The sequence below is a fragment of the Pseudoalteromonas sp. R86517 genome (assembly GCF_042466295.1).
GTDB lineage: Bacteria > Pseudomonadota > Gammaproteobacteria > Enterobacterales > Alteromonadaceae > Pseudoalteromonas > Pseudoalteromonas atlantica.
Genome location: NZ_JAXHCB010000001.1, coordinates 3,043,278 through 3,100,270, shown reverse-complemented (window position 1 = coordinate 3,100,270; position 56,993 = coordinate 3,043,278). Strand labels below are relative to the sequence as shown.

Genomic DNA, 56,993 nt, shown 5'->3' with positions numbered 1-56,993 from the left:
CGGATCATCTGGCACTATTTGTTGGGCAACTTCTAATAACTGAATAGCATCATTTGGGTGTTCATCTTGATGTTTAAGTGCGACATCTATTAACGGCTGAATATCTATTTTGGCCTGATGTTCTTGCACATGCACTTCTTTTTCATCTGCTAAAATTTGATGTGCTGTACTTAATAATGCCAATCGGTGAGGCGAACTCGCATTTGCCTTATTTAGGCTTTGATAATACTCTTCTTTTAAGCGCAAGGTTTTGGTTTGCAAACGAAACTGCGCTATATCAATCTGCTGGTGGCGTATAAAGTCAACAGCCACTTGTTTGTAAAAGCCAAATTTAGTGAGGTAGCTTGCGTGGGTACCGTGGCCCATGCCAAACACTCTTAAATGAGTCAGTTGCGGGTACCGCTTAGCATGTAGGCGGTCTATTTTATTGGTGGGGTCATAAATTATATACCCCTTAGCATGGCCTAAATCGAGGTCGTTATACTCACTTTGCCAATCAAATTGCTGCGCAAGCTCTGTGCTGGAGCGGGTGTCCCACGGAACTGTTTCGGTGTTTTTGGTGCTAACAGGATGAAAAAATAAAACCTGATCTAATTTAAGTAATTTTGCAAACGCGCCAACAGCAAAACCACCGCGACTAAGGCCATAGCCTAAGCGGCACTTAAACGGTGTAAGTAAGCTTGATAACTGCTCCAAAAAAAAGATTAAATTACGGCTTCTAAACCAATTGCTTTTGCCTAAATGTTGGAACGAAATAACATTAACATTTTGTTTTTGCGCCAAGTGATAGCCCCAAGGGGCAAAGTCATCGGTTAGGTCGTGTTCTTGGACGTTGGTGCCCGCGGGGGAAAAAGTAAAAAGCAGGGGCTTATTTAAATCAACAAATTCGTATTTTACATACACATCGCCGAGTAGGTCGCCGCCAGACATAGGCAGTTTAGTTTGTTGTTCATCACGGCAAAGCGTTAACCATTCATCTAACCAATACAGTAGTTTCATTAATCCCCCAATTATAACTCGCGGGGGATCGTATCAAACACGGCCAAATGAGGTCAAACATAGCCAAGCTCTAGCCCGTTAATGATTAGCTACTATTACAGCTTGATATTTGCTTACTGAGCTTAATTGCTCATGGCTATTATTTGCTCCCAGTCGTTTTGTGTGACTGGCATTACCGAAAGACGGCCTGCTTTTTTAAGGGCTAATTCGGTAATTGCCTCGTTAGCTTTAATGTCTTTTAAGCTTACGCGTTTGTTTAAATGGCTTTTATAGGTTACTTCAACTACACACCAGCGTGGCTTGTCGGGCGTGGCTTTCGCATCGTAATAGTCACTATTTAAATCAAACTGAGTTGGGTCTGGGTAGGCTTCTTTAGTAACAGTGGCTATACCCACAACGCCTACTTGTTTGCAGCTAGAGTGGTAAATAAATACTAAGTCACCCAATTTTATATCGTCACGCATAAAGTTACGTGCCTGATAATTACGCACGCCTTCCCACAGGGTGGTTTGTTGCGGCGCTGTTTTTAAGTCATCAATCGAAAAAGCATCGGGCTCAGTTTTAAATAGCCAATAATTGATAGCGTTACTCATTTAGTTAGATTTACATAGCTGCATTGTATAGTATCATTAGCTTATCTGGGGATTGAGAGAACAGCAAATGAGCCAAGTATTAGATGATTTATTATCGTTATTGTCACTTGAAGAAATTGAACAAGGTTTATATCGTGGGCAGAGCCAAGATTTAGGGTTTAGAGCGGTATTTGGTGGTCAAGTAATGGGGCAGGCGCTGTCTGCTGCAAAAGAAACGCTACCAAAAGGACGTGTTGTTCATTCATTACACTCTTACTTTTTACGCCCCGGCGACGCCGCAAAACCGATTGTTTACGACGTAGAAACCATCCGCGATGGTAAAAGCTTTAGCACCCGCCGAGTAAGCGCTATTCAATACGGTAAACCTATTTTTTATATGACTGCGTCGTTTCAGGGTGAAGAAGAAGGCTTATCGCATCAAGCAACCATGCCTAATGTACCGCCACCAGAGGAGCTTCGCTCGTCGCTAGAGTTTTATCAAGAAAACGCCCACCACATACCCGAGGTGATCCGTAATAAGTTTATACGCGAGATGCCTATTGAAATGCGCCCGGTTACTTTTCATAACCCGTTTAAGCCAGAGGTTATTGAGCCCGTAAAGCACATTTGGATTAAAGCCAATGGCGATATGCCCGACGATCAACGCATTCATAATTACTTATTAGCGTATGCCTCTGACTTTGAGTTTTTACCTACGGCATTACAGCCTCATGGCGTATCGTTTATGCAGCCAAATATGCAAGTGGCAACGATTGACCATGCTATGTGGTTCCACCGCCCATTTAGAATGGACGATTGGATTTTATATACCATAGACAGCCCAAGTGCTAGTTCTGGGCGAGGCTTGGTAAGAGGCCAGTTTTTTGACCGCCAAGGTAATTTAGTCGCATCAACGATTCAAGAAGGGGTGATGCGCCAGCGTTAATTTGATTAGACTTGCTGGCAACAGACTGGCTGTTAAGCGCAAATTAGCAGTGCTTTCGCTAAAGGTTTTACCAAGAGATAAGCGCCTCTATGTAGCGTTGCTGTTTAATAACTAAACGTACAAAAAAGCCTCAACATGTTAAATGTTGAGGCTTTTTTAATGGTGTTTAATTAAAGCTTAAATTATAACAGCTCGGCTAATTACATTGATCTTGCACTATGTCGCTAACCGATTGCCATATACGCGCAGGTAATAAGGTTTTTAAGTACATGTATATTTCACACAGTTGTGTACTACCGTGAATACCATTTTCACCTTCAGTAATTAGCAGCTCACCGCGTAAATTATCAATAAAGCTTACCAGTACTTTTTTATCAAAAAACTCCGGGGTTTTAATGCCGTGTAAGGTGCCTAAACGGTTCGCCAGTACTTGGCTTTCACGCTCTAGTTCGGCTTTTTCAATTCCGTTACTGGTTTGAATAAAGCCCACAACAATGGCATAACGTTGCAACGTAAAGCTAAGCGACCTTCCTAGCATTTCAAGTTTGGCTAATGAATCATTCGTGTTAGTAACATGAATGGTATCGCCATCAAGCTCAATTAAGTTTTGATCGCTAAAGTTAGCCAAAATACGGCTTATGTAGTTTTCATCTAGCGGCTGTAAATACCATTCTTTTGCAAACAGAGGGTAAAAAGCAGAAACAAGCTTTTGGCATTGCTCAACCGTACTACTGTGTTGCTTAAATAAGTGCAAAGCAATAAGGCTTGGCACAGCAAATAAGTGCAAAATATTATTACGATAATAGTTAAACAGGGTTTTTTCTTTATCGTTAATTGCAATAATTTCGCCAAATTCATCGCTAATAACATCAAATTTATTAAGCTTAATGGCGTGTGTTAATAGTTGCTCTGGTGTTTCATCGGGGGCCGTGACTTTATCGCTATAGCTTGCATCGCGTTGTAGGCGTAAGTAAAAATCTAGTTGCGCTAATAGCTTAGGCTTACTTAACGCGTGTTTGTCGTTAACTAGCAAAATCATAGCCAGTAAATTCACAGCGTTAAGTGCTGCGGCATTATTAATTTTTACCATTACTTGGTCGGCCAATGCGGCTACTTGAGGGCCTAGCCATTGCGGCTTTTGCACATCGGTAGGGTGTATTGCATCGCGCCAATCAGGTTGGTTGTCGTTTAAGTATTGGTTTATAGAAATAGGGTCGCCAAAGTTTAAGTAACCACGGCCGTAATTTTTAAGGTTTTTAATGGCTTTAAAAATACCAAAAATGGACTCGCCTTTTTTATCTTTACCGGCAAGCTCTTTTAAGTAGGTATTGATTTCCATTACATGCTCATAGCCAATGTATACCGGCACAATAGAAACCGGGCGGTCTATGCCACGTAGCATTGCTTGCAATGTCATCGCGAGCATACCGGTTTTTGGCGGTAGTAATCGGCCTGTACGGCTGCGCCCGCCTTCAGTGTAAAACTTAACTGAGTAACCTTTAATAAATAGCTGGCTTAAATATTCTTTAAATACAGCTGAGTAAAGTTTATTACCGGCAAACGAGCGGCGGATAAAAAACGCCCCTGAGCGGCGAAAAATACCACCGGCAGGGAAAAAGTTAAGATTAATGCCCGCGGCAATATGCGGCGGCACCAAACCTTGATGGTATATAGCATAGGTAAGTAACAAGTAATCCATGTGGCTGCGATGACACGGCATATAGATTATCTCGTGACCCTTATTTGTTAGCTCATGAATCTGCTCGGTGTATTTTATATCTATACCGTTATAAAGCTTAGTCCACAGCCACGTTAAAATTCTGTCGCCTACACGTATCATTGCCTCAGAGTAATTAGCGGCAATTTCATCTAGTAGTTTTAATGCGTTTTGACGGGCTTCTGTTTGGCTTATTCCTTTTGACTTTGCTTCATCTTGAATCGCTTTTTTTATTGTCGGCGAAGCCAAAAGCGAGTTAAATAATTGCTCGCGCGAAGGCATTTTAGGGCCCGTAGCGGCCAGTTTTTGGCGTTTAAAGTGCACACGAGCAACACGCAATAGTTTTTGTGGTAGCTCATTTACGTCGGCTTTTTCGTTCACGATAAGTGATAAATCGAGTGGCTGGCTAAAGCGAATAAAGTTATCGCGCCCAGAAAACAGCACAACAAAGAATTTTCTAAACCAACTAGGCGTAAGAGAGTGGGTAATTAAGGTACGAATACCTGGCTTTTCCTTACCTGGGTCGCGCCCCCATAAAATAGTTACCGGCACCACTTGTACATTCTTTTGCCCGCTATTTAATAAATGTTCAACTATTTGCTTACCCTGCGATAAAGCGGCGGTCGGTTTAGCGGTATCGCCAAATAAAGGTGGCGGATTTTTAATACCAATAAAGCGTGCCAGCTCTTGGTTTCCTAACGTTTGATATTCGCATGGGTTAGGCAAACCATGCTTTTTACATACATTAGTAAGCGCGGCTAAATCGAAACGCGAATTTAAACGTACTATATAAAAAGTAGGGTGTTCAGGATTAAGGTCATATTGTTCTATTGGGCTTTGGGGAAGGACCTTACTTTTTACCAAAACACGGCTTACGCAGCTAGTAAGAAAATTCAAACAATAATTTAATAAACGCATCGACTCACCATATTGAGAGTATTAAAAGCAAAATTAGCGCATAGGATACCATAATATCTATAAAATCCTGTAATTTGCGTAATCGGTTAAATTATAAACATAAGACTAATTTGGTGCTGAGCAGTTCAATTATAGCTATAAATAACCAATGGCGGTTATTTGGGCAGCCTTACACCCGTAATTAATTTGCAATTAGTTGTTGCATTTATCACCAATATCACTATAATACGCAGGCTTTCAAGATTCCTCTGGAACTTGAAGGGATAAATTAAGCTTGGATTTCAAGCTAATAAACAGGAGTTCCGATTTGGAACTCATCGTAGATATAAATCAACAACCGGCATCTTAATTATTAAGATTGTTTCGGTCGTTTTTTTATGCTCTTTAAATGCTCTTTATATTGAGGTTTAAGAATGTCAAATCAACGCATTCGTATTCGCCTAAAAGCTTTTGACCACCGTTTGATTGACCAATCAACGGCGGAAATCGTGGAAACTGCGAAACGCACAGGCGCACAAGTACGTGGTCCAATCCCACTACCTACACGCTTTGAACGTTTTACTGTACTAACTTCACCGCACGTAAACAAAGATGCGCGTGATCAGTACGAGATCCGCACCCATAAACGTCTGATCGACATCGTAGAACCAACTGACAAGACTGTTGACGCATTAATGCGTTTAGATCTTGCTGCTGGTGTTGATGTTCAAATCAGCCTGGGTTAATCGAAAGATTAGAGAGGTTATAGGAAAATGGCATTAGGTCTAGTCGGTCGTAAAGTGGGTATGACACGTATCTTCACTGAAGATGGTGTATCTATCCCTGTGACAGTTATCGAAGCGACTCCTAACCGCATTGCTCAGATCAAATCTGACGCAACAGACGGTTATAACGCGCTTCAAGTAACCGCAGGCACTAAAAAAGCAAGCCGTGTAAACAAAGCAGCAGCGGGTCATTTCGCTAAAGCTGGTGTTGAAGCGGGTCGCGGTCTGTGGGAATTCCGCCTAAATGGTGGTGAAGGCGATTTTGAAGTAGGCGCTGAGCTTACTGTTGAATTATTCAACGAAATCAACAAAGTTGACGTAACCGGTACTTCTAAAGGTAAAGGTTTCCAAGGTGGTGTTAAGCGCTGGAATTTCAGCATGCAAGACGCTACTCACGGTAACTCTCTATCTCACCGTGCTCCTGGTTCAATCGGTCAAAACCAATCACCTGGTAAGGTGTTTAAAGGTAAGAAAATGGCCGGTCATATGGGTGCTGAGCGTGTAACGACTCAAAACTTAGAACTAGTTCGCGTTGACGCTGAGCGTAACTTGCTTTTAGTTAAAGGTGCAGTACCTGGCGCTATCGGCGGTGACGTTATCGTTAAACCAGCTGTTAAAGCATAAGTCCTGGAGATTTAGTGATGGAATTAGCAATTAAAGACGCTTCTGGCGCTCTTGAAGTTTCTGAAGCTACTTTTGGACGTGAGTTTAACGAAGCATTAGTACACCAAGTAGTTGTTGCATACGCAGCAGGTGCTCGTCAAGGTACTCGTGCTCAGAAGACACGTTCTGAAGTAAGCGGTGGTGGTAAAAAACCATGGGCTCAAAAAGGTACTGGCCGTGCACGTGCTGGTACAATCCGTAGTCCAATTTGGCGTTCAGGTGGCGTTAGCTTCGCAGCTAAACCACAAGACCACAGCCAAAAAGTAAACCGTAAAATGTACCGCGGTGCGATCAAAAGCATCTTATCTGAATTAGTTCGTCAAGAGCGTTTAATCGTTGTTGAAAGCTTTGGTCTTGAAGCACCAAAGACTAAAGAACTAGTTTCTAAGCTTAAAGAACTTGAGCTTAAAGATGTTCTTATCGTGACTGAAGAAGTAGATGAAAATCTTTTCTTATCGGCACGTAACCTGTACAAGGTTGACACGCGTGATGTAGCTGGTATCGATCCTGTAAGCTTAATTGCTTTCGACAAGGTACTTATTACAGCTGCTGCTGTTAAGCAACTTGAGGAGGCGCTAGCATGATCCGTGAAGAACGTCTTTTAAAAGTGATCCTTGCTCCACATATCTCTGAAAAAAGCACAATTGCTGCTGAAGAAAACAATACTATTGTTTTTAAAGTAACAAATGACGCAACTAAAGCTGAAATTAAAGCAGCAGTTGAGAAGCTTTTTGAAGTAGAAGTAACGGGTGTTCGCACACTTAACGTTAAGGGTAAAACAAAACGTACTGGCATGCGTTTCGGTCGTCGTAGCGACTGGAAGAAAGCTTACGTTACTCTTAAAGAAGGTAGCGAGCTAGACTTTGTCGGCGGCGCCGAGTAATAAGGGGAGTTAGAATTATGGCACTTCAAAAGTGTAAACCAACTTCTGCGGGTCGTCGTCACCTAGTTAAAGTGGTTAACCCAGATTTACATAAGGGTAAACCTTACGCACCACTATTAGAGAAAAACTCTAAATCAGGTGGTCGTAATAACAATGGTCGTATTACGGTTCGTCATATCGGTGGTGGTCATAAGCATCATTACCGTTTAATCGATTTTAAACGTACTAAAGATGGCATTCCAGCCACTGTTGAGCGTTTGGAATATGATCCAAACCGTAGCGCAAACATCGCTCTTGTATTATATGCAGACGGTGAGCGTCGTTACATTATCGCACCTAAAGGCTTAAAAGCTGGCGATGCAATCCAGTCTGGTGTTGATGCACCAATCAAGCCTGGTAATGCATTACCTATGCGTAACATGCCTGTAGGTTCGACTGTTCACAACGTAGAATTAAAACCAGGTAAAGGTGCTCAAATCGCACGTTCTGCTGGTGCATACGTTCAAATCCTTGCGCGTGATGGTCAATACGTAACATTACGTCTTCGTTCTGGCGAAGTACGTAAAGTACAATCTGATTGTCGTGCAACGCTAGGTGAAGTAGGCAATGCTGAGCATATGCTTCGTTCACTTGGTAAAGCAGGTGCAAATCGCTGGCGTGGTATTCGTCCGACAGTTCGTGGTGTTGCCATGAACCCGGTAGATCACCCACACGGTGGTGGTGAAGGTCGTACATCTGGTGGTCGTCATCCTGTGTCTCCATGGGGTAAGCCTACTAAAGGTGCTAAGACGCGTAAGAACAAGCGTACGGATAAATTTATAGTACGTCGTCGTACTAAGTAATATTGAGGAATAGCCATGCCACGCTCTCTCAAGAAGGGTCCTTTTATAGACCTACACTTGCTGAAGAAGGTAGAGAAAGCTTTGGAAAGCGGTGAAAAGAAGCCAATTAAAACTTGGAGCCGTCGTTCAATGATCATACCTAACATGATCGGATTGACCATTGCTGTCCATAATGGTCGCCAGCATGTACCAGTTTTCGTTTCTGACGAAATGATCGGTCACAAACTAGGTGAATTTGCACCAACTCGCACTTACCGTGGCCATGCCGCGGATAAGAAAGCGAAGAAACGCTAAGAGGGGAATGATAAATGCAAGCATTAGCTAAACATAAATTCGCCTCTGGTTCGGCGCAAAAAGCTCGTCTAGTTGCAGATCAGATCCGCGGACTACCTGTCGATCGCGCTCTAGAAATCCTGGCGTACAGCCCGAAAAAAGCGGCTGTATTAGTTAAAAAAGTACTTGAGTCTGCTATTGCTAACGCAGAGCATAACGAAGGTGCTGACATTGATGAGCTTCGTGTAACTACGATTTTTGTGGACGATGGTCCTACAATGAAACGTATTATGCCACGTGCTAAAGGACGCGCAGACCGCATCCTTAAGCGTACAAGCCACATCACTGTTGTGGTTTCAGATAGCTAGGAGTATAAGTAATGGGACAAAAAGTTCATCCTACTGGTATTCGCCTAGGTATATCTAAACCTTGGGTTTCTACCTGGTACGCGAGTTCTAAAGATTTCTCTGATCAGCTTTTTGGCGATCACAAAGTACGTACTTTCCTTACAAAGGAATTAAAAGCGGCTTCTGTGTCTAAAATCGTTATTGAGCGTCCAGCAAAATCGATCCGCGTAACAATTCACACGGCTCGTCCGGGTGTTGTTATCGGTAAAAAAGGCGAAGACGTTGAAAAGCTACGTCAAGCGGTAACTAAGATCGCAGGTGTACCTGCTCAGATTAATATTTCTGAAGTACGTAAACCAGAGTTAGATGCACAACTAGTAGCAGACGGCATTGCCTCTCAGCTAGAGCGTCGTGTTATGTTCCGTCGCGCTATGAAGCGTTCGGTACAAAATGCAATGCGCATCGGTTCTAAAGGGATCAAAGTTGAAGTTAGCGGTCGTCTTGGCGGCGCAGAAATCGCACGTTCAGAATGGTATCGTGAAGGTCGTGTACCTCTACATACTCTTCGTGCTGATATCGACTACGCAACTTCTGAAGCCTTAACCACTTATGGTATCATTGGTGTTAAAGTTTGGATCTTCAAAGGCGAAGTTATTGGTGGTTTACCACTAGTACAAGAGCAAGAGAAGCCAGCTAAACGCGCACCAAAGAAAGCCAAGAAAAGTGCTAAGTAGAGGTAGCGAGTAATGTTACAGCCAAAACGTACAAAATTCCGTAAAATGCACAAAGGCCGCAACCGCGGTTTAGCGCAAAACGGTAACAAAGTAAGCTTCGGTACTTTCGGTTTGAAAGCTACTGGTCGTGGCCGCATGACTGCTCGTCAAATCGAAGCAGCTCGTCGTGCTATGACGCGTCACGTGAAACGTCAAGGTAAAATCTGGATCCGTGTCTTCCCTGACAAGCCGATCACAGAAAAGCCTCTTGAAGTTCGTATGGGTAAAGGTAAAGGTTCTGTTGAATATTGGGTTGCTGAAATTCAGCCTGGTAAAGTACTTTACGAAATGGAAGGTGTTTCTGAAGAGCTTGCTCGTGAAGCGTTTGACCTTGCAGCTCGTAAACTGCCATTCAAAACAACTTTCGTAACTCGGACGGTAATGTGATGAAAGCAAGCGAACTAAAAGACAAAAGCGTAGAAGAGCTAAATGCTGAACTTCTAGGACTTCTTCGTGAGCAGTTTAACCTGCGCATGCAAGCAAGCACTGGTCAGTTAGCTCAGACACACACGCTAAGAACAGTACGTCGCGATATCGCGCGTGTAAAAACAATTATTAACCAGAAGGCAGGTCAATAATGAGCGATAAAATTCGTACTCTTCAAGGCCGTGTAGTAAGCGACAAGATGGAAAAATCTTTCACTGTTGCTATCGCACGTTACGTGAAGCACCCAATCTATGGGAAATTCATCAAACGTACTACTAAGCTACACGTACATGACGAAAACAACACAGCAAAAGCGGGTGACGTAGTTACTATCCGTGAATGCGCACCAATTTCTAAGAATAAATCTTGGACTTTAGTAGACGTTGTTTCTAGTCCAAAACAAGCTTAATTTTTAAATTAAGTAAGTTTTGTAAAAAAGCCCTGGCATTAGCCGGGGCTTTTTGTTTGCGTTTAAAAAAGCTGTAAGTTTGAAGCTTTCAGTCCTCAGCTGCTCGCAGTGAAGTGAAGCGCCTTAGTTTGGGTTGAGTCTAGAACACTTGAGAAAAAAGCACGCCACGAATACGTTATAGTCCTAATTCTAATCGAAAATAATACCAATCGTGTTAAGTGATGAGGCATTTATAGCGACAGATAAAAATTTTTGATGTGCGACTGTATAGATGTTTGAGGTAGAGTAATACTGGAGTAATTGCCAAGAACAACTAAATAACAGCTCTATAATTTACCAAACCTATGCCTTTGCGAGAGTAAAGCTGCAACAATAGATATTAATATGCACACGGCAGAGCCTACCACTAAGAAGCGGTTCTCGATTCGACTGACTTGCCTTTCTCCTACAATTTGATAGGTCACATCCCCCTCAATAAAGCGTTCGCCTTGGTATTGCTGAGTGACGTTAAATGCTAAAAAGTCACCTAGCTTTGCTTGATAGGTAAAGTAGGTTTGTGGATAAAAAATTTCATATGTTGCACATAACCACGCTATCAGCCCACATATAAATAAAGTCAGGCACATAATTAAAGTGATGTTTGAGGGCTTATCTATCGCTGAATTTATAGGTAGGCATTTATCAATACAGCCTTCGCCATAGCAAAGTTTAAGCTTTTCAATTACCTCAGTTGAGGGGATAAACTGTCCATTTTCAAGCTTTGAAAGGTACGACTGTTGAATTCCAATTTCACGCGCAGCATAAGCCTGAGTCCACTTTTTATTTGCTCTAAGGCGTTTTAACTCCATTCCTAACGCTTGCATACCCTCTGCTCTTATTTGATTAGTTAAGCGTTTTATTATCGCTAAAATTAGTATTTATAAATAGTCTAAAAGCGTATATTCATGCTTATTAATATAAAGAATATTATGAATATTAATAGCTTATATTAAATTTAATAAAATATAAGGTATGCTCAATTCGATTTTAATAAGGAGATATAATATGCCGAATAAATTTACTAGCGCTATTTTAGTGCTTATCAGTTCACTGTTTTTTATCAACCCCAGTTACGCAGAGCCTGTTTTTGCAATTAAGGCCAGTATTTATAAATTACAGAATGAGATTACCGTAGATAGTAAAATAGAGCAGGCTTTAAAAAATCTAAGCCCTACGCATCAACCTCAGCTACTCACGCTATTAAATAAAAGTGCAATGATAGAAATTGGTGATGATACGCAAATGACGGCGCTTGAAGTAAAGCCTAACGCAGAGGGGTCGCACTTTAACGCTAGTTTGAAGCTAAAAGAGCAGGTTGATGGCAAGTGGGAATCTATTTCTTCCTTTATGCCGCAAATCCCAAGTGGGCAAACAGTGTATTTAAGCCGCACCTTTACAGATAAAGTATGGCTGATAAAAATTACAGGTAAACGCTACGAATCAATAGAGCGTGCAGAGCAGGCCTTAAATCAAAAGTAACGCCTGTTAATTTACCGTACAGTGTGTGGCTGCAAAAAAAGTTTAATATAAGTTTGCTGGTAAAGTGTGGCGGGCACGTTAGTATGCGCTAATAAAGGTACAAGGAGCGTAGTATGGCTAAGCAAACAGTGTTAATTATAGGTAATGGCCCCGTCGAAAAGGATGTAAGTAAAGCCCTAAACAGCTTTGATAGAGTGGTGCGCTTTAATATGTGTGCAAACATGCCTGCATACTTAGGCCGTAAATGTACTGATTTATGGCTAGTAGGGCGAGGTAAGCAAGGCGCAATGCTCTGCGTAGCGTTTCCAGATATAGATATAACGCAGCTGAAAAATGTCATGATCACTGACCCAAAACCTAACTTATATACTCAACCTTTTTATAAGCTAATTAACCGCAGGGGCTGTATTGACCATGGCGATGAAATAATACGTAAATATAGCCCGCATGCAAACGTGAGTCGAATCGCCCAGCACGATAAAACAGTATTATTAAAACACTTAAATACGTTTGGCAAACCTGCTTTTAAAGCTAAAACACCCAGTTCGGGAATGTTAGCCATTGAGCACTTTTTAAAGCAGCAAGCACAGGTGTATATTATCGGTTTTGGTTTTAAGGGCTGGAAGCGTCATCCGTGGGATTTAGAAAAGCAGTATGTAGCGTCACTTATTGCCAAACAAAAAGTACAGTTATTAAAAAGCCCCAGTTAATGCTGGGGCTAAAAAGTTATAAGCAGGCTATTACCAAATCATCTCAACAAATTCAGGGTGATCGATATACGGGTTACGATTACCTTGAAACTCATAAGCTGCTTGGTTACGGTCAAGTTCCATTTGGCTAACAGGGTCGGCGTTATGCCAGTTAAGTAGCATAGCTACCACCCAGTTTTCGAATACTTGATTGCTTGTACCATTAAGGACTGCATTACTGGCAGTTGTGTTATTTTGCCACGAGCCTATTACATTCTCGTAGCGGGTTGCCATGTAAAAATAAGCGCGAGCAAAGTCACCTTTAAACTCATCAATTGGCTCAAACACCGTACCTGAGTAATTAATAGAGCTTGCTGCTGAACCGACTTTACTACCGTTTGTTGATGTAAATGATGCGCTAGCCACTTCACCAAATGGGTAGTTACTACGTTTTGAGTTTACATAACCGTCGGTTGCATAAATGTGGTGCACGTCTGAATTCATTGGCTCATTTGTGCCGCCAAACCAGCTTTTAGGGAACGAATGCTCGCGGTTATAGCAATCTGCTTCACTGTTATAAGTACCGCACTGATCGCTCACCGCGGTGTAAGTATAACTGTCGCTACCATTTGGCTTTTCGCTATACATATCTAAAATACTGTTATCGTTTTCAAAGTATTTATCGCGTGCTGAAGAATCGTAAAAGTTCCAAATAGCCGAGTAACCTTGCGAGCTGTGATTTTTGATAATGTTATAAAGCTCAGTTTTTAATGCATAGCCAGATAAACCCTGAGTTGTTACGTAATAACCTGTTGGTGTTGGGTTAGTGCCACCGCCAGTATCACCACCAGAGCTATCGCCTAATTCAAAAGTTGTACTATCTGTGTTATTAAAACTTGCGCCACTGGCAAGTGTGGTGCTGCCCTGAGTGAGCGCATAATTACCATTACCTACGTTACAGCACATACCGTCGCCATAGCTGTCACTTATAACTAGGGTGTATGCGCCATCAGTTAAACAGAGTTGCTCATTATATTGTGTGTTAGAGGCATAACCACTACCACTGGCTACGCTGCTACCTTGGCTGTTGTTAACCACCCAGCTGGTTTCGCTGCCGTAGTTATCGGTATTAAGTGTTAAAGTAAGGCTATGGCCGTTACAGCTGCCTGAAGCGCCGCCGTCTGTATTAGGCAAAAAATTATCTACATAAACGGTTTCATTGCCATCAAAGCCGCTCATATCGTAAAAACGTAAACCAACATTAATGGTTTTATTACTGCTAGGCGTATAACTGTGGCTAATTGTTTGCCACTGGTTAGTTTGCGCTTGGTTAGAGTACCCTTGGTAGCCATCTACATACAGGCGGGCCCTTATGCCTCCTTCAGTGTGATATACATCCACTGAGAAATCATATGTTTTGCCAGCCTCCACACTGACTTGTTGTAATAAGTCGGTATTGCTTTGCGAGCCGGTGGTCACATTAATAGCCGCCGCGCTGCTTGCGTTATTTACGATACTGGTTGAGCGCGATACATTAATACCGCTATCAATTGTGGTCCACGCGTCAGGCGTATTGCCTGTCCACTGCTCAAAGCCGCCATTAGCGACATTGGCCATTGCTGGGGTGGCGGCAATCAGTAATGCCGTGCTAAGTAACTTATTTTTGTATGTCCCGTGTGACATGATTGTTCCTATTTTTTATAGTTGAGTAAATAACATACACTATCTGCACAAGGTTACAAATTTGTTAAATACAAAATTAATAAAATAGCAATAATAAGCCTTTAAGCTGTTTTTGAAGGTCTTTATATAAATTAATAACTAAATGGAATAACAAAGCAGATTCTATTCTTTTTTTCTCACCGCATAGCCCGCTATCCTGCACACTAATAAAACCTCAGCAGAGTTACTCTGGGTGAGGTAAAACTCATTTTGAACAGCGCATCATGTGGGCTGTATGTAATTTTCAGGGTTATGGGGAACAAATTCATGTTGTTAGGTCAACTTAACGCAGCGGCAAGCCCGCTATCGCAAGAGCAAGTACAAAAGCTGCAAGGCTTAGTAGCAGAACTTAATCCGATTCAGCAAGCGTGGGTAAGTGGTTACTTAGCTGCAAATGCTAATTCTGCGGCTCTTGGTGGGCAAGCGCCTACAGCGGCTGCAAGCGATGCTGCGCCACTTACTATTTTGTATGGTTCGCAAACAGGTAATGCAAAAGGTGTGGCGACTAAGCTTAAAGAGCAAGCAGAGTCGCGCGGTCTAGCTGTAAAACTTGTGAGCATGTCTGACTACAAACCTACAGCCCTGAAAAAAGAAAAGTTTTTAACCGTTGTTGTATCTACCTACGGTGAAGGTGAGCCACCTGAAGATGCTGAAACACTGTATGAATTTTTAACTACCAAAAAAGCACCTAAGTTAGATGGCGTTAAAGTCGCGGTACTGGGTTTAGGCGACTCTAGCTATGAGTTTTTCTGCCAAACAGCAAAAGACTTTGAAGAGCGTTTAAACAAACTTGGCGCAGAAACTATTTTCCAACGTGCCGACCTAGATGTTGATTACGATGATGAAGCAGCCACTTGGATCACCGGTGCACTTGATGCATTCGAACCTGATCTAAAAGCGCAGCAAGATGCTGCGGGCGGCCAAGTTGTATCAATGCCATTTGGCGCGCCAACAGCGGCAGCAAGCCAATACACTAAGCAAAACCCATTTGCGGCAGAGCTTGTTACCGTACAAAAAATTACAGGGCGCGATTCTACTAAAGATGTACGCCATGTTGAGATTTCGCTTGAAGGCTCAGACATCACCTACTTACCTGGTGATTCATTAGGCGTGTACTTTTTAAATGATGAAGCCCGCGTAGATGAGCTACTAACACACACGCAAATCGATTCAGGCACACTTGTAAAAGTGGGCGAAGAGTCATTGCCTATTCGCGATGCATTAATCGAAAAGTTAGAGCTTACTCAGTCATACCCAGGCTTTGTAGAAAAATACGCAGTTGCAACGGGCACGCCAGAGCTACTAAAGCTTGTAGAAGATAAAGCCGCTATGCGTGAGTACATTGAGCCTCGTCAAATTTTTGATGTAGTGGCACAAAACCCTGCAAAAATAGACGCACAAACCTTAGTTGATTGCCTACGTAAACTACAAGCGCGCTTATACTCAATCGCTTCAAGCCAAAGCGAGGTTGAAGAGGAAGTGCACTTAACGGTAGGTTTAGTTGAGTTTGACGCCTTTGGCAGCGAACATTTAGGTGGCTGCTCTGGTTATTTAGCACGCCGTGCTGAAGAAGGGTGTAAAGTTAAAGTATTTAGTGAGCACAACGACAACTTCCGTTTACCTAGCGATGATAATACCCCCATTATTATGGTTGGCCCAGGTACCGGTATTGCGCCATTCCGTGCATTTTTACAAGAGCGTGACTCGCGAGAAGCACAAGGCAAAAATTGGCTGTTTTTCGGTAACCCACACTTTACACAAGACTTCTTGTATCAAGTAGAAATTCAGGGTTATTTAAAATCAGGCCTATTAAGCAAAGTTGACGTTGCATTTAGCCGTGACCAAGCCGAAAAAGTATACGTACAAGACAAACTACGCAAAAACTCAAAAGAAATTTTTGAGTGGCTAGAAGCAGGAGCGCATTTTTATGTGTGTGGTGATGCAAACCGCATGGCAAAAGATGTACACAACGCCTTAGTTGATATCATCAGCGAAAACACCGGTAAAAGCTACGAAGACGCAGAGCAATATTTAAAAGACTTACGTAGCGCTAACCGCTATCAGAAAGACGTGTATTAATCACGTTTCTTATTTTATTAACAGCTAGCAGCCGTCACTGTAACAAATTTAGGATTTAAAATGAGCGAACAAGATAAAAACGTAAAACTTTCTGATAACGAACGTTTGAAAAGAGAAAGTAACTTTTTACGTGGCACCATAGAGCAAGATTTAAAAGATGAAATTACCGGCGGTTTTACAGCCGATAACTTCCAACTTATACGTTTTCACGGTATGTACCAGCAAGATGACCGCGATATACGCCCTGAGCGTGCAAAGCAAAAGCTAGAGCCGCTGCACAATGTAATGCTACGTGCACGTATGCCTGGTGGTATTATCAAGCCTGAGCAATGGCTAGCAATTGATAAATTTGCCGATGAAAAAACAAGCTACGGCAGTATTCGTTTAACAACACGTCAAACGTTTCAATTTCATGGTGTATTAAAGCCAAATATTAAAGGCATGCACCAAATGCTTAATAGCGTTGGCATTGACTCTATTGCCACCGCAGGCGATGTAAACCGTAACGTACTATGTACGACTAACCCTGTTGAGTCAGAGTTACATCAAGAAGCGTATGAGTGGGCGGCAAAAATATCTGAGCATTTACTTCCAAAAACGAAAGCATACGCTGAAATTTGGTTAAATGGCGAAAAAGCAGAAACTACAGAAGAGCCAATTTTAGGTTCTAACTACCTACCGCGTAAGTTTAAAACCACGGTTACCATTCCGCCTAACAACGAAGTTGATGTGCATGCGAATGACTTAAACTTTGTTGCTATTGCTGAAGATGGCAAGCTTGTTGGCTTTAACGTACTTGTAGGTGGTGGCCTAGCTATGACCCACGGTGATACGGCTACGTATCCGCGTAAAGCTGACGACTTTGGTTTTATTGCCCTAGAAGACACCTTAAAAATTGCTGAGCACGTTGTATCAGTGCAGCGCGATTGGGGTAACCGTTCTAACCGTAAAAATGCAAAAACTAAATACACCCTAGACCGTGTTGGGTCTGACGTATTTAAAGCGGAAGTAGAAAAACGTGCCGGTGTAAGCTTTGCACCAAGCCGCCCTTATGAGTTTACTCACCGTGGCGATCGTATCGGTTGGGTAGAAGGCATTGATGGCAAGCACCACCTTACGCTATTTATACAAAGCGGCCGTATTTTAGACTACCCAGGTAAGCCATTAAAAACAGGTTGTCGTAAAATTGCAGAAGTGCACCAAGGCGATATGCGCATGACGGCTAACCAAAACTTAATTATTGCCGGTGTGCCTGCCGATCAAAAAGCAGTCATTGAAGAAATTGCCCGTAACCACGGCCTAATTGATGACAAAGACACTGAGCAACGTAAAAACTCAATGGCGTGTGTAGCATTGCCAACGTGTCCGCTTGCTATGGCCGAAGCTGAGCGTTACTTACCAAGCTTAATTGAAAAAACCGAAGCACTACTTGCTAAGCATGGCATACCTGATGACAGCATTATTATGCGTGTTGTAGGTTGTCCTAACGGTTGTGGCCGCGCAATGCTTGCAGAAGCTGGTTTAGTAGGTAAAGGCCCTGGTAAATACAACGTTTACCTAGGTGGTAATTTAGAAGGTACACGCATTCCTAAACTGTACCTAGAAAACGTAGGTGAAGATGTTTACCTAGACGCGTTTGATAAGCTGATTGGCCAGTGGGCAAGTGAGCGAAACGACGGTGAATGTTTTGGTGACTTTGTTATTCGCAAAGGCATTGTTGCTGAAGTAAAAGTATCAGTAACCGATTTTCACGCTTAATTAAATACCCACGCGGAGCGTGGGTGAGGTTTAAAATTGACCATGAGTGAATTTAAAAACATATTACAGCTTGATAAGCAAAGCCAAGCGGCATTGCTTGCAGATGCAAACGGCATACTTGCACCAATGAGTGCGGAGCAGCGTGTTGCATGGGCACTAGAGAACTTACCCGATACAGCTTTTTTATCATCAAGCTTTGGTATTCAAGCGGCGGTCATGCTGCATTTAGTAACATCTCAGCGTCCTGATATTCCTGTGGTATTAACCGATACGGGTTATTTATTTCCAGAAACGTATCAGTTTATTGAGCAAATGACAGCGCGCCTATCACTTAATTTACAGGTGTATAAAGCTGAGCTAAGCCCTGCATGGCAAGAAGCTAAATACGGTAAGTTATGGGAACAAGGCGAGGACGGTATTAAGCAATATAATCAGCTTAATAAAGTAGAGCCCATGACCCGCGCATTAAAAGAAATTGGTGCCGGTACCTGGTTTAGCGGCCTGCGCCGTGACCAATCGTCGACCCGTGCAGATAAACGGTTTGTTGAGATAAGCCGAGGTACGGTAAAAGTGTACCCGATTATTGAATGGTCAAACCGCGATGTATATCAATACCTTACCAAGCATGATTTACCTTACCACCCATTATGGGAGCAAGGTTATGTGTCGATGGGTGATGTGCATACTACGCGTAAACTTGAGCCAGGTATGAGCGAAGAAGAAACGCGCTTTTTTGGTTTAAACCGCGAATGCGGGCTGCATATTGACGGCGATGGTATTTAAAAAAAGCGAATGCTAAACAACTATTTAAACGCAACTTAGGTTGCGTTTTTTATTGCAAAAAAATTGCCTGATTAAGTATTTTTTATTAGACTTGCCTTTCAAGGATTCATTTTTAAGCAGGAACGCTATGAAATACTTCACCTACTTGGCAATATCAGTCATGATCATTGCTGTTATCTCTTTGTTTTACCTAAAAAAGCCAGATGGCCAAACATGGCTTTCTAGTTCATCTATTAGTGCTGAATCTCACAAAATTAAAGAAAAAATGGTCGCGTTATCTACCAATACGCTTAATCAGGCAGTGCAAGGCGCAAAGCAAGCAGGCGATAAAATTGCGCAGAGTGTAAACAATGATGCGGCGACAATTAAACCCGGTAGCAAAATTTATAAGTGGCAAGATAAAAACGGCCAATGGCATTTTTCAGATACGCCTAATGCAGATGGCAAAAGTATTGAGGTAAAACTTGATGCCCGTGATGTCACTGTTGTAGCCGCAGAAGACACCTCAATTTTGAGTAGCAGTGCAAGCACCTCAAAAAAGAGTATTCAACCACCTACACCTACCGTTTACAACGCTGAATCTATTCAAAAACTGTTTGAAGATGCTGAAAAGGCAAAGCAAAAATTAGAGCAGCGCAGTAAAGAGATGCAAAGTATAGGTGGGTACTAAATTTTATTGTGTGCTTAGCATTAAAACTTACTCAATATGAGGGGTTTGTAATTTGTGAGCTGAGTTACTGCGCCTTCGTTATGCTAAGGGCTTACAGCCAGTTAAAAGCAATACCAAGTTGCAATACTCGTTAATTATTTAGCGCATAAAAAAGCCTAGCGACTGCTAGGCTTTTTAGTTTTAAGTATATGATTAGTCAAGCATGTTACGTAAAACGTATTGTAGAATACCGCCGTGCTTGTAGTAATCCCACTCTTTAGGGGTATCTATCCGTACATCGGCGCTAAAGCTGACTTTTTTGCCCTCAGCATTCGTGGCAATAATGCTCACTTCATTCGTTTTGTCGTACAAACCTTCAATATCAAACTGCTCTTGGCCAGTTAAATTTAATGATTCGTGGCTCTCACCCTCTTTAAACTGTAAAGGCAGCACACCCATACCAATGAGGTTAGAGCGGTGAATACGCTCATAACTTTGTGCAACCACCGCTTTTACACCTAATAAAAGCGAGCCTTTTGCTGCCCAGTCGCGTGATGAACCGGTACCGTATTCTTTACCAGCTAACACAATTAATGGTGTGTTACTCTTTTCATATTCCATTGCGGCATCGTAAATGCTGGCAAGCTTGTCATCAGGTTGGGTGCGAGTAACGCCACCTTCTGTACCTGGTGCGAGTAAGTTTTTAAGCCTAACGTTCGCAAATGTGCCTCGCATCATCACTTCGTGGTTACCACGGCGTGAACCGTACGAGTTAAACTGCGCTTTTTCTACGCCTTTTTCCTGTAAGTAAATACCGGCTGGCGCTTCAGCTTTAATGGCCCCCGCAGGAGAAATATGGTCAGTGGTTACTGAGTCGCCAAGTTTAGCTAAACAACGCGCCCCTTCAATTGTTGGCACGCCTGGTGGTTCAACGCTCATGCCCTCAAAGAATGGTGCTTTTTTAATGTAAGTTGACCCATCATCCCAATCATAGAGCTTACCATCAGGAATTTGAATTTTTTGCCAACGGCTGTCGCCTTCGTATACGTTGGCATAGCTTTTTTCGAACATTTCTCTGGTTACCGTTTTTTGTACTAGTTCGCTGACTTCGCTCACGCTTGGCCAAATATTTTTTAGGTAAATATCGTTACCGTTTTCATCTTGCGCTAAAGGTTCGTTGTATACATCTATGTCTGTACGCCCTGCAATGGCATACGCTACCACAAGTGGAGGCGAGGCTAAAAAGTTCATTTTAACGTCTTGGTGTATACGCCCTTCAAAATTACGGTTACCCGATAAAATAGAGCTTACAACTAGCTTATGCTTTTGAATAGCTTCGCTAATTTCATCTGCTAGCGGGCCTGAGTTACCTATACACGTGGTACAACCATAACCGACCAAGTTAAAGCCTAAGCTTTCTAGGTCATCCATTAGGCCTGCTTTTTCAAGGTAGTCGGTTACCACTTGCGAACCGGGTGCAAGCGATGTTTTAACCCACGGTTTTACATTAATACCCAGCTGTTTAGCTTTTTGAGCCACTAAGCCTGCGGCTAAAATAACACTGGGGTTAGAGGTATTTGTACAGCTTGTAATAGCGGCAATAACACAGGCGCCATCGTTTAGTTCAAATTCTTGGCCTTTAAACTTCACTTTGGCTGCACCCATAAACTGCGCTTCGTCTACCGGTTCATCAGGGTTGGTTGTTGGGCCTTCACTTTCAATGCGCGCTTCTTCAATATCGCTTTTATCACGACGAGCCATACGCTCATCTTGGAAACCTTTTAGGTGCTGGCCTATCACATCACCGGCTTTATCAAGTGTAATTCTGTCTTGTGGGCGTTTAGGGCCTGCAAGGCTAGGTACTACGTCGTCTAATTTAAGCTCAAGGGTGTCTGTGTAATGCGCTTCGTCGCCTTCATGGCGCCATAAGCCTTGGTGTTTAGCGTAGTCTTCAATCAGTTTGAGGTGATCTTCATCGCGGTTCGTTAAACGCAGGTAGTTAATTGTTTCATCATCAATGGGGAAAATACCACATGTTGCACCGTACTCTGGCGCCATGTTGGCAATGGTTGCTCTATCGGCGAGCGGTAAATCAGCTAGGCCGTCACCATAAAACTCAACAAATTTACCCACTACGCCGTGGTTACGTAGCATTTCGGTAACGGTGAGCACTAAATCAGTAGCTGTGGTGCCCTCGGGTAAGCGGCCATTTAATTTAAAGCCCACTACCTGAGGAATAAGCAAGCTAATTGGTTGCCCAAGCATGGCTGCTTCGGCTTCAATACCACCTACGCCCCAGCCTAACACACCTAAACCATTAATCATGGTGGTGTGCGAATCAGTCCCTACAAGGGTGTCTGGGTAGGCTATTGATTTTCCGTTTTCACTGTCGTTAAAAACAACACGCGCTAAAAACTCTAAGTTTACTTGGTGCACAATACCTGTAGCTGGTGGCACTACTTTTAAATTATCAAAAGCAGTTTGCCCCCAGCGTAAAAATTCGTAGCGTTCTTTATTTCGTTCGTATTCTAGCTTGGCATTTAAATCAAACGCACCGTCATCACCGTAGCCATCTACTTGTACTGAGTGGTCAATTACAAGTTCAGCAGGAGAAAGCGGGTTTATTTTTGCAGGATCACCACCTAGCTTTTCCATTGCATCACGCATGGCAGCTAAATCAACAATGGCGGGAACACCTGTAAAGTCTTGCATTACAACACGTGCCGGCGTAAAGGCCACCTCAGCTGAGGGCTTTGCTTTAGGGTCCCAATCAAGAAGGGCTTGAATGTCTTGTTCTTTAATATTTACGCCATCTTCATTGCGTAATAGGTTTTCTAGTAATACTTTGAGAGAAAAGGGCAATCGCTTTGCTTTGTCGCCTAATCCTTTAAGTGAGTGAATATGGTATTGCTCGCCATTAATCGTTAATTGTTGTTGGGTGTCGAAACTATTCATTTTTTGCCCCTTTGATAGTTAGGATTATGTCCTTGATAAAATAACGTGTTTATTTGCCAATAGTTTGCAAAGTGCATACCAGAGATAATAAATATGACAAATCAGGCTAAAAAGCAGGTAGCGTAATGCATGTTTTTTAGACAGTAATAAGTATAGAAGTGCTACCTAAAATTGTTTTTTCAAGTAGCAAAATAATGAGTTTACAAAAGGGGGGGAGGTTAGTTCAACCAACCTTGTTGTTTGCTTTTTATGCTTAAATATAAAAGCAAAAACGCAATAACAATCACTAAAATAGGCATAAACACCGCGCTTACCCCCAGCATTTTAATGCTATTTATCACAATGAAATTATAAAATTGCTGAATAAATATCGCTACCAACGATAGCGCAAAGGTAGGCGTTGCAAATGCATTTTTGACCAATAGTAGTATGCAGCCAAGGGTGCCACCAAATACCGCTACAGCAAATGCAATGGTAGACCACAAAGGCACGTTTGAATATGCAGCTTGTTGATCTAACGGAAGTTTACTTATCATCTCGGGGGTCATCATAAGGTGCATTATAAATGCAAACACACCTAATAAATTCCAGATAAGTGCTGCCCAGAGGGCGGGTTTAAACCAATTGGGTGTAGCTGAGGTTGTCATATTATTACCTTGTTTTTATTGTATTTTACGAGGTAATTAAAGAGCAAAAAGGCTAACTGTTCAAGCCAGCCTATACATATAATAAAAATGGCACAAAGCGCTAATGGCTAGCCAAATGAGATAGGGCGGCGCCCTGTGTTTTCATCAACCTTTGGCTTTTTAGTGCGCTTTCTTTTATTTTTTGCCGGCTTTTGAGCTGTTTCATTAGGTGTTTTTTCTGGCTGTTGCTGGGTTGTTGCTACAGGGCGCTCTACAGGAGTCGCATCTTCACTTAAAGTGAGTTGAAAAAGCTCGCCATCAAATTCTAGTACATCGCCACTGTATAATTTTTTCCGTTTTATTGTACATATTTCATGGTTAACCCCAACATAGCCTTGCGCTATTAGGTTTTTAGCTTGGCCGCCACCTTCTACTAAATCGAGTACTTTTAGTAATTTACAAAGCTCTATAGGTTCTTCTTCAAGTTCAATTTCAATGTATTCTTCTGACATGGTTATCTCTGTTGGTGGCGCATAAGCAGCAAGTATAAAGGCTTGCACTGTTTTTTGCACCTAGCAAGCTCGCCCGAGTGGGATAAAAAAGAGTGATAAATATAAAACTTTTTTCAACTTTAAAAAAACTGCAGCATTTGATGCGTATGCTCTAGCAAAAATTTGGTGTGCTATTTGCTATTGCTTTGGCAAATAAAAATCGTACCTAAAACATGGTAATTATTTCACCGTTTTAATTGTTTAGGTCTGCATATAATTGGAGCAGTAAATGGGCATAAGATTAGCAATGAAAAAAGAGCTAATGGGCTTAGATAATTCAGATATGCTGACAGCAGATGATGTAAGAGCTCACTTAGCTAACTCGGTAAAAACACAAAAAGAGCAAGATGAACGCGGCTTTTCGGTTATTTCTAAGTTTAACGATACGCACAGTCGGCTAATTAGTGGCGATCCACTTAAAAAATCAAAACTGGAATTTGAACGTCATCGCTTATTTAACGAAGTTTTATATACGCGCCAAAGTGTAGATGCCTGGTTAGACAGCCAAACAAATTATACCAACGTACAATAATACTTAATTAAGCACATGAGTATTAAGTTGCTATAGATAGTTACCTCCAATAGACTACAATTGTAATCATTGGGGGTAACTATGAAAAATGGCATTTTAATCTGTATGTGGGCGCTATTATTAACTGCGTGCCAACAACCTACCGTTTATGTTTTTAGTGAAAACTTGCAAGATGAGCAGCGCAAGCAGCTCGATGCTGCGCTAAAAGCACAAAATCTTCCTTATGAATACGTAGCGCTAGAAATCCCATCTACCTTTAGTGAGGCTACGTTACTCTTATCAAGCGATAAAATTTATCCAAAAGAAACTGAGCAGTTAGCTATTATTATGCAAGAGCTAGGTTATCAGCCCGAAATTAACTACACCACACGATCAAATCATTTTTATGGCGATGGCAATATTGGTTTTTATTTAAAGAGCACTGATGGAGAAGACGCTTTTACTATGCCGTCTCGGCTAAGAACAACTCATTGCAGCGACGATAAATACAATGATTTAGCGGTTAGATTTTCAAATGAACACGCTGACTTTACCTTACCCAGTGGCGCTGTTGTAAGGTTAGGTTGGGAGTTTTTATACGGTTACGTTGTTATTTATTATAAAACCTACTCGCAAACATATAGCCACTCACAGCCGCTTGTAGCAACGCCCTTTGGCGCTAAGCCATCCGATACGTATACATTTACGGCGCATGTTAATCACCCCAGCTGGCTTGATTGCTCACTACAAATTGTTTATATGAACTGAGTGATAGAGTTAACCGTGGGTTTCTATGTGCTCACTCAGCTTTGCAATGCGCAGGCTCATACCTTCTATGATTCTATCTTTAATTTTTTCGCGTATTACATTAGGCAAGCGGGTAAGTGCCTCTGGGGTAATGGCAAGTACTATGGTGTCGGCTTTAGCGCGAGCGCTCGTACTGCGCTCGCGGTTATTAATAAATGCGCCTTCACCGATAAACTCACCGGGCTCTATAGTGCCAAGCTCCAGCAAGTGGTTATGTTTAAAAACAAGTAACGCACCACTTAATACAATGTATAAGCGTTTGTCGTTATCGTATTGTTTAAATAAAAACTGATGCTGGTTAACTAAATACAATAACCCAAACGACTCTAATAGCACTTGGCGTTCAGCAAGGGTGAAGTCTTTAAAAAAGTGCAATCTATTCACTATTTCCATTTGTTTAAATAATGGAATGTGTTCTATTAATTTCATCCTAGGGCCAACGAGTAAGGGTTAGAAACTAGCTAATATTGCGCTCTTTTAATTTGCGGGTCAACGTGTTGCGCCCCCAGCCAATTTTTATGGCTGCATCTTGTTTATGGCCAGAGCAATTAGCCAGTGCTGTTTTTATAAGGCGAGTTTCAAGCTGAGCTTGAATATCAGGCCAAATGTTTTCTTTACCTTGCTTAAGCTCTTGATTGAGCCATTGCTGAAACGCATCGAGCCAATCACCTTCTTGTTGAACAGGCGCTGCATCAATGATCTCTGGTGGTAGGTCTTGCTCACTTACTAATTCACCAGGGGCCATAACGGTCAACCAGCGACAGGTGTTTTCAAGTTGGCGCACATTACCAGGCCAGCTAAATAGCCTAAGCTGCTCTGTGGCTTTTGGGCTTAGTACTTTACTTTCTACTTGTAGGTCTTTTGCGCTTTTGTGTAAAAAGTGCTGCGCTAGGCGCTCAATGTCTTCAGTTCTTTCTCTAAGAGCCGGTAAACGAAGGCGCACAACGTTCAAACGATGAAATAAATCGTCCCTAAATTTACCCTGTTTTACTAAATCTTCTAAATTTTGATGCGTTGCAGCAATAATGCGTACATCAACTTTAATACTTTGATGCCCGCCCACACGGTAAAATTCACCATCGGCGAGTACACGTAATAAACGTGTTTGCACATCCAGTGGCATATCGCCAATTTCATCTAAAAACAGTGTGCCGCCATTGGCTTGTTCAAAGCGGCCTTTACGAACGCTATCGGCACCAGTAAATGCGCCTTTTTCGTGGCCAAATAGCTCAGACTCCACAAGCTCTTTTGGAATAGCGGCCATGTTTAATGCAATAAACTGGTTTTCTTTACGTGGGCTGTGGTTATGCAAAGCGCTGGCAACAAGCTCTTTACCTGTGCCAGACTCACCATTAATTAGTACGCTCATACTTGAAGCCGACAGTTTACCTATCGCTCTAAACACTTCCTGCATCGCAGGGGCTTCGCCAATAATGTGCGCGCTTTTAGGTGGAACTTGTTTACGCTTAGTCTTTTTAGTTGAGTTTGCTCTACAGGCACTTTCGATTAATGCCACGGCTTCGTTTAAATCAAATGGCTTGGCTAGGTACTCAAACGCGCCTTTTTGAAATGCGTTAACTGCTGAGTCTAAATCTGAGTGGGCGGTCATTATAATAACCGGCAGCCCTGGGTTTTGCTCTGCTATGAGTTCAAGCAATGCCATGCCGTCCATGCCTGGCATCCGTACGTCAGATACCAACACGGTTGGCTGGCTAAATTTTAGCGCGCTTAACACGTCTTGCGCATTTGCAAAGCTTTCTGCTTCAAACCCTGCGCGTGTCAGCGCTTTTTCTAATACAAAGCGAATTGATGCGTCATCATCTACAAGCCAAACTGTTTTCATGCCAACTCCAAAACATTAATCTGCAAAAGGCAGATAGATATTAAATTCAGTATGGCCAGGCCAGCTATCACAGTCTATATAACCGTCGTGCTGATCTATGAGCGTTTGTGCGATTGAAAGCCCTAGCCCTGAGCCACCTTCTTTGTTGGTGATCATCGGGTAAAACAATGTTTCGCGAACGCTAGGGTCTATGCCTGGTCCATTATCAGAAACCTGGATCAACAAGGCTTTTTTAGGGGCTTTTCCGGGGCGGCGATACTGATGATTAATGCGGGTTTTTATTTTTATTTCACCGCCATCAACTAACGCCTGTTGAGCATTGCGTACAATATTAAGTACAACTTGCTGAACCTTGCCTTGGTCAATAAACACATCAGGGATACTTGGGTCGTAATCTTTAACTAGACTAATATTTTTACAATTATCTAATGTGCTTAATTTAACAACCGACTCAAGTGTTTGGTGAATATTGCCATACGACTTTTGCGGAAGCTGATTTGGCCCAAGTAGCCTATCAACTAATTCGCGTAATCGGTCGGCTTGCTCAATTATAAGCTCAGCGCATTCGTCCCTTTCTTGTTGATCTACCTCATACTGCAATAACTGCGCCGCTCCGCGTATTCCCCCTAAAGGATTTTTAATTTCGTGAGCAAGCCCTCTAATTAAATTTCGTGCCGCTTGATATTGATGCATTTGGTTAGAGGCTTTGTCGTGTTTTATTTCTTCATCGGTTTTACGGCACTCAAGTAAAATATAGCGTTCGTTTTTAAACTTAACTTGGCGCGATGTAATGGCTATTTTTGCATGGCGAGAATCTATAAAGACCACGTCGGCTCTGTGCTGGCTGCAATCTACACCATCAACAAGTGAGTACTGGGCTATGCGCTCTAAATCCACAGAATGGTAATTAAATAAGCTGTTAAAGGTTTGCCCAATAATGCGCTTTTTACCCAAGCCGAGTAGTTCGCTGGTGCTGGTGTTGGCATAAACAAGGGTAAAACTTTTATCAAGTAACATGACCGATGTAGTTTGATTTTGCCAAATGGCATTAAGAAGTTCAGGGCTAAAATTTTGTTCGTTTGACATCTATGCACCACTTTAGTGCGTTAATATTTGCAAGCAAGTTTTAATCAGTAAATACTGCTGCGCTAATTTTGCTTCATGAGACATTGTACTTAGTTTACAGCCTTTCTTTGCATCACAAAGGTACTGGGCTGACTGATAGCAATGGCTTGATTTTGTTTATTATAAAGTTTGAGATACAAAGTATGAGCTCCGTTTTCTACATCCCGTATGGCAAACGTTGATAAATCGCTTGCGGGCCCATAAGCGTTACCGTTTAAAAATAGCTGTATGGTAAAGCCAGCTTCAAAACGCGGTGTTATGCGGCTTGTTACGTACACCGAGCCGGTGTTTTCGCGTACAGTTTGGTTATGTGTAGGCGACGATATCATAATTTGAAAACGGTTAGGGTGCGTTGGTTGTGGTGAACCAGGGGTGTGTTTATCGGTTTCAGACAGGGTAAGATCTTGGCTGCTTAGTTTTATTTCGTGCGCGCCACTACGTGGTGTATCTGAGAACACTAAAACACCATTTTTATCTTTCCAAGCATAAATTTTCTTATTGCCTGCATAACTATAAATGCTTAATCCTAAAGCAAAAAATAGTAATAATATCCTGTAATTCACATTGCTACCCTGCATATTTTGTAATTACATAACTTTAGTGGAGATAACCCTAATTTACCATAAAAAAAAGCCCGCTAAGCGGGCTTGAGAACACACATTTATTATCTTATCGATAATTTTGTCTACGGCGTATTAAACGCTGTAGTACATTTCAAACTCAACTGGGTGAGTTGTCATGTTAAGTTTTTCAACTTCTTGAGATTTAAGTGCAATGTAAGCATCGATTAAATCATCAGTGAATACGCCACCTTGCGTTAAGAATTCACGGTCAGCACTAAGTGCTTCTAGCGCTTCATCTAGTGAAGATGCAACTTGTGGAATTTCTGCTGCTTCTTCTGCTGGTAGGTCGTATAAATCCTTGTCCATAGCATCGCCAGGGTGGATCTTGTTTTTGATACCGTCAAGGCCAGCCATAAGCATTGCAGAGAAAGCAAGGTATGGGTTAGCAGTTGGATCTGGGAAGCGTACTTCAATACGACGACCTTTTTCAGATGGTACAACTGGAATACGGATTGATGCAGAACGGTTACGTGCAGAGTATGCAAGCATTACCGGTGCTTCAAAACCTGGTACTAAACGTTTGTACGAGTTAGTTGAGGCATTTGCAAACGCATTGATTGCTTTAGCGTGCTTAATAATACCGCCAATGTAGTAAAGTGCATCTTCAGAAAGACCACCGTACTTATCACCAGCAAAAAGGTTAACACCGTCTTTTGCTAAAGATTGGTGACAGTGCATACCAGAGCCGTTATCGCCTACAACAGGCTTAGGCATAAATGTGGCCGTTTTTCCGTAAAGGTGAGCCATGTTATGAATAACATATTTCATCTCTTGGATTTCATCCGCTTTTAATACCATTGTATTAAAGCGAGTTGCGATTTCGTTTTGACCCGCTGTTGCAACTTCGTGGTGATGTGCTTCTACTACTTGGCCTAGTTCTTCAAGTACTAAACAAGTAGCTGAACGCCAATCTTGTGAAGAGTCAACTGGTGAACATGGGAAGTAACCACCTTTAACACCTGGGCGATGACCTGTGTTACCACCTTCGTAGTCTTTATCAGAGTTCCATGCTGCTTCAACAGCATCAATTTTGTACATAGAACCTGACATATCTGACTTGTATTTAACATCATCAAATAGGAAGAATTCTGGCTCAGGGCCAAATAAAACTGTATCTGCGATACCGGTAGATTTCATGTACTCTTCAGCGCGTTTAGCAACTGAACGAGGGTCACGCTCGTAGCCTTGTAGTGTAGATGGCTCTACAACATCACAACGTACGATTAGCGTAGCTTCTTCTGTGAATGGGTCTAATTTTACTGAATCAGCTACTGGCATAAGTACCATGTCTGATTCGTTAATGCCTTTCCAACCTGCAATTGAAGAGCCGTCGAACATTTTGCCGTCTTCAAAAAAATCTTCATCTACTTGGTGATGAGGAATAGAAACATGTTGTTCTTTACCTCTAGTATCAGTAAAGCGTAAATCAATGAACTTAACGTCATTTTCTTTAATAAAATCTAAAACCGATTGTGACATGTGTCCTCCAACTGTTGGGTTTTATTATTGCTGCATTAAATGCTTTGGCTTTTTAGTAAGCCGATTTTATGCCATTATTTTAACTTGCTGTTTATTAAGTTAAAAATTATGGTTGCACAAAAGTGGTCACGGGCTTTGCACTTTTATGGTGCGTAAAATATCCACATTGGTGCAAAAATTTCACGCTCGATTCTGCACGTATTTTAATCACCTAAATCAGCTTAACTTAAACAGTAAATAGTGCCAAAGCAATCAACAAATTAGCTAAAAAACGACAATTTATGTAATTTGTCGAAATTTATTTCATATAATTGTCATATAAAAAACAGATACTTAGTAAAAGTATTAAGAAAGTTTTTAAAATTGTATTGGATAAACTTTCATCCATGTCATTAATGAGGGATAATATGCGCCCTTTTAAATCCTATGCTGGGACATCTGGTGAAAACGCAGATGAGTGCGTAGATCTTGCAGGATCAATGAGAATAAACTTCTCTGAGTAAAAATATGAGCATCGAACAGTTAAGAAATATAGCGATTATCGCGCACGTTGACCACGGTAAAACGACATTGGTTGACAAACTACTTGAGCAATCAGGTACATTAGAAACACGCGGCGGTAACGAAGAGCGTGTGATGGACTCAAACGACATTGAGAAAGAACGTGGTATTACCATTTTGGCTAAAAACACAGCCATTTCTTGGAAAGACTACCATATCAATATCGTAGATACCCCGGGACACGCCGATTTTGGTGGTGAAGTTGAACGCGTACTTTCGATGGCTGACTCAGTATTATTACTTGTTGATGCTCAAGAAGGTCCAATGCCGCAAACGCGTTTCGTAACGCAAAAAGCATTCGCGCAAGGCTTAAAGCCAATTGTTGTTATCAACAAAATCGACAAGCCAGGTGCACGTCCTGATTGGGTTATGGATCAAATCTTTGATTTATTCGACAACCTTGGTGCAACTGACGAACAGCTAGACTTTAAAGTAATCTACGCTTCAGCAATCAACGGTTGGGCTACACTAGATTTAGACGAGCCGTCTGACAACATGGAACCTATGTTCCAAATGATCGTTGACGAAGTATCACCACCGGATGCAGATCCTGAAGGTGACTTCCAAATGCAGATTTCTCAGCTTGATTACAACTCTTATAAAGGTGTAATCGGTATCGGCCGTATCAAACGTGGTTCTGTTGTGCCTAACCAGCAAGTAACGATTGTTAGTGCTGATGGCTCTACACGTAACGGCAAAATTGGTTCAGTACAAAGCTACCTAGGTCTTGAGCGTATCGAAACAGATAAAGCTTACGCTGGTAACATTGTAACGGTAACAGGTCTTGGCGAGCTTAAGATTTCAGATACTGTTTGTTGCCCTAACAACGTTGAAGCATTACCACCACTAAGTGTTGATGAGCCAACAGTAACAATGACGTTCTCTGTAAATAACTCTCCTTTCTGTGGTAAAGAAGGTAAGTTTGTAACATCACGTAATATTCGTGAGCGTTTAGACAAAGAATTAGTACATAACGTTGCACTTCGTGTTGCTGATACTGACAACCCAGATAGCTTCCGCGTATCGGGCCGTGGTGAATTACACCTTGGTATCTTAATCGAAAACATGCGTCGTGAAGGTTATGAGCTAGCTGTATCTCGTCCAGAAGTAATCTTACGCACTGTTGATGGCGTATTAGAAGAACCGTATGAAACACTAACAATTGACTGTGAAGAAGAGCATCAAGGTTCTATCATGGAGCAAATTGGTCTTCGTAAAGGTGAACTTACTGATATGGCACCAGATGGTAAGGGCCGTATGCGTTTAGACTTTATGATCCCAAGCCGTGGCTTAATCGGTTTCCAAACTGAGTTCATGACGTTAACTTCAGGTTCTGGTTTACTTTACCATACATTCGATCACTACGGTCCGCACAAAGGTGGCGAGCTAGGTGTTCGTAAGAACGGCGTAATGATTGCAAATGCTACAGGTAAAGCACTTACTAACGCATTATTCAACTTACAAGAGCGTGGTAAATTATTCATCGGTCACGGTGTTGAAGTTTACGAAGGTATGGTTATCGGTATTCATAGCCGCGATAACGACCTTACAGTTAACGCCCTTAAAGGTAAGCAACTTACTAACGTTCGTGCATCTGGTACAGATGAAGCACAAACATTGACGCCACCATTGAACTACACACTAGAGCAAGCGCTTGAGTTCATCGATGATGACGAGTTAGTAGAAGTAACACCTGAGAACATTCGTATTCGTAAGCGTCACTTAACTGAAAGTGAGCGTAAGCGTGCGGGTCGTGCTCCAAAATCATAATCTATTAATTTAGAGTAATGGTTTAAAAGCCGCTGTATTGCAAAATACAGCGGCTTTTTTGTGGGTTAAAACAAGAGTTGTCAGTTGTAAGTTATCAGCGATCAGTTTAGAACGGCGCAGCTAACTAGGCTGGTCTAAGCTGAAAGTCAGTAGGCTATATAAACCTGCAACAATGCATAGTGGTAGTGCGTGTTGGTAGGGTGCTTTTTCGTTGGGTTTCGCTACGCTCAACCCAACGTTTTCAATTATTTTATTGGTAGTTACTTACTTTTTGGTAGCAGGGTGATTTTGCCAAAGACATCTGCGTCTATAAAACCACGGTTTCTGTCGCCATTGACTGGCTGTACTTCGTGAGAGCCCATAAAGTGCTCGCGTACTTCGCTGCCATCGTTATCGCAATACGCGAGCATAAAACCAATGACTTGTTTTTCATTAAGCGTGATGGGCGTGTTTACAGCGCCTTCTTGGTAATCGTTAGGGTAGAGCTTTATAGCAACTTCCCAGGTGATGTTATAAGGGGCTTGGGTATTACGCTTCCAGTTACTTGTTAAGTGGTCGGTGTATAAATGGGCTTTTTTATCGGGGCCGTAATCGGCGGCTTGGTTATCAAGGCCAATATGATATGCCAACGCGGTATGGTTAAACTGGTGAATGCCACCTGAGGCGTCGCTATCGATAAAAATTTCCAGCGCATCGTCATCCCAATATTTTACAGTCGGGTCTGGGTGCGTATCAATAAGTACATCGTCAGTTATATCAGCTTGTAAATACAGGTAGTTTTTATCCCACAGCAGGCGGTAGCGGCCTTTAAAGTCGGCATCTGATGAGGGCAAGGTGCCATCCATTAAATGCGGCATATCATGCCACGTTGCTTTATCCCATGCGCTTTCAGATACGCCATCAATAGTAATAGGGGTCGATGTGTGCGCTACATCAATGGCCATTACTGGGGCACTTAATAAACAACTTAAAGCTAATGCGTGTTTTTTCATTAATTTCTCAATGTTAATATGTATTTAGATATTACAATCATCCTAAAACAGTTCAGCTATGAGTTACAGTGAAATACTTTCGCCTTCGTTTAAAATATATAAAGGTGTGGTTGAAGTCATTTTATTGTGCATATAAAGCAACCTTAACAGTGCTGAATGACTTGTCCGGTCGCCCATTTTCCAGCTTGAGTTACCATAGCCCCACGGTATCATTACTTTACAGTTAAGATCGCTAGCTGCATTTACAGCATCCTCTGGTGTGGTGTGTACATAACGGTACCAAGTAGGGCTGTCTTCACTGTAATACGAGGCTATAGGCAGTAGGCATATGTCTATATCGCCATACTTTTGCTGAATGTCTTTAAAGTGTTTTGAGTAGCCGGTATCGCCTGCAAAAAACACGGTACTGCCGTTTTGCTCAAGCAACCAGCCATTCCATAGGTCTTTATCGTTATCTTCGTAAATAAAGGGCACCAATACACGGCTACTAAAGTGGTGCGCTGGTAGGGCATGAATCGTTAAATCATCAAGCTGTGTTTTTGCATACCAGGCCATTTCGCTAATGTTATAGCCACCAGTAGGGAAGTCGTCGGCCATACCTAATGGCGTTAAGTAGCGAGGTTGATTACCAAGCTCCCCTATATCGGCTTTATTAAAGTGATCGTAATGAATATGCGAGTACATCACTGCACTTAAGTTTTTAAGCTCGTTTTGTGTAAGCCAATCGCCGGGTTGCCTGTAAAACCCTGATGCTAACCTAAAGGCTAAATCAACAGGTGAGTCGAACTGCTCTTTTACAGGGTCAAATAGCACGTGTTGTCCGCTAGGTGTGCGGATCATAAACCCAGCGTGCCCTAACCAGCGCACGGTAAAGCCCGTATTTAAATTAATTGGCTTTTGCTCAGCAATAAATTGGCAATCTTCAGCGTCTTGTTTGCATTGTAATTTAGGGCTTGGCGGGTAGCAGCCGGTTTCGCAGGTGGTGGGGTAGGTTTTTTTGCCAGGGTAGAGGTTATAAAAGCGTCCTTTTCGCTCGCCTGTTTGATGTTGCGGGGTAAGCGTGCTTTCCCCTGCAATCACCTCAATGCGATTAGCGGTTTCGCAAGCGCTAAGCAATCCACAAATAAATACAAGGCTGGTGGTTTTTAGTTTCATTGTTGCTATCTATTATTATTTTTATAAAAGTATAACAACATCAAAAGATTAACAAATAGTTCAAAGGTAACAAAACGTAACAACAAAAAAGCCTGCAATATGCAGGCTTTGTTAGGCAGATTTTAATTGATTAGCCAGCGCTATTCATTTGCTCTATAAACTTGTTTGAATCGGCAATTGATTTATTCATGTCGTTCATCAGTACTTGAATATCACGCTTTAAATTAGTGAATTCGCCTTTAATAGCGGCAACCGCTTGTGCGTTTAAGTTATGCTTTAGGTACAGTACGTTATCTTGTAAAGACGATAGCACTGGTTCCATTTTGCTTTCTGCACTGCGCATAGAGCGAAGTAACTGGCTAAATTGGCGTTGTGTAGCCGCTAGTTTTTTACTGCTTTCGCGTTTAAGCGACGCGCTTTTGTATTGCTCAAGCTCATCGCTCCATTCATCAAATAAAGCTTCTGCTACATCTTCAACTTTATTAATATTGCTCGACACTTCATTAGCGGCTGCTAAGCTAGACTCATAATCGTCATTAAGTTGATTGTAGGCATCTTGTAACTCGCCGCCATCAAAATTAATTAAGGTTGTTAGGCGCTCAAGTGCTGATTGAAATTCTTCTTGCGACTCTTCTTGTGAATCTTTGGTTTCTTCTACGCGGTCAATAAGAATGTCGCGCTTATGTACACCTACTTTTTCCATTGCAGAATAATAAGCCGACTGACAGCCCGATAAAGTAAGCGTAATGGCCAGTACCGAGGCGCTAAGTAATGTTTGTTTTTTCATTTGGATCCCTATTTACCAGTAAGTGCTGTAAATTATGGTGCTGATTGCTATCATAATCAAAATTCGATTAGCACAAGTCAATTGTATGAATGATAAGCTCTCCCTTTATAAACAGCAAGCTATCTCCTTTTTAAGGCAACAGCCAAGCTGGTGGATGCAGTACGTTAACCGCTGTATAGACGATCAAATTACAGTGAATGCAGGCTACCTTGCCTATGTTACTTTGCTTTCTTTAGTGCCTTTGATAGCGGTAGGCGTGGCAATATTTTCGGCCTTCCCGGGGTTTGAGTCGACCCGCATAGCCATAGAAAGCTTTTTGTTTACTAACTTTGTACCTACCTCATCTGATGTGATTAAAGAGCATATAAGCTCCTTTGCTGGCAATGCGAACCAAATGACCGCGGTGGGTATTGGCTTTTTAGCGGCGATTGCATTGCTGCTTATACGTAATGTTGATGCCACGCTTAATCGCATTTGGCGTATTAAGAAAAAACGCCCCATGATGATCTCTTTTGCGGTTTATTGGATGGTATTGAGCTTAGGCCCCGTACTACTGGGCGCAAGTATTGGTGTTACATCGTATATTGTTTCGTTAGTGTCGTTTGCCGATCAGGGAATTCCTGGGTTTAGTGGCTTTTTGTTAAAGCTGGTGCCTTATGGCTTTTCGATGATTGGCTTTTTAATGTTATACACTTTAGTACCTAACACGCCTGTATCTATTCGGGCTGCGCTACCTGGGGCTCTTTTTGCGGCAGTATTATTTGAGCTGACTAAAAAAGGCTTTGCGCTTTATATTAGCCATTTTCCTTCGTACGAAGTAATTTATGGCGCTGTTGCGACCATTCCTATTTTATTTGTGTGGGTGTATTTGTCGTGGGTGGTAGTGCTATTAGGGGCCGAATTTACCGCCTGTATAAGCCCTAATCATGTACCACAAACACCAGAAATAGACATTGATGAAGAACTAAAAACAGAGGAACGCAGTTAAATGCAAGGTTTAATACAACGTGTAAAAAGTGCCAAAGTAGAAGTTGATAACCAAGTTATAGGTGAAATTGGCCAAGGTATATTATTGTTACTCGGTGTTGAAAAACCAGATGATGAGCAAACCGCCGACAAACTATTGCATAAGGTAAGTAATTACCGAATATTTACCGATGAAAACGACAAAATGAACTTAAGTCTAAAAGATATAGGCGGTGAGTTACTCGTGGTGTCGCAATTTACATTAGCGGCTGATACTAAAAAAGGCATGCGGCCAAGCTTTTCATCGGCAGCCACACCTAGCCAAGCTAACGCGCTTTACGAGTACTTTGTAACTCAAGCTAAAGCGCAGGGTATTAGTGTTGCCACGGGAGAGTTTGGCGCCGATATGCAAGTGAGCTTGTGTAACGATGGACCTGTTACGTTTAACTTATCGGTTTAATTACCAGCTTTAGTAACAATAATAATATGATTCACAAAGCCCGCAATTTTATGCGGGCTTACTTTTACGCCAAACACATTAAATAGTAATTGCTGTAACTGAATTAACTGCGACTCATGTTGCGATAAAAAGTTAATAAATAACGTGCCACCTGCGTTTAGCGCATCGTATATTTTTTGATAAAAAGCGCGTTCAAACAAAAATCGTGGTGCATCTATTTGGCTAAATAAATCAAGAATAATCCAGTCATGGTTATGTGCCTTGCTAAGTACATTTTGCGCGTCATCACACTGCACGTCACTTTGGTTTTTAAGAGCGAAAAAATCTGTATAGCAGGCAATTATATCTGCATTTTTTTCAACTGATGTTACGTGTGCCTGCGGGTAAGTGTATTGTAAGTAATTACGTATAGCGCCACCGCCAAGGCCAAGTTCTAACACGTGATTTGGCGGTGCTAAGGTTTGCCACTGTTTAGCTAAATAGGTTAAATGTGGAAATAGTAAGCGCTGTGGATTGTTAAGCTCTACCACCGATTGCAACGTATCGTTAATCAGCAGCCAGCGGAGCTGACCGGATTGGCGAACCTGTATGTGATCGCCTGCATATTTATGCCAGTAAACTAGTTGCCCAATATCTTGGCTGTGACTAATAAAGTGGCTACTCACTACACCCGTTAAAGGGTTTATAAAATCGCTCATAACATTAAGGGCCTGTTGACCTTTCAGGATTAAAGTTTGTTCAATCTAGGGGGCGATTTAATCGCGGCGCGAGATTTGTAACCTGGTGGGCTAGGTAACTGCTCCTGCGTTACTCTACCGGCTTACACCCATGTAGGCAACAAAGAGTAAATTTCCCCTAGGCAGAACCCTTCGCTCAGTGCATGTTCAATCTCTAAAGGCCCAGCATAAACTAGCTGATGCTATGGGTAAAACAGTTATTTTTTCGCTTGCTTACCAAAGTCGTATTGGCAGTGTTTAAAAGATGGAGTATGGTATTTGCCATAATAATTCCAACCAACTTAATCTTTAATTTTCTAATGTAAAAACCAATGTGCAGGTTAAAGAGTTATTCAGTTGGATTACATGCCGTAGCCTTTATTTTTTATTTACGGCAAAACAACAGGAGTATATATGTTTCAAGTAACTACACCGCAGAGCAGCGAAGACTGGCAAGCGTACTATCAATTACGTTGGGAAGTACTACGTGCGCCTTGGAATGAGCCTCGTGGCTCTGAACAAGATGATATGGAACAAGACTCAGAGCATCGCTTTATTAAAAATAACAACGGTGATGTGCTTGGTGTGGCCCGTTTACACTTTAACAACCATGAACAAGCGCAAGTACGTTACATGGCCGTAGCCGAAGGCAACCGTAACCAGCATATTGGTAGCCGTTTATTACACGAGCTTGAAAAAATAGCATGGACGCAAAATGCAGGCGAATTAGTGTTATTTGCTCGCGAGCGTGCGCTTGAGTTTTATAAGCGCCACGGCTACGAGCTAAAAGAAAAAGCCCACTTAGCGTATGGCGATGTACAACATTTCAAAATGATTAAGCAAAAGCCTAGTGAGCCGGGTTGGTTTCGCCACCCTGATTGGACGCAAGTACTGCAAAATATTTGGCGTGAATCAATCCCAATTAGTGATGCAATGGGTATAAAAGTAGAAAGCTACACAGACTGGCAGTTTACAACGCGTGCTGATTTAGACGCTAACTTAAACCTACACAACACCATGTTTGCAGGCTCTATATACAGCTTAGCAACCTTAACAGGTTGGGGCGCAACGTACTTAGCGCTTAAAGAGGCAGGGCTTGAGGGCAATATTGTATTAGCCGATGCCACTATAAAATACTTAAAACCACTTAATACCGACCCACGCGGTTGTGTTGATGTGCAAACCTGTAAAGGTAAACTCAGTGAGCTAGAAACAACAGGCAAAGCAAGTTACGTAGTACCTGTTACTATATTTGATGGCAGCGATGTTGTTGCAGAGTTTGAAGGGGTGTTTGCGGTTAAAAAATAACGAGTAACGCTTTAATAAAAAAGCCAAGCACTTTATAAAAGGGCTTGGCTTTTTTTATGGCGTATTAATAAATTATAGTAAATCGGTAAGTAATATACCTACACCAATACGCTCTACATCAGCGTTATAATCAATTAGGCTTTCACCGTAACCGTTAAAATATTGTGCGTAGCCACGCAAACGACCCCAAAGCGGAAATGACCAATCTAGTTGAAGTGCACCACGGTTATCTGAATTTAAATTATTACGCGTCATAAAGCTAAACTCATGATCCTGATAACGATACGCCCCGCCAAATTCAAAGTAACCCATGTATTTGTAAATATCTGGATTGTCGTCGCCATCGGCTTCTAATATATTGTCTTTTTCATCCTCGGCAATGCGATACCAAGGTTTAAAGCTAAATACAAAACCGCTCTTTTCCCATATAAAATCGGCGTAAATTCGGTTCCATGAACGAGAGTTTGGCTGGCTGCGGCCATTAGATTGGTGCGAAATACCCAGCGCTATGGCCATTTCGTCGCCCCAAAGTACGTTTTCTTGGTCTAGGTAGTTTACCCAAAATATTTCTGGTTCGTAGTTGGTTTCACGAAACGGAGAAGAAATCTCTGAGTTATAAATTTGCCAATACGACTGCAAGGTAAAGCCAAAAAATATGGCTTGGTCGTCATCTGCAAAATCATCGTACAGTGGCACCTTAATAGAAAGCTGATATTTAGCCTCTAGGTTGTCAAGGGGTTCGCCATTTTCTTCATCTGTTAGCTCGTCAAAGCCATCAAACGGGCGATCGTTAGGGTGGGAGACATACGATAAAGGTAAAATGTAGTTACGTTTATGCGGCGTAATTACGTTACGATTTTTTTTACTTACCTCTTCGCGAGCCTTGCGTTTATCAAGTGCGGTAAGTTGTTTGTTTTCTTCAAGGGCTGAGCATTTTGTGCGCAGCTCGTCTAAGGTTTGCTTACCATCGCCACCAATTACTTCATTTAAAATACATTGCTTAACTAGCTCTATGTCGTTGTCTTGTTCATTTTTTTTAACCTCTTGTTGGGCAAAAGAGGGGGTGCTTAGTAAAGCCGTAACTGCAATCCAATAACGCCAGCTCATTGTTTATTCCTTTGAGAGTAAGGTAGATTTATAAATTATAACGTGTTTTTACATTTGTAACGGTGAACTTTCACTGAATTTACACTTATTTGATTACCTTACGTTTACACCGTTATCACAGATCAAAAAAAGCGGCATATAGCCGCTTATATTGTAAGTTAGTTAACTTACTCTCACGCAATGAGAAGGGGGAGTTATAGCGCGGTGCGTTATAACTCAAATACGTTAGTAAAAAACTTATAAAGTTCAGTGCCTTGGTTTACGCTTGCTGAGGCAAAATGCAAAATAGCAATTGCATCGCAATCGAGGCTTAATGTTTGTAGGGGTTGCTCAGTTAAATAGCGCTCCATGCGTAATATATGGGCTATTGGCTCGCCTGCCTTTATGTGTGCGCCTAACGGGGCAACATACTCAACCATGCCGCCAATCGGCGCATAATAAGCAAAGTAGTCATCTAAATGGCACGCATAACGGGTCATCTGCTTAGGTTGATGCGCTGCATCTACCAATACATTTTTATGGTTCAAATAGCTTAAAATGCTGTTTGCATCGTCAAAGGCGGCTGCTAAATCTATTTTTTCTTGGCTGCCTAGCTCTACTGTAAAGGCCTCAACCTGTACATTGAAGTCCCTGCCTTGCGCACTAAGTGCATCACTTAGATGCCACCATGGGCAAAAGCTAGCTTCATCCATTGCGCCATCAAAGTCGCTTGGAATAAGCAGTACGTGTTCAATATTAAAATAACGTGCGCTGTCGCTGGCATACGTTGGACAGTACAGATGCTTACTTGAAATAGGCCCCGTGTGTAAGTCGAGCACGATATCTGCTTGATGCGCAAGCTTTTGCAGGTTAAGCGCAATGCGTTTACCGGTATTGAGCAAGTAAGCTGGGCCATTAAGTTTGGCATCTATTTCATCAAGCAGGGCTTTTTTAAAGTTACTTTTTAAAGCTGCATCGTCGTACTGGCTATGCTCGTGTGCAAACTGGGTAACTAAATCACTATTGTAGTGATACATACGGTTCCAGTTAGTGCCAGTAATAGGGTCGAATCGGCCAAGGGTAAATTCCCCTGATTTTTGATTACAACCTATAGGGTTAGCATAAGGGACTAAGGTAATATCGCCTTTTAAATTAAGCTGTTTTAATTGCTCTAATAGCTGAAAAATAACCGCGTTACCTTGCACTTCAGCACCGTGCATATTGGCTTGAATATACACGCTTGGACCTGTGCCATCACCTTTTAAGCGATATACAGGAATGGTTAGCGGTAAGCCGTTTGCTACTTCCCCTACTACAATATTTTCTTGGCTGATGGGTGTTGTTATGCTCATGTTTATTACCTTAAATAGTGGCTGGCATCTTCAGCTTGGCGTATACACGTGAGTTCGCCCTTTTGTAACACGTATTCAGCTGCTAACTCATGGCATAAAAAATACGGCATGCTTTCGGTAAAACCATAGGCGCCACATTGGCTAAACACCAGCCAGTCTTGCTCGTTTAAATCGCTTGGTAGGGTATGCTCGCCTAAGCAATCAAGGGCAGTACATAATGGGCCGTATAAGCTCATTGCTTGTTCTGGCGCTGTTGATTCGCGCAGTAACGCCGCAGGAAAATCTTGGCTTGTAACAGCTGGGCGCAATAAGTGGTTAATACCACCGGTTAAAATAACTTGCTGTTGCCCGTAGTTTTGTTTGCACTCAACGACGGGGTTCGCGTAATGTCCGCATTCGCCTACAGCGTAACGTCCAAGCTCCATCCAAAGCTCGTCTACACCCGCATCTTTTTTAATTTTTGCCAGCGCGGTGATTAATCCATCCCACTCAAGTGTTGCATCGTTTGATGTGTAAGGAATACCTAAACCGCCGCCTAAGTCTAAAATTTTAAGGTTTATATTTAAGTTATTAGCCAAGGTGGTAAGCGGTGCAATCATTTGCGACCACAGCTCGCTTAGCTTTTGCGTGCTAAGCATGTTGCCCCACTGAAAAATATGCAGGCCATCAAAATTAAGTGCTGGGTAATCGCCAGTATTGAGCGCTTGCCATTCATCGCAACCAAGCCCAAACGGAGTAAGGCTGTCACCCCCTAATGGGTTTTTTTCACCTTCTGGCCAGCGTAATTGCACACGCAGTAATACTTGCAGCTGCGTATTTTGCAGCTGCGCTTGCTGGTTTAACCAACGTACTTGATTGAGGCTTTCGGCAACAAAAATACGCACGCCGCGCTCAATAAAGTGTTTAATTTGTTTAGGGCTCTTTGCAGGCCCTGTGTTGAGCACGCGCTGTGAACTAATACCTTGTGCAAGGACTTGTTCAAGCTCACCTTTACTTGCTACGTCAAAGTTAAATCCGGCGCTGTCTAGGCATTGAATAACCTTAGAAAGCGGATTGGCTTTTACCGCATACCAAAGCTTTACATCGGTTTGCGCAACTAAACGGGTAAGGTGTGCGTTTAGTTTGTCTAAGTCGTAAACAAAAAAAGGTGTATCAAGTTGCTGAGTAAGTGTATTTACGGCGGCCTTGATAGGCGTGCTCAAAAAGCTCATTATCGTAAAACCTCTTCTAGCAATAACGATGCATCGCTTTGCTCGTCGCGGTATTTAACAATGAGTGCACACGACATGCTTAGGCCTTGCTCACGAGCCCATTCGTTAGACGCAGGGCGAGAACCTGGTATTACAATAGCGTACTCTGGAATTGGCTCGCCTTTATCTAGCTGGCGCTCGTTAACACAGTCGTAAACCGGAATAGTTGCAGATAAACGCACACCTGGTGCAAGTACAGCGCCTTTTTTAACCACTACGCCTTCAACAATAACACAACCTGCGCCAATAAACGCATCGTCTTCAACCACTACAGGGCTTGCCCCAATTGGCTCAAGTACACCACCAAGTTGAACAGCCGCGCTTAAATGTACATTTTTACCAACTTGTGCACATGAACCCACTAATGCGTGGCTATCAACCATAGTACCTTCGTCGATGTATGCGCCAATATTTACGTACGCTGGTGGCATAATAATAGTGCCTTTAGCTACGTAGGCACCGCGGCGAACACTGGTGCCACCTGGTACCATACGCACGCCATCTTCAGTGCTAAATTCTTGCGGTGCAAGGTTGTGCTTATCAACAAACCCGCCTGCAAACTCTGTGTTAGTGCCATTTTTAAAGGCTTCTAAAATGCCTTGTTTTACTTCTACGTTAGCTTCCCATTGGCCGCTTTCGTTTTGTGATGCTGCGCGTACTGCGCCCGATTCTAAATTATTTAGTAGTTCTAACCAGCTCATTATAAAAACCTGTGTTTAATGCCAAGATAAAATGGTGTCGTTTGCAGTGGTGATGCAATCGGTTTGCGTTAACTCAAGATGCGTTAAAGGTGGGCGCAACAGTGGGCTATTTAAACGCCCTTGCTGGTGCATTAGCACTTTAACGGGAATAGGGTTTGCTACAGCAAATAGGCTATTGATAGCGCGAGTCCACTGAGCAAATAAATTGGGGTGTTGACCGCTTAGGCTGCGCTTTACAAATTCGTGTGTTTGCAAAGGCCATGCATTGGCCGCAACCGAAACTAAGCCTTTTGCACCTGCTTGGGCAAAGTAGGGCATAAGTGCATCGTCGCCACTGTATAGCGCTAAATTAGGCGCGGCTTGTCGGTATGCTTCAAATTGGGTGATGTTGCCACTGGCTTCTTTTAAAGCCCACAGTTTTGGGTGCGCTTTTAAGTTTTCAATGGTTTCGATAGGAATGCTTACACCGCTGCGCCCAGGTACGTTGTACAACATACACGGATGCGCGCTTTCGTTTAATAAGCTTTCGTACCAATGTGTTTGACCTACAGCCCCTGGTTTTGCATAAAGAGGCGAGCCTAATAAGTAGCTGTGAATAGGTAATTGGTTACAGTAGCTAACCCATTCTTTTTGTTGGGCCAAGTTACTACCACCAACAGCAACCATAAGCGGTACACTGGGTTTTAATTGGCACACGTGCTCAACAATGCCTTGCTGCTCTTTAAGTGTAAGGGCTAAGCCTTCACCTGTGCTACCGAGCAGTAAAATACCGTTGTGTGCCGCTTCTTGTTCGCTAACAAGTGTTGTGAGCGTGTCGTAGTCAACATTACCTTGTTGATCAAACGGCGTAACAAGCGCTGTCCACAGTGCGTAGTCGTCTAAATTGAAGTTGTGAATCATCTCTTACGAACCTATAAGGTGTTCGAGATATTAAGGAGGCTGTATGATGTGAGCCGCATTAACGTCATTCGAACAGTATTCGAAGAGCGAATGGGCTTAAAATAATAGGGCGCACGGCCTTATTATTTAAGACCAGAAGCTCTCCACCAAACTAATAAGCTGCTCTAAAACAGCTATTGGTGACAGTCGCTAGGATTCAACCTAGTCGCCCGAAGTAATTGCTTCGCAAAAGCGTTTACCTCTCGGCGGTATTCCCCTCACATATGCTCACTGGAGTTTGCGCTCCTAACATACGCTACCTGAATAACGCACCTCTTCTAGCCCTTTGTATTTTGTTTAACCGCAAAAGGTTTAACAAAATACAATTTAAATAGGGTAATTGCGGCGATTAAAACATTTTAGCCGTCTAGGTGTCAAGTTGCAGGATACAGATTAGTTCATCGAAAATGTGGGTGGTTACGTATTGGCTGCTTTTCTCGTAAACTAACCCTATGAGCAGTGATGAGGTATTTAATAAGTATGGAAAAATTTAGCGATATTTATAAGCGAGCAGTAGAGCGAAAAGGTTCTGAAAAAATGCTTAAGTTATTACTCGCAAAACCCTTATCTAAAAAAGCATTAAGCGCATTAAGTGACGACGATTGGCTTGAAGAGTTTACCCGAAAAGTATTTCAAAGCGGGTTTTACTGGTCGGTAATAAACAGTAAATGGCCAGGTTTTAGAGAGGTTTTTTGGCAATTTAGTGTTGATAAATTACTTATGATGCCGCCCGATATGCTCGAGCAAAAAGCAACTGATGAGCGCATTATTCGTAATTATAAAAAAGTAAAAACAATTCCTGAAAATGCCTACATGATCCACGAAATAGCTCAGCAACATGGCAGTTTTAGCAAGTTTGTAGCTAACTGGCCAGGCGATGACATTATTGGTTTATGGGCGCATTTAAAAAAACACGGCGCCCGTTTGGGCGGCAATACAGGCCCGTATGCCTTAAGAGCGCTTGGTAAAGATACTTTTTTACTTTCGCGAGATGTAGAAAGTTACCTAAGAGCGCACAAAATTATAGATGGCGGCCTGCAAACTAAAAAATCGCTCACTGCCGCACAGGCGTTTTTTAACGAAATGCAAAAGCAAAGTGGTTTGAGCCTGCAAGAACTTAGCTTAATTGTGGCTTACAGCGTGGGCGACAATCGCGTAGGCATAAGCCAACAAACAGAGGATTAACCATGAAACTAGTGCCAAGATACACAGACATAGCAGATAACTTTGCAATAGAGGATCAACCTTCAAGCGTTGCTGCCCCGCAATTGCTGCTGTGGAACGAAGCGTTAGCACAGCAGTTTAATATAGATGTTGAGCCTGCGCTGCGCGCCAGTACTTTTGCTGGTAACGAGCCTCAACCGTTATGTGCTGTAGCGCTTGGCTATTCTGGGCATCAGTTTGGGCACTTTTCGCCGCGCTTGGGTGATGGGCGAGCGCACTTACTGGGGGCTATCAGCGATGATAAAAATCAGCTGTGGGATATTCAGTTAAAAGGCTCAGGCGCCACTCCTTTTTCAAGAGGAGGCGATGGGCGATGTGCACTAGGCCCCGCTATTCGCGAGTATATTATGAGCGAAGCTATGCACGGCTTAGGGATTAAAACCACGCGGTGTTTGGCTGTTGTAGGCACAGGTGAAGCTGTTTATCGTAATCCGCCGCAACCAGGCGCAATTGTTACCCGCTTAGCAAGTAGCCATATTCGCGTTGGCTCGTTTCAGTATTTAGCAACTCAAGGTGATGTAAAGGGATTAAAAAAATTAGCTGATGTAGCCATTGAGCGTCATTACCCAAGTATTCAATCAACAGGGGCTCAGCGCTATTTAGACTTTTTAGCAGCCGTTATAAATAGTCAGCTAGCGCTGGTTATTAGCTGGATGCGAGTAGGCTTTATTCATGGCGTTATGAATACTGATAATACCTTGATAAGCGGCGAAACTATCGACTACGGCCCGTGTGCAATGATGAATACCTTTGATTTTGATACCGTGTTTAGCTCAATTGATAAGCAAGGTCGCTATGCCTATGGTAATCAGCCAAATATTGTAAGTTGGAACTGCGCGCGTTTAGCCGAAAGCCTAATACCGCTAATAGATGAAGATGACGAACAAGCTGTAAGTTTAATGACGCCGCTAATTAATCAGTTTTCTACGTTATTTAACGAGCAATATAATCAAATGTGGGCACAAAAATTAGGCTTAGCAGGTTATAACGAAGACGATGTAGAGCTTGTAAGTAAGTTATTATTGTTATTTCAAGAGCATAAGCTCGATTACACCAATACCTTTGATGCCCTAACTGAGTCACTAAAGGGTGGCAAAGTGCCAAATGAATTAACGCAATGGGCCCAGTTATGGCAAAAAAGATGTGATGAAAACAGCTATAACCTAATGAGAGCGGCTAACCCAAGGGTTATACCGCGTAATCACATCGTCGAAGAAATCCTTGCGCAATATAATCAACACGGCGAGAGCGAGCTGCTAAGCGACTTGTTAACGGTGATGAGTAACCCATATGATAAATCAGCTAACTTAGCCCGCTTTCAAGAGACAGGTAAAGATGACAAGGGCTATCAAACTTTTTGCGGTACTTAAGTATTGTAATTAATTGTAAGTTTTTGATTATAAATAGTCATTTTTAAATAATGCAGTGTACAATGATTGAGCAGTTACACACTCGGTGTTATTGTGCGCATTCATAAAAAGTAACTATTTATAAATTACCATAATTTATTAATTGCAGATTAGGTAAAAATTTTTACTTAACCTACAATTGGTGGTTGGAATGCCTGTAGATCGTTGAAAAAATTTATAAACTTTATTTTTCGTTAAGTATCGATTAACAAAAGCTCGGGTAGTGTGTACAAAACTGGTTGAGCTAGTATTGATTAGCTACAATTTTCTAAGTTGTTAAAATGGGAAGAAAACAATGAAATTAAAATCACTTACAATTGCAATTGCGTTAGCTGCAACTAGCGCGTCTACATTCGCTGCCGATAAAGAAGAAGGTTTCTACATTGGTGCATTTGGTGACTACTATGATGCGTCATGGGAAAACATGCGCGCTCAAGCTGGCCTTGACGTAAACGAGTCAACTGGTTGGGGTGTAGAAGCAGGTTACCGTTTCAGCGATTACTGGAGCGCACGCCTTGAGTATGCAGATATGAACTTTAACGCGTTCGATAAAGCTGCGGGCAATCGTAATAATATCGACGGCGAGCGTTACGGTATTGATGCGCTTTACCACCTTGACGGCGGTCCTTTCTACGGTCTATTCGGTATTAAAGAAATGGACGTAGTAGATGACAACACATTCTTAAACGCAGGTGTTGGTTACCAACACTTTATTACTGATGGCTTTTTCGTAAACGCTGAAACTGCGGTATACCAAGGTCTTGATAAAGGTTACACAGATGTAGGTGCTAAAATTGGTATTAACTACTTATTTGGCCAAAACTCTATGCCTGCACAGCCTGTAGAACCAGCGCCTACAGCAGTAGTAGAAGTACCTGTAGAACCTAAAGACAGCGACAACGACAACATCCTAGATAAAGATGATAAATGTCCTAACACGCCAATGACAGACGCTGTTGATGGCGATGGCTGTACTTTATACGAAGACCGTGAAGTAACAACAAGCTTATTAGTTACTTTCCCACATGATTCTGCACAAGTTGGTCAACGTTACTTTGACGATATTGCATCAGTATCTGAGTTCTTAAAAGAGCACGAAGATACAACTGTACTACTTGAAGGCCACGCGTCAGCGGTAGGTAACGCAAACTACAACAAGATGCTTTCTAAAAAGCGTGCTGATGATGTAGCACAAGAGCTAATTAAAGATGGCATTGCTGAAGATCGCATTACAACTGTCGGTCTAGGTGAAGAACGTCTTAAAAACACAGCTAACACGAAAGAAGCTCACGCTGAAAACCGTCGTGTAGAAGCACATGTAAAATCTATTGAACGTGTAAAAGTTAAGCGTTAATAGTTACTTACTTTATTTTAAAAACCCAGCTTAGTGCTGGGTTTTTTTATGCCTTTAAAACAGCATATGCAGTATTAATTTGATTAAACAAGAATGATTATTACTTAACAAACATTCACGAAAATAGAATTTACGCTTACCACTATTCATAATATTTATAGTCGGTATAATCAGTTGCTTAGCTGGATGGATTTTCATCTATACATAAAAGCTTTATAATCCCGCGTTAGAATACTATAAGTATTGGGTTACTTTTTTTGCGCATGAGGCGCTACCGAATACTTTCACGTCACCAAGAGGGCAATATTGTGCTACAAGAATATCGTAAACACGTAGAAGAACGTGCCGCGTTAGGTATCGTACCAGCGCCATTAGATGCTCAGCAAACGGCTGATCTTATTGAACTAATTAAAAACCCACCAGCGGGTGAAGAAGAGTTCATCTTAGATTTACTAATCAACCGCGTACCACCAGGCGTTGATGATGCAGCATACATCAAAGCAGGCTTTTTAGCGGCAGTTGCTAAAGGCGAAGCACAATCTCCATTAGTATCTAAAGAAAAAGCAGCAGAATTATTAGGTACAATGTTAGGTGGTTACAACATCGCCCCAATGATTGAGCTACTTGATGACGAAACACTTGCGCCTATCGCTGTAAAAGGCCTATCAAACACATTATTAATGTTTGATGCATTTTACGACGTAGAAGAAAAAGCAAAAGCAGGCAACGAGCACGCTAAAAAGATTATTCAATCTTGGGCAGACGCTGAATGGTTTACTAACAAGCCAGCTGTTGCTGAAAAAATCTCTGTTACTGTATTTAAAGTAACCGGCGAGACAAACACTGATGATTTATCACCAGCACCAGATGCATGGTCACGTCCAGATATCCCACTTCATGCTTTAGCAATGCTAAAAAATGAGCGCGACGGTATCACTCCTGACAAAGCGGGTGAAGTAGGTCCAATCACTAAACTTGAAGAATTAAAAACACAAGGTTTACCACTTGCATACGTAGGTGACGTTGTAGGTACTGGTTCTTCTCGTAAATCTGCAACTAATTCTGTGCTTTGGTTTATGGGTGATGATATCCCATACGTACCTAATAAGCGCGTTGGTGGTGTATGTTTAGGTAACAAAATTGCGCCTATCTTCTTCAACACAATGGAAGATTCAGGTGCGTTACCAATCGAGTTAAATGTTGATGAGTTCAACATGGGTGATCAAATTGATATTTACCCATACGAAGGTGTAGTTAAGCGCCACGGTACAGATGACGTTATCTCTACTTTTGAGCTTAAATCAGACGTAATTTTAGATGAAGTACGTGCCGGCGGCCGTATTCCTCTAATCATTGGTCGTGGTTTAACAGACAAAGCACGTACCTCTTTAGGTTTAGGTGCTACTGACGTATTTAAAGTACCAGCAGTAACAGAAGTGTCTGATAAAGGCTTTACACTAGCGCAAAAAATGGTTGGTAAAGCATGTAACGTAGCAGGTATTCGCCCAGGCCAATACTGTGAGCCTAAAATGACCACTGTAGGTTCGCAAGATACTACAGGTCCTATGACACGTGATGAGCTTAAAGACTTAGCATGTTTAGGTTTCTCTGCAGATTTAACAATGCAGTCATTCTGTCATACCTCTGCTTACCCTAAACCAATTGACGTAAACACTCACCATACGCTTCCTGATTTCATCATGAACCGTGGCGGTGTTTCACTTCGCCCTGGTGATGGTGTAATTCACTCTTGGTTAAACCGTATGTTATTACCTGATACTGTAGGTACTGGTGGTGATTCACATACACGTTTCCCATTAGGTATTTCGTTCCCAGCGGGTTCAGGTGCAGTAGCGTTCGCAGCAGCAACAGGTGTTATGCCACTTGATATGCCTGAGTCTATTTTGGTTCGCTTTAAAGGTGAAATGCAACCAGGTATCACTTTACGTGACCTAGTACACGCAATCCCTTACTACGGTATTAAGCAAGGCTTATTAACAGTAGAGAAAAAAGGTAAAATCAACGAATTCTCTGGTCGCGTACTAGAAATTGAAGGTGTTGAGCACTTAACTGTTGAGCAAGCGTTTGAATTATCAGATGCATCAGCAGAGCGTTCAGCAGCAGGTTGTACTGTTAAGCTTTCTAAAGAGTCTATCAGCGAATACCTTGAGTCTAACATTGTTATGCTTAAGTGGATGATCTCTGAAGGTTACGGCGATGTACGTACAATCGAACGTCGTATTAATGCAATGCAAGAGTGGTTAGCTAACCCAGAACTTATGGAAGCTGACGCTGATGCAGAGTACAAGCACGTTGTAGAAATCGACCTAGCAGAAATTAAAGAGCCAATCCTTTGTGCTCCAAATGACCCAGATGATGCGCGTTTACTTTCTGATGTTACTGGCGAGAAAATCGACGAAGTATTCATCGGTTCTTGTATGACTAACATTGGTCACTTCCGTGCTGCGGGTAAATTACTAGATGGCTTTACAGGTCGTATCCCAACTCAACTTTGGGTAGCTCCACCAACGAAGATGGATAAAGACCAACTAACTGACGAAGGTTACTACGGTATCTTTGGTCGTGTTGGTGCACGTATCGAAACGCCAGGGTGTTCACTGTGTATGGGTAACCAAGCACGTGTTGCTGATAAAGCAACGGTTGTTTCTACCTCAACACGTAACTTCCCTAACCGTTTAGGTACAGGCGCAAATGTATTCTTAGCATCAGCTGAGCTTGCTGCAGTAGCGGCAATTTTAGGTAAATTACCTACACCAGCTGAGTACCAAGAATACGCAGAGAAAATCAATGCAACGGCTGCAGATACATACCGTTACTTGAACTTCCACCGTATGCCTCAGTACACTAAAAAAGCAGACAACGTAATTATTCAGCAAGCTGTATAATCTAAACCTGTTTTAAAAAAACCCGCTTAGGCGGGTTTTTTATTGGTTAAAATAAAATTGAATATTTCATGCTGTAATGAGTTTTAATTGAATTAAATATAACCATTACCCACTTTTTATATAAATAATAAAGCAAATATTCCTTTCTACATGCATTAAAATCTCTTTCAATATTCTCATTATTTTAAGCGAGATTTTATGACTGCATTAAACAACCAGAATTTACTGCAACTTCGTTTTATTAACCAAGCAAATATTGATTTGGTTAAGCCTTCTTTTGATAACCTACCTGCTAATCCGTATGCAGATGGTGAATTTCGTAAGCGTCGTTACTCGGTAATTAAATTTCAAAATGGTGAGCTAAAACTACAAGCTGCCAAAGCGTTTGTTCAAGACGATTCTATTAACACCTTTCAGGGTAATGTTGAGCGTACTTATGAAAACTTAGAGCAAAGCTTACTTGAGTCAGAAGGTATGAAAAGCATTGTAAGTGAGTTTTGTGAGCTTACCGGCATTGATGAAGGCCGTGATATTGAAATTCACCAATTTAGAATGCTTGCCATTGATAGCGATACGCCGGCAGCACCTGAAGGTGTGCATCAAGATGGGTTTGACCATGTTTGTGTATGTGGTGTTTCTCACGAAAACTTAGAAGGCGGCGAGCTGCTAGTATACGAAAACAAGCAAGCTGAACCGTGTTTTAAAATGGAAATTAAAGACGGAATGTTTGCACTAATAAACGACCGTCAAGTTTGGCACAATGCCACGCCAATGAACAAAGTAGATACAAACAAGCCAGGTTACCTGGATTGTTTTGTACTTACCTCTTAAGGAATGCTCATGAACATAGCGCAACTACGTGAGCAGTTTCCTGCATTAATACAAACCGTTGATGGTAAATCGCCAATATTTTTAGATGGCCCCGGTGGCTCTCAAGTGCCGCAGTCTGTACTAAATGCAATGACAGCTTATTTAGGGCACTACAACTCAAACTTAGGCGGTGCGTTTTTTTCAAGTGATAAAACCGTTGAGTTAATGGCAAATGCGCGCCAAGCAGCAGCCGATTTGCTTAATGCGCCAAGTGCACAAAATATAGTGTTTGGCCCTAATATGACCAGCCTTACCTTTAGCTTTAGCCGTGCTATTTCACGTGATTGGCAAGCCGGTGATGAGATTATTGTGACTAACGCTGATCACTTCTCAAATGTATCGTCATGGCAGCAAGCAGCGCAAGATAAAGGCGTTAAAGTTCAAACCGCTTTAATTAACGAGGCTGATTGCAGCTTAGATATGGCGCAGTTTGAAAGCTTATTAAACAGCAATACTAAACTGGTTGCGGTAACTTACGCTTCAAATACTACGGGTTCTATTAACGATATAAAACGTATTATAGAGCTTGCCCATGCTGTAGGCGCATTAGTGTACGTTGATGCCGTGCATTATGCACCGCACGAGCTTGTTGATGTTCAGGCCCTTGATTGCGACTTTTTGGCCTGTTCTGCCTATAAGTTTTTTGGTCCTCACTTAGGCATGGTGTACGGTAAAACACAGCATCTTGAAGGTTTTACGCCTTACAAAGTAGAACCAGCTAAAGATGTAGCACCAGGTCGATGGGAAACAGGCACGCAAAGCTTCGAAGCCTTAGCAGGTTTTATTGCCGCTGTTGATTACATTGCTGCAATTAGCGGGCTTGATGAAGGCCACACGCGCCGTGAAAAGTTAACTGCGGCTTTTGCTAAAACAAAGCAGCACGAAATGGCGCTTAGTGAGTACTTTTTAACGCGTTTAGTTAATTACCCGCGCATTAAGCTATTTGGTATTGATGACCTTGAGCGCTTAAACGAGCGTACGCCTACATTTGCTTTAACCTTTGAAGGGCTAGAGCCGCGTGAGGTGTCTGAGTTTTTAGGCAAACAGCATATTTGTGTATGGGATGGACATTTTTATGCACAAGGCTTATGTGAGCAGTTAGGCGTACTTGATAAAGGCGGTGTAGTGCGCATTGGTTGTATGCATTACAACACCACCGAAGAGCTAGATAAGTTATTTGATTTGTTTGATCAACTTCTTTGAAACTGACAGTTTATACCAATCCGCATAATTAAGTATTATCGCGGATTGGTATGAATACAAATCTGCGCTTTTGAATAACTCTTATTAAAGCTCAAATGCATTAAAGTAGTCAGCGGTTAGTTAGCTTTTGACCGCTGACTGTTTTAGCTTTTAGGTGTGCCGTATATGTGCTCTGCGCGATTAAATAGCACCCATGAAGTTAATATATATTTATCGTTCGATACCGGCTTATTACCTCGATGGGTATGCGTAAAGTAGCCAGGGGCAATGACCATAGTGCCTTTTTTAGGCGCAATTTTACGTTTTTGATAATAAAACTCTGTTTCGCCACCTTCCTCTACATCGTTTAAATAAAACATAAATAATAATACACGGTGCAGTGCTTCATTGTGTTGTAGCTGTGGATACACTTCACTATGCCAGTAAGGGTAGCCGCCTTTATTTACCTCGTACTTTTGCGCCTGAATGTTCCCAAGTCTAAATATTTGCTGCACCAGCACAGAGAGCTGTGGTTTGCCTACTTCGTCAAAGTTATCCTGTGTTAAATCCACCACATCCCCCGTTTTTGGGTGATACACTTTTAAGCCAAATGCGCCAATTAGCATAAAAAAGTGTGCTTCTACATAGTTAAAAACATGCTGTGCAGTGGTTTGCTGAATATGCTTTAATTGTTGGGCGTATTCTGGGTAACTGTTTAATTGCAGGTCGTGGCTGTCTTTCTTTTTTAAGTCCACACCACCAGAGGTTACACCTTGTTTTACATGCGGGCTGTTAGAGAATGTGGTAATAAAGTTATCGCAAAAATCATCGCTTAACGCGTTATCAATAACGTGGATAAAGTCCGTCATGATTTACCTTTTTATTTAGTTATTATTTGGATTTTTATGTTTATTGAAAAAGTGATGCCGCGCTTTAGCGAAACAGATGCACTCGGACACATCAACAATACCGTACTACCAGTGTGGTTTGAAGCCGCACGCGTCCCTATTTTTAAATTTTTTACCCCCGATCTAAACCCACACGGCTGGAAACTGATCATCGCTAAAATAGAAGCATCGTTTGTAGGGGAATTATTTTATGCTCACGAAGTGACGATTAAAACAGCTGTTGAGCATGTAGGAAATAGCTCTTTTACCATTAAGCAAGAGGCGTGGCAGCAAGGTAAATGCTGTGTTGTGGGTAAAACTGTATTAGTGCGTTATAACTTTAAAAACAAAGCTAAACAAAATTTAAGCGAAGCAGAAGTCGCAGCACTCAGCGATCACCTAGTTTAACTAGGTGCATTTGCTCCACGCAACGAGGAGCGGTGATGTAAACCACAAGCGACAGCTGTGAATTTTTATAGCGTTATTTTAACGCATTTTGATTGAGTTACGCTTCTCACTTATATACTATTTATATTATATATTGTTGCACCGCTATGACAGGTACTGTTGAGCTGGTAGTTTATGGAGAATGAATGTGGCATCTACAACTGGCAATAAATCGTTAGAGGTAATAACGCTTAGCGATGGTAAAAGCTTAACTGCAGAAATATTGCCATTTGGCGCTATTATCAAAAGCATAAAGTTTAATAACCAAGAGATGACACTGTGCGTTAACGAACCTGCTTATTATTTAGAAAACCCATTTTATTTAGGGGCAACAGTCGGGCGCTACGCAAATCGTATTGAAAACGGACGTTTTGTATTATCAGGCACAGAGTACCAACTTAAAGCGAATAATGGCCCAAATAGCTTACACGGCGGCGAAAAAGGCTTTAATAAAGTACTGTGGCAAGTCACTAAACAAAGCAATAATGAAGTGGAGCTCTATTACTGCTCGGCAGATGGAGAAGAAGGCTTTCCTGGCCAATTACAAGTTTGGCAAACAATTACTGCACGCAATGGCGAGCTAATCCTCAGTTACAAAGCCATTACCGATAAAGAAACTCTCGTTAACTTTACCAACCACTGCTATTTTAATCTTGAAGGCAGTGAGAGCATTAATAATCACCTGCTGCAAATAAATACCGCAACGTATTTACCTATCGATAGTAACAGTATACCGCTTGTCCATCATGAAGATGGCTCGGGCAGCTGCTTTGATTTTACTTACCCTAAGCCCATTGGCGATGCACTGTGCGCACAGCATGCACAGCTTGATGCCGGTAGTGGCTTTGATCATTGCTATATTTTTAGTGATGACAATCGTTTAAAAACAATGGCTAGATTAACCTCGCCACACACGGGCGTTAATTTAACCCTTAAAAGTACCCAACCTGGTATGCAGCTTTATACGGCAAATTTTGTAGGTTCTCCTTTTAAAGCACGCCAAGCAGTGTGTTTAGAAGCTCAAAACTGGCCCAATGCAGCAAATAGAAGCGATTATCCAAAAGCTAATTTATTGCCTAATGAAGAATATAATCAGCAAATAATTTTTGCGTTTTCGCAATAACGTACTAATTCCACTGTTAAATTAAAGAAAACAAAAAGAAAAATACACGTAACAAAAAGATAGCCATAATTAAGGAAAAGGTTGCACTTTTGCTCAATTTAAAGTATTTATATTATAAATAGTATTTGAAGCTATACACACCACACAACGACAAAATGACTACACACAATCAGGAGTTTTTAAAAAATGATAATTAACAATAAGTTATCGTTCAACAAGAAAACCGCACTCAGTATTGCTATTACAGGCATATTGGCAAGCGGCCACGTTGCAGCTCAAGGCGCTGAAGGCGACACACCGACAGTAGTAGATAAAGATGTTGAGGTTATCGCAGTAACGGGTATTCGCAGCAGCTTACGTTCATCAATGTTAGATAAAAAAGCATCTAATGTTGTAACCGATGGGATTAAAGCAGAAGATCTTGGTAAATTTCCTGATTTAAACGTAGCAGAGTCTCTGCAACGTATCACAGGTGTAGCCATTGACCGTAGTGGCGGTGAAGGGCAAGCAGTAACAATTCGTGGTTTTGGCCCACAATTTAACACGGTACTTGTAAATGGTCGTCAAATTGCGACTGACAGTGCAGGGCGTGAATTTAATTTTGATGTATTAGCGGCAGATCAAATCACAGGCGCTGATATTTATAAAAGTAACAGTGCAACGCTTCAAGAAGGCGGCATTGGTGGTACGGTTAACGTAACCACAGCTCGTCCATTCGATTTTGGTGGCTTACATGTGATTGGTTCAGTAAAAGGTATGTACGAAAGCCTTTCTGAAGAAGTATCGCCATCGGCTTCATTTTTAGTAAGTAATACGTTTAACGACGACAAGCTCGGTGTGCTTTTTGCCATCACTAACCAACAACGTAAGCTGCAAAATAACCAAATTTTAACGGCTGGTTGGCGCGGTGGACAAACTATTTCAAATCCACAAGACGGCGTACTGTACGACAATGCATACATCCCACGTAACTGGGACCAAGTTGTAGATGAGCAAGACCGTGAACGTACTAATGCAAGTTTAGTATTACAATATGCACCGTCTGACGATATTACTATTACCGTAGATGGTTTAATTTCAAAATTTGAAGTGGACTCATCAGTACGCGATTTAGCTTCTTGGTTTGAACCAGACCGCGTAGGTAGCGCAACAATCGATCCAGAAACGGGTACCTTGCTTACCTTTACGCAAGAAGTAGGTTTAGGTAACGCCAGTGGCAATCCTGCAACCGACTTTGTATCACACACACGTAACTCGCGTGATGTAACTAACAAAGCATTTGGTATTAACGTTGACTG

56 protein-coding genes and 1 riboswitch (2 of these 57 cut by a window edge) are annotated in these 56,993 nt (G+C 42.0%); of the genes, 33 read left to right on the top strand and 23 right to left on the bottom strand.

All coding sequences use genetic code 11. The features are described from left to right. Both SJY38_RS14015 and SJY38_RS14010 read right to left on the bottom strand, forming a co-directional pair. Nucleotides 1-999, bottom strand: partial view of a hypothetical protein gene (locus SJY38_RS14015; RefSeq protein ID WP_029773520.1) — the 5' portion only. The gene continues 33 nt to the left of window position 1, outside the view; only the first 999 of its 1,032 coding nucleotides appear in the window; its start codon is at nucleotides 997-999; its stop codon lies beyond the left edge, outside the window. Between the two features lie 122 nt (nucleotides 1,000-1,121). Next, nucleotides 1,122-1,580, bottom strand: a complete 459-nt coding sequence (locus SJY38_RS14010; protein WP_377110220.1) for an EVE domain-containing protein — start codon at nucleotides 1,578-1,580, stop codon at nucleotides 1,122-1,124. A 79-nt stretch (nucleotides 1,581-1,659) separates the two neighbouring features. Here SJY38_RS14010 and tesB point away from each other — a divergent pair, with 79 nt between their 5' ends. Continuing rightward, the gene (gene tesB, locus SJY38_RS14005) at nucleotides 1,660-2,517 is read left to right on the top strand and encodes an acyl-CoA thioesterase II (protein WP_004588683.1); all 858 of its coding nucleotides are present in this window, start codon (nucleotides 1,660-1,662) and stop codon (nucleotides 2,515-2,517) included. 196 nt (nucleotides 2,518-2,713) lie between these two features. On the opposite strand, the gene plsB is transcribed toward tesB, so the two are convergent. Then, nucleotides 2,714-5,152, bottom strand: a complete 2,439-nt coding sequence (gene plsB / locus SJY38_RS14000) for a glycerol-3-phosphate 1-O-acyltransferase PlsB (protein ID WP_029773518.1) — start codon at nucleotides 5,150-5,152, stop codon at nucleotides 2,714-2,716. 413 nt (nucleotides 5,153-5,565) lie between these two features. Between plsB and rpsJ the strand changes: the two genes are divergently transcribed. Genes rpsJ through rpsQ form a run of 11 tightly spaced genes read left to right on the top strand, consistent with a single transcriptional unit; the run spans nucleotide 5,566 to nucleotide 10,532 of the window. Continuing rightward, nucleotides 5,566-5,877, top strand: coding sequence for a 30S ribosomal protein S10 (gene rpsJ / locus SJY38_RS13995; protein WP_002957900.1), 312 nt, complete (start codon nucleotides 5,566-5,568; stop codon nucleotides 5,875-5,877). A gap of 27 nt (nucleotides 5,878-5,904) precedes the next feature. Next, nucleotides 5,905-6,540 carry a 50S ribosomal protein L3 gene (gene rplC / locus SJY38_RS13990; RefSeq protein WP_004588685.1) on the top strand — a complete coding sequence of 212 codons (636 nt, stop codon included), beginning with the start codon at nucleotides 5,905-5,907 and terminating at the stop codon, nucleotides 6,538-6,540. Nucleotides 6,541-6,557: 17 nt separating this feature from the next. After that, a complete protein-coding gene (gene rplD / locus SJY38_RS13985) occupies nucleotides 6,558-7,163 on the top strand; it encodes a 50S ribosomal protein L4 (RefSeq protein WP_004588686.1) in 606 nt (201 codons plus the stop codon). Next, nucleotides 7,160-7,462, top strand: coding sequence for a 50S ribosomal protein L23 (gene rplW, locus SJY38_RS13980; protein WP_004588687.1), 303 nt, complete (start codon nucleotides 7,160-7,162; stop codon nucleotides 7,460-7,462). The genes rplD and rplW overlap by 4 nt, the downstream gene beginning before the upstream one ends. A gap of 17 nt (nucleotides 7,463-7,479) precedes the next feature. Continuing rightward, nucleotides 7,480-8,304, top strand: a complete 825-nt coding sequence (gene rplB, locus SJY38_RS13975) for a 50S ribosomal protein L2 (protein WP_004588688.1) — start codon at nucleotides 7,480-7,482, stop codon at nucleotides 8,302-8,304. Nucleotides 8,305-8,319: 15 nt separating this feature from the next. Continuing rightward, the gene (gene rpsS, locus SJY38_RS13970) at nucleotides 8,320-8,598 is read left to right on the top strand and encodes a 30S ribosomal protein S19 (RefSeq protein ID WP_004588689.1); all 279 of its coding nucleotides are present in this window, start codon (nucleotides 8,320-8,322) and stop codon (nucleotides 8,596-8,598) included. Nucleotides 8,599-8,612: 14 nt separating this feature from the next. Further along, a complete protein-coding gene (rplV, locus tag SJY38_RS13965; RefSeq protein ID WP_004588690.1) occupies nucleotides 8,613-8,945 on the top strand; it encodes a 50S ribosomal protein L22 in 333 nt (110 codons plus the stop codon). 11 nt (nucleotides 8,946-8,956) lie between these two features. Continuing rightward, nucleotides 8,957-9,658, top strand: coding sequence for a 30S ribosomal protein S3 (gene rpsC / locus SJY38_RS13960; RefSeq protein ID WP_004588691.1), 702 nt, complete (start codon nucleotides 8,957-8,959; stop codon nucleotides 9,656-9,658). 12 nt (nucleotides 9,659-9,670) lie between these two features. After that, a complete protein-coding gene (rplP, locus tag SJY38_RS13955) occupies nucleotides 9,671-10,084 on the top strand; it encodes a 50S ribosomal protein L16 (protein WP_002957890.1) in 414 nt (137 codons plus the stop codon). Next, nucleotides 10,084-10,275: a 50S ribosomal protein L29 gene (rpmC, locus tag SJY38_RS13950; protein WP_004588692.1), complete on the top strand. Its 192-nt coding sequence runs from the start codon at nucleotides 10,084-10,086 to the stop codon at nucleotides 10,273-10,275. Before rplP ends, rpmC begins: the two co-directional genes overlap by 1 nt. After that, nucleotides 10,275-10,532, top strand: coding sequence for a 30S ribosomal protein S17 (gene rpsQ, locus SJY38_RS13945; protein WP_004588693.1), 258 nt, complete (start codon nucleotides 10,275-10,277; stop codon nucleotides 10,530-10,532). Before rpmC ends, rpsQ begins: the two co-directional genes overlap by 1 nt. A 326-nt stretch (nucleotides 10,533-10,858) precedes the next feature. Here rpsQ and SJY38_RS13940 read toward each other — a convergent pair whose 3' ends face one another. Continuing rightward, complete coding sequence (locus SJY38_RS13940; protein ID WP_286743767.1) at nucleotides 10,859-11,395, bottom strand: helix-turn-helix domain-containing protein; 537 nt, start codon at nucleotides 11,393-11,395, stop codon at nucleotides 10,859-10,861. Nucleotides 11,396-11,576: 181 nt separating this feature from the next. Between SJY38_RS13940 and SJY38_RS13935 the strand changes: the two genes are divergently transcribed. Beyond that, entirely contained in the window at nucleotides 11,577-12,050 is a 474-nt protein-coding gene (locus SJY38_RS13935) for a hypothetical protein (protein ID WP_286743764.1), read from the top strand. A 113-nt stretch (nucleotides 12,051-12,163) separates the two neighbouring features. Next, nucleotides 12,164-12,760: a hypothetical protein gene (locus tag SJY38_RS13930; RefSeq protein WP_286743762.1), complete on the top strand. Its 597-nt coding sequence runs from the start codon at nucleotides 12,164-12,166 to the stop codon at nucleotides 12,758-12,760. A gap of 30 nt (nucleotides 12,761-12,790) precedes the next feature. Here SJY38_RS13930 and SJY38_RS13925 read toward each other — a convergent pair whose 3' ends face one another. Continuing rightward, entirely contained in the window at nucleotides 12,791-14,422 is a 1,632-nt protein-coding gene (locus SJY38_RS13925) for an endonuclease (protein ID WP_055255156.1), read from the bottom strand. A 306-nt stretch (nucleotides 14,423-14,728) separates the two neighbouring features. Between SJY38_RS13925 and SJY38_RS13920 the strand changes: the two genes are divergently transcribed. The 4 genes from SJY38_RS13920 (at nucleotide 14,729) to SJY38_RS13905 (ending at nucleotide 19,751) form a co-directional block, all read left to right on the top strand. Further along, nucleotides 14,729-16,540 (top strand): assimilatory sulfite reductase (NADPH) flavoprotein subunit, encoded by a 1,812-nt coding sequence (locus SJY38_RS13920; RefSeq protein ID WP_054983363.1) that lies wholly within the window; start codon nucleotides 14,729-14,731, stop codon nucleotides 16,538-16,540. Between the two features lie 60 nt (nucleotides 16,541-16,600). Next, nucleotides 16,601-18,298 (top strand): assimilatory sulfite reductase (NADPH) hemoprotein subunit, encoded by a 1,698-nt coding sequence (gene cysI, locus SJY38_RS13915; protein ID WP_024031990.1) that lies wholly within the window; start codon nucleotides 16,601-16,603, stop codon nucleotides 18,296-18,298. A 42-nt stretch (nucleotides 18,299-18,340) separates the two neighbouring features. Next, complete coding sequence (locus SJY38_RS13910; protein ID WP_273609826.1) at nucleotides 18,341-19,081, top strand: phosphoadenylyl-sulfate reductase; 741 nt, start codon at nucleotides 18,341-18,343, stop codon at nucleotides 19,079-19,081. 127 nt (nucleotides 19,082-19,208) lie between these two features. Continuing rightward, nucleotides 19,209-19,751: a DUF4124 domain-containing protein gene (locus tag SJY38_RS13905; RefSeq protein WP_004589443.1), complete on the top strand. Its 543-nt coding sequence runs from the start codon at nucleotides 19,209-19,211 to the stop codon at nucleotides 19,749-19,751. Nucleotides 19,752-19,943: 192 nt separating this feature from the next. Here SJY38_RS13905 and acnA read toward each other — a convergent pair whose 3' ends face one another. The 3 genes from acnA to SJY38_RS13890 all read right to left on the bottom strand — a co-directional run bounded on the left by acnA (nucleotide 19,944) and on the right by SJY38_RS13890 (nucleotide 23,823). Next, nucleotides 19,944-22,685: an aconitate hydratase AcnA gene (acnA, locus tag SJY38_RS13900; RefSeq protein ID WP_024031992.1), complete on the bottom strand. Its 2,742-nt coding sequence runs from the start codon at nucleotides 22,683-22,685 to the stop codon at nucleotides 19,944-19,946. Nucleotides 22,686-22,903: 218 nt separating this feature from the next. Then, on the bottom strand, nucleotides 22,904-23,332 hold the full coding sequence (locus tag SJY38_RS13895) for a hypothetical protein (RefSeq protein ID WP_126005522.1): 429 nt from the start codon (nucleotides 23,330-23,332) through the stop codon (nucleotides 22,904-22,906). A 107-nt stretch (nucleotides 23,333-23,439) separates the two neighbouring features. Next, a complete protein-coding gene (locus SJY38_RS13890; protein ID WP_286743835.1) occupies nucleotides 23,440-23,823 on the bottom strand; it encodes an RNA-binding S4 domain-containing protein in 384 nt (127 codons plus the stop codon). A 268-nt stretch (nucleotides 23,824-24,091) separates the two neighbouring features. Between SJY38_RS13890 and SJY38_RS13885 the strand changes: the two genes are divergently transcribed. Next, the gene (locus SJY38_RS13885) at nucleotides 24,092-24,394 is read left to right on the top strand and encodes a hypothetical protein (protein WP_004589447.1); all 303 of its coding nucleotides are present in this window, start codon (nucleotides 24,092-24,094) and stop codon (nucleotides 24,392-24,394) included. Nucleotides 24,395-24,475: 81 nt separating this feature from the next. Then, entirely contained in the window at nucleotides 24,476-25,141 is a 666-nt protein-coding gene (locus SJY38_RS13880; RefSeq protein WP_286743750.1) for a hypothetical protein, read from the top strand. A gap of 9 nt (nucleotides 25,142-25,150) precedes the next feature. Here SJY38_RS13880 and SJY38_RS13875 read toward each other — a convergent pair whose 3' ends face one another. From SJY38_RS13875 to glnA, 5 genes are all read right to left on the bottom strand, one after another. Further along, the gene (locus SJY38_RS13875; protein WP_286743748.1) at nucleotides 25,151-25,609 is read right to left on the bottom strand and encodes a cyclic nucleotide-binding domain-containing protein; all 459 of its coding nucleotides are present in this window, start codon (nucleotides 25,607-25,609) and stop codon (nucleotides 25,151-25,153) included. 28 nt (nucleotides 25,610-25,637) lie between these two features. After that, on the bottom strand, nucleotides 25,638-27,023 hold the full coding sequence (gene glnG, locus SJY38_RS13870) for a nitrogen regulation protein NR(I) (RefSeq protein WP_004589451.1): 1,386 nt from the start codon (nucleotides 27,021-27,023) through the stop codon (nucleotides 25,638-25,640). Nucleotides 27,024-27,038: 15 nt separating this feature from the next. Continuing rightward, a complete protein-coding gene (gene glnL / locus SJY38_RS13865; RefSeq protein WP_004589452.1) occupies nucleotides 27,039-28,109 on the bottom strand; it encodes a nitrogen regulation protein NR(II) in 1,071 nt (356 codons plus the stop codon). An 89-nt stretch (nucleotides 28,110-28,198) separates the two neighbouring features. Beyond that, entirely contained in the window at nucleotides 28,199-28,711 is a 513-nt protein-coding gene (locus SJY38_RS13860) for a DUF4124 domain-containing protein (RefSeq protein ID WP_024031997.1), read from the bottom strand. A 132-nt stretch (nucleotides 28,712-28,843) separates the two neighbouring features. Further along, a complete protein-coding gene (gene glnA, locus SJY38_RS13855) occupies nucleotides 28,844-30,250 on the bottom strand; it encodes a glutamate--ammonia ligase (protein ID WP_024031998.1) in 1,407 nt (468 codons plus the stop codon). A gap of 507 nt (nucleotides 30,251-30,757) precedes the next feature. On the opposite strand from glnA, the gene typA reads away from it, so the two are divergent. Continuing rightward, complete coding sequence (typA, locus tag SJY38_RS13850) at nucleotides 30,758-32,581, top strand: translational GTPase TypA (RefSeq protein ID WP_004589455.1); 1,824 nt, start codon at nucleotides 30,758-30,760, stop codon at nucleotides 32,579-32,581. 260 nt (nucleotides 32,582-32,841) lie between these two features. Here typA and SJY38_RS13845 read toward each other — a convergent pair whose 3' ends face one another. The 3 genes from SJY38_RS13845 to SJY38_RS13835 form a co-directional block, all read right to left on the bottom strand. After that, nucleotides 32,842-33,573 (bottom strand): CBM9 family sugar-binding protein, encoded by a 732-nt coding sequence (locus SJY38_RS13845; RefSeq protein ID WP_286743742.1) that lies wholly within the window; start codon nucleotides 33,571-33,573, stop codon nucleotides 32,842-32,844. A 63-nt stretch (nucleotides 33,574-33,636) separates the two neighbouring features. After that, complete coding sequence (locus SJY38_RS13840; protein WP_377109987.1) at nucleotides 33,637-34,728, bottom strand: MBL fold metallo-hydrolase; 1,092 nt, start codon at nucleotides 34,726-34,728, stop codon at nucleotides 33,637-33,639. A 130-nt stretch (nucleotides 34,729-34,858) separates the two neighbouring features. Beyond that, nucleotides 34,859-35,515 carry a DUF2959 domain-containing protein gene (locus tag SJY38_RS13835; protein WP_004588426.1) on the bottom strand — a complete coding sequence of 219 codons (657 nt, stop codon included), beginning with the start codon at nucleotides 35,513-35,515 and terminating at the stop codon, nucleotides 34,859-34,861. An 85-nt stretch (nucleotides 35,516-35,600) separates the two neighbouring features. Here SJY38_RS13835 and SJY38_RS13830 point away from each other — a divergent pair, with 85 nt between their 5' ends. Beyond that, nucleotides 35,601-36,503 carry a virulence factor BrkB family protein gene (locus SJY38_RS13830; protein WP_029773504.1) on the top strand — a complete coding sequence of 301 codons (903 nt, stop codon included), beginning with the start codon at nucleotides 35,601-35,603 and terminating at the stop codon, nucleotides 36,501-36,503. After that, nucleotides 36,504-36,941, top strand: coding sequence for a D-aminoacyl-tRNA deacylase (gene dtd / locus SJY38_RS13825; protein ID WP_096040994.1), 438 nt, complete (start codon nucleotides 36,504-36,506; stop codon nucleotides 36,939-36,941). Here dtd and SJY38_RS13820 read toward each other — a convergent pair. Further along, entirely contained in the window at nucleotides 36,938-37,639 is a 702-nt protein-coding gene (locus tag SJY38_RS13820; protein WP_248531450.1) for a spermidine synthase, read from the bottom strand. The genes dtd and SJY38_RS13820 overlap by 4 nt on opposite strands. Before the next feature lie 432 nt (nucleotides 37,640-38,071). Here SJY38_RS13820 and SJY38_RS13815 point away from each other — a divergent pair, with 432 nt between their 5' ends. Continuing rightward, nucleotides 38,072-38,965: a bifunctional GNAT family N-acetyltransferase/hotdog fold thioesterase gene (locus tag SJY38_RS13815; protein ID WP_024032005.1), complete on the top strand. Its 894-nt coding sequence runs from the start codon at nucleotides 38,072-38,074 to the stop codon at nucleotides 38,963-38,965. Between the two features lie 72 nt (nucleotides 38,966-39,037). On the opposite strand, the gene SJY38_RS13810 is transcribed toward SJY38_RS13815, so the two are convergent. The 5 genes from SJY38_RS13810 to dapA form a co-directional block, all read right to left on the bottom strand. Next, nucleotides 39,038-40,072, bottom strand: a complete 1,035-nt coding sequence (locus tag SJY38_RS13810) for a phospholipase A (protein ID WP_273587794.1) — start codon at nucleotides 40,070-40,072, stop codon at nucleotides 39,038-39,040. 209 nt (nucleotides 40,073-40,281) lie between these two features. Further along, the gene (locus tag SJY38_RS13805; protein ID WP_286743726.1) at nucleotides 40,282-41,403 is read right to left on the bottom strand and encodes a succinylglutamate desuccinylase/aspartoacylase family protein; all 1,122 of its coding nucleotides are present in this window, start codon (nucleotides 41,401-41,403) and stop codon (nucleotides 40,282-40,284) included. 5 nt (nucleotides 41,404-41,408) lie between these two features. Beyond that, nucleotides 41,409-42,614 (bottom strand): PLP-dependent decarboxylase, encoded by a 1,206-nt coding sequence (locus tag SJY38_RS13800; RefSeq protein ID WP_286743723.1) that lies wholly within the window; start codon nucleotides 42,612-42,614, stop codon nucleotides 41,409-41,411. After that, complete coding sequence (locus SJY38_RS13795; protein WP_054983375.1) at nucleotides 42,614-43,354, bottom strand: 2,3,4,5-tetrahydropyridine-2,6-dicarboxylate N-succinyltransferase; 741 nt, start codon at nucleotides 43,352-43,354, stop codon at nucleotides 42,614-42,616. The genes SJY38_RS13800 and SJY38_RS13795 overlap by 1 nt, the downstream gene beginning before the upstream one ends. Nucleotides 43,355-43,369: 15 nt before the next feature. Then, nucleotides 43,370-44,254, bottom strand: a complete 885-nt coding sequence (gene dapA, locus SJY38_RS13790) for a 4-hydroxy-tetrahydrodipicolinate synthase (protein ID WP_029773500.1) — start codon at nucleotides 44,252-44,254, stop codon at nucleotides 43,370-43,372. 128 nt (nucleotides 44,255-44,382) lie between these two features. After that, a riboswitch (Lysine riboswitch) is annotated at nucleotides 44,383-44,579 on the bottom strand. A gap of 194 nt (nucleotides 44,580-44,773) precedes the next feature. On the opposite strand from dapA, the gene SJY38_RS13785 reads away from it, so the two are divergent. The 6 genes from SJY38_RS13785 to SJY38_RS13760 all read left to right on the top strand — a co-directional run bounded on the left by SJY38_RS13785 (nucleotide 44,774) and on the right by SJY38_RS13760 (nucleotide 53,259). Beyond that, complete coding sequence (locus SJY38_RS13785; RefSeq protein ID WP_024032011.1) at nucleotides 44,774-45,478, top strand: DNA-3-methyladenine glycosylase I; 705 nt, start codon at nucleotides 44,774-44,776, stop codon at nucleotides 45,476-45,478. A gap of 2 nt (nucleotides 45,479-45,480) precedes the next feature. Next, on the top strand, nucleotides 45,481-46,887 hold the full coding sequence (locus tag SJY38_RS13780; RefSeq protein WP_286743717.1) for a YdiU family protein: 1,407 nt from the start codon (nucleotides 45,481-45,483) through the stop codon (nucleotides 46,885-46,887). Nucleotides 46,888-47,221: 334 nt separating this feature from the next. Next, nucleotides 47,222-48,280, top strand: a complete 1,059-nt coding sequence (locus SJY38_RS13775) for an OmpA family protein (RefSeq protein WP_377109986.1) — start codon at nucleotides 47,222-47,224, stop codon at nucleotides 48,278-48,280. A 308-nt stretch (nucleotides 48,281-48,588) separates the two neighbouring features. Then, entirely contained in the window at nucleotides 48,589-51,186 is a 2,598-nt protein-coding gene (gene acnB / locus SJY38_RS13770; RefSeq protein ID WP_004588162.1) for a bifunctional aconitate hydratase 2/2-methylisocitrate dehydratase, read from the top strand. 198 nt (nucleotides 51,187-51,384) lie between these two features. Then, nucleotides 51,385-52,017, top strand: a complete 633-nt coding sequence (locus tag SJY38_RS13765; RefSeq protein WP_004588163.1) for a 2OG-Fe dioxygenase family protein — start codon at nucleotides 51,385-51,387, stop codon at nucleotides 52,015-52,017. A 9-nt stretch (nucleotides 52,018-52,026) separates the two neighbouring features. Further along, nucleotides 52,027-53,259, top strand: coding sequence for a cysteine desulfurase-like protein (locus tag SJY38_RS13760; protein WP_286743713.1), 1,233 nt, complete (start codon nucleotides 52,027-52,029; stop codon nucleotides 53,257-53,259). Between the two features lie 143 nt (nucleotides 53,260-53,402). Here the strand turns inward: SJY38_RS13760 and SJY38_RS13755 are convergent, their stop codons facing one another. After that, complete coding sequence (locus SJY38_RS13755) at nucleotides 53,403-54,107, bottom strand: 2OG-Fe(II) oxygenase (RefSeq protein ID WP_004588165.1); 705 nt, start codon at nucleotides 54,105-54,107, stop codon at nucleotides 53,403-53,405. Nucleotides 54,108-54,143: 36 nt separating this feature from the next. Between SJY38_RS13755 and SJY38_RS13750 the strand changes: the two genes are divergently transcribed. From SJY38_RS13750 to SJY38_RS13740, 3 genes are all read left to right on the top strand, one after another. After that, nucleotides 54,144-54,533, top strand: coding sequence for a thioesterase family protein (locus SJY38_RS13750; protein WP_286743710.1), 390 nt, complete (start codon nucleotides 54,144-54,146; stop codon nucleotides 54,531-54,533). A 187-nt stretch (nucleotides 54,534-54,720) separates the two neighbouring features. Beyond that, nucleotides 54,721-55,695 (top strand): aldose epimerase family protein, encoded by a 975-nt coding sequence (locus SJY38_RS13745; RefSeq protein ID WP_377109985.1) that lies wholly within the window; start codon nucleotides 54,721-54,723, stop codon nucleotides 55,693-55,695. A gap of 186 nt (nucleotides 55,696-55,881) precedes the next feature. Continuing rightward, nucleotides 55,882-56,993: the beginning of a TonB-dependent receptor gene (locus tag SJY38_RS13740; protein ID WP_286743705.1), read on the top strand. The gene runs 1,636 nt beyond the window's last position; only the first 1,112 of its 2,748 coding nucleotides appear in the window; its start codon is at nucleotides 55,882-55,884; its stop codon lies beyond the right edge, outside the window.

Excerpts from the sequence above, each read along its gene's own strand:
- rplD (WP_004588686.1), top strand. The coding sequence starts at position 6,558 with ATGGAATTAGCAATTAAAGACGCTTCTGGCGCTCTTGAAGTTTCTGAA.
- SJY38_RS13805 (WP_286743726.1), bottom strand. The coding sequence starts at position 41,403 with ATGAGCATAACAACACCCATCAGCCAAGAAAATATTGTAGTAGGGGAA.
- rplB (WP_004588688.1), top strand. The coding sequence starts at position 7,480 with ATGGCACTTCAAAAGTGTAAACCAACTTCTGCGGGTCGTCGTCACCTA.
- SJY38_RS13835 (WP_004588426.1), bottom strand. The coding sequence starts at position 35,515 with ATGAAAAAACAAACATTACTTAGCGCCTCGGTACTGGCCATTACGCTT.
- rpmC (WP_004588692.1), top strand. The coding sequence starts at position 10,084 with ATGAAAGCAAGCGAACTAAAAGACAAAAGCGTAGAAGAGCTAAATGCT.
- dtd (WP_096040994.1), top strand. The coding sequence starts at position 36,504 with ATGCAAGGTTTAATACAACGTGTAAAAAGTGCCAAAGTAGAAGTTGAT.
- plsB (WP_029773518.1), bottom strand. The coding sequence starts at position 5,152 with ATGCGTTTATTAAATTATTGTTTGAATTTTCTTACTAGCTGCGTAAGC.
- SJY38_RS13845 (WP_286743742.1), bottom strand. The coding sequence starts at position 33,573 with ATGAAAAAACACGCATTAGCTTTAAGTTGTTTATTAAGTGCCCCAGTA.
- acnA (WP_024031992.1), bottom strand. The coding sequence starts at position 22,685 with ATGAATAGTTTCGACACCCAACAACAATTAACGATTAATGGCGAGCAA.
- SJY38_RS13910 (WP_273609826.1), top strand. The coding sequence starts at position 18,341 with ATGAGTGAATTTAAAAACATATTACAGCTTGATAAGCAAAGCCAAGCG.
- SJY38_RS13755 (WP_004588165.1), bottom strand. The coding sequence starts at position 54,107 with ATGACGGACTTTATCCACGTTATTGATAACGCGTTAAGCGATGATTTT.
- SJY38_RS13925 (WP_055255156.1), bottom strand. The coding sequence starts at position 14,422 with ATGTCACACGGGACATACAAAAATAAGTTACTTAGCACGGCATTACTG.
- SJY38_RS13885 (WP_004589447.1), top strand. The coding sequence starts at position 24,092 with ATGGGCATAAGATTAGCAATGAAAAAAGAGCTAATGGGCTTAGATAAT.
- rplC (WP_004588685.1), top strand. The coding sequence starts at position 5,905 with ATGGCATTAGGTCTAGTCGGTCGTAAAGTGGGTATGACACGTATCTTC.
- cysI (WP_024031990.1), top strand. The coding sequence starts at position 16,601 with ATGAGCGAACAAGATAAAAACGTAAAACTTTCTGATAACGAACGTTTG.
- rpsQ (WP_004588693.1), top strand. The coding sequence starts at position 10,275 with ATGAGCGATAAAATTCGTACTCTTCAAGGCCGTGTAGTAAGCGACAAG.
- SJY38_RS13880 (WP_286743750.1), top strand. The coding sequence starts at position 24,476 with ATGAAAAATGGCATTTTAATCTGTATGTGGGCGCTATTATTAACTGCG.
- SJY38_RS13780 (WP_286743717.1), top strand. The coding sequence starts at position 45,481 with ATGAAACTAGTGCCAAGATACACAGACATAGCAGATAACTTTGCAATA.
- SJY38_RS13940 (WP_286743767.1), bottom strand. The coding sequence starts at position 11,395 with ATGCAAGCGTTAGGAATGGAGTTAAAACGCCTTAGAGCAAATAAAAAG.
- typA (WP_004589455.1), top strand. The coding sequence starts at position 30,758 with ATGAGCATCGAACAGTTAAGAAATATAGCGATTATCGCGCACGTTGAC.
- rplW (WP_004588687.1), top strand. The coding sequence starts at position 7,160 with ATGATCCGTGAAGAACGTCTTTTAAAAGTGATCCTTGCTCCACATATC.
- tesB (WP_004588683.1), top strand. The coding sequence starts at position 1,660 with ATGAGCCAAGTATTAGATGATTTATTATCGTTATTGTCACTTGAAGAA.
- SJY38_RS13905 (WP_004589443.1), top strand. The coding sequence starts at position 19,209 with ATGAAATACTTCACCTACTTGGCAATATCAGTCATGATCATTGCTGTT.
- rpsC (WP_004588691.1), top strand. The coding sequence starts at position 8,957 with ATGGGACAAAAAGTTCATCCTACTGGTATTCGCCTAGGTATATCTAAA.
- rpsJ (WP_002957900.1), top strand. The coding sequence starts at position 5,566 with ATGTCAAATCAACGCATTCGTATTCGCCTAAAAGCTTTTGACCACCGT.
- SJY38_RS13895 (WP_126005522.1), bottom strand. The coding sequence starts at position 23,332 with ATGACAACCTCAGCTACACCCAATTGGTTTAAACCCGCCCTCTGGGCA.
- SJY38_RS13760 (WP_286743713.1), top strand. The coding sequence starts at position 52,027 with ATGAACATAGCGCAACTACGTGAGCAGTTTCCTGCATTAATACAAACC.
- SJY38_RS13890 (WP_286743835.1), bottom strand. The coding sequence starts at position 23,823 with ATGTCAGAAGAATACATTGAAATTGAACTTGAAGAAGAACCTATAGAG.
- rplP (WP_002957890.1), top strand. The coding sequence starts at position 9,671 with ATGTTACAGCCAAAACGTACAAAATTCCGTAAAATGCACAAAGGCCGC.
- SJY38_RS13875 (WP_286743748.1), bottom strand. The coding sequence starts at position 25,609 with ATGAAATTAATAGAACACATTCCATTATTTAAACAAATGGAAATAGTG.
- SJY38_RS13935 (WP_286743764.1), top strand. The coding sequence starts at position 11,577 with ATGCCGAATAAATTTACTAGCGCTATTTTAGTGCTTATCAGTTCACTG.
- SJY38_RS13810 (WP_273587794.1), bottom strand. The coding sequence starts at position 40,072 with ATGAGCTGGCGTTATTGGATTGCAGTTACGGCTTTACTAAGCACCCCC.
- SJY38_RS13785 (WP_024032011.1), top strand. The coding sequence starts at position 44,774 with ATGGAAAAATTTAGCGATATTTATAAGCGAGCAGTAGAGCGAAAAGGT.
- rpsS (WP_004588689.1), top strand. The coding sequence starts at position 8,320 with ATGCCACGCTCTCTCAAGAAGGGTCCTTTTATAGACCTACACTTGCTG.
- SJY38_RS13815 (WP_024032005.1), top strand. The coding sequence starts at position 38,072 with ATGTTTCAAGTAACTACACCGCAGAGCAGCGAAGACTGGCAAGCGTAC.
- SJY38_RS13930 (WP_286743762.1), top strand. The coding sequence starts at position 12,164 with ATGGCTAAGCAAACAGTGTTAATTATAGGTAATGGCCCCGTCGAAAAG.
- SJY38_RS13920 (WP_054983363.1), top strand. The coding sequence starts at position 14,729 with ATGTTGTTAGGTCAACTTAACGCAGCGGCAAGCCCGCTATCGCAAGAG.
- SJY38_RS13820 (WP_248531450.1), bottom strand. The coding sequence starts at position 37,639 with ATGAGCGATTTTATAAACCCTTTAACGGGTGTAGTGAGTAGCCACTTT.
- glnL (WP_004589452.1), bottom strand. The coding sequence starts at position 28,109 with ATGTCAAACGAACAAAATTTTAGCCCTGAACTTCTTAATGCCATTTGG.
- glnG (WP_004589451.1), bottom strand. The coding sequence starts at position 27,023 with ATGAAAACAGTTTGGCTTGTAGATGATGACGCATCAATTCGCTTTGTA.
- SJY38_RS13775 (WP_377109986.1), top strand. The coding sequence starts at position 47,222 with ATGAAATTAAAATCACTTACAATTGCAATTGCGTTAGCTGCAACTAGC.
- SJY38_RS13800 (WP_286743723.1), bottom strand. The coding sequence starts at position 42,614 with ATGAGCTTTTTGAGCACGCCTATCAAGGCCGCCGTAAATACACTTACT.
- SJY38_RS13840 (WP_377109987.1), bottom strand. The coding sequence starts at position 34,728 with ATGAAACTAAAAACCACCAGCCTTGTATTTATTTGTGGATTGCTTAGC.
- rplV (WP_004588690.1), top strand. The coding sequence starts at position 8,613 with ATGCAAGCATTAGCTAAACATAAATTCGCCTCTGGTTCGGCGCAAAAA.
- SJY38_RS13750 (WP_286743710.1), top strand. The coding sequence starts at position 54,144 with ATGTTTATTGAAAAAGTGATGCCGCGCTTTAGCGAAACAGATGCACTC.
- glnA (WP_024031998.1), bottom strand. The coding sequence starts at position 30,250 with ATGTCACAATCGGTTTTAGATTTTATTAAAGAAAATGACGTTAAGTTC.
- SJY38_RS13765 (WP_004588163.1), top strand. The coding sequence starts at position 51,385 with ATGACTGCATTAAACAACCAGAATTTACTGCAACTTCGTTTTATTAAC.
- SJY38_RS13795 (WP_054983375.1), bottom strand. The coding sequence starts at position 43,354 with ATGAGCTGGTTAGAACTACTAAATAATTTAGAATCGGGCGCAGTACGC.
- dapA (WP_029773500.1), bottom strand. The coding sequence starts at position 44,254 with ATGATTCACAACTTCAATTTAGACGACTACGCACTGTGGACAGCGCTT.
- SJY38_RS13830 (WP_029773504.1), top strand. The coding sequence starts at position 35,601 with ATGAATGATAAGCTCTCCCTTTATAAACAGCAAGCTATCTCCTTTTTA.